At 67.2% G+C, this 57,671-nt stretch carries 49 protein-coding genes and 1 pseudogene (2 of these 50 cut by a window edge); 16 read left to right on the forward strand and 34 right to left on the reverse strand.

Annotated elements, in window-relative coordinates; all coding sequences use genetic code 11:
- The 3 genes from AAD496_RS06525 to AAD496_RS06535 all read left to right on the forward strand — a co-directional run.
- Window positions 1-1,700: the 3' portion of an ATP-dependent RNA helicase gene (locus AAD496_RS06525; protein ID WP_349827853.1), read on the forward strand. It extends 1,498 nt beyond the left edge of the window; 1,700 of the gene's 3,198 nt are visible here — the last part of the coding sequence; the start codon falls outside the window, past its left edge; the stop codon is at window positions 1,698-1,700.
- 202 nt (window positions 1,701-1,902) lie between these two features.
- Window positions 1,903-3,414: a trimethylamine monooxygenase gene (locus AAD496_RS06530; RefSeq protein ID WP_349827854.1), complete on the forward strand. Its 1,512-nt coding sequence runs from the start codon at window positions 1,903-1,905 to the stop codon at window positions 3,412-3,414.
- Between the two features lie 157 nt (window positions 3,415-3,571).
- Complete coding sequence (locus AAD496_RS06535; protein WP_349827855.1) at window positions 3,572-4,126, forward strand: YbaK/EbsC family protein; 555 nt, start codon at window positions 3,572-3,574, stop codon at window positions 4,124-4,126.
- 204 nt (window positions 4,127-4,330) lie between these two features.
- Here the strand turns inward: AAD496_RS06535 and AAD496_RS06540 are convergent, their stop codons facing one another.
- The 7 genes from AAD496_RS06540 to AAD496_RS06570 all read right to left on the reverse strand — a co-directional run bounded on the left by AAD496_RS06540 (window position 4,331) and on the right by AAD496_RS06570 (window position 10,436).
- On the reverse strand, window positions 4,331-5,209 hold the full coding sequence (locus AAD496_RS06540; protein WP_349827856.1) for a LuxR C-terminal-related transcriptional regulator: 879 nt from the start codon (window positions 5,207-5,209) through the stop codon (window positions 4,331-4,333).
- 112 nt (window positions 5,210-5,321) lie between these two features.
- On the reverse strand, window positions 5,322-6,812 hold the full coding sequence (locus AAD496_RS06545) for a sensor histidine kinase (RefSeq protein ID WP_349827857.1): 1,491 nt from the start codon (window positions 6,810-6,812) through the stop codon (window positions 5,322-5,324).
- A gap of 108 nt (window positions 6,813-6,920) precedes the next feature.
- A complete protein-coding gene (locus tag AAD496_RS06550; RefSeq protein WP_433913733.1) occupies window positions 6,921-7,778 on the reverse strand; it encodes a phosphatase in 858 nt (285 codons plus the stop codon).
- A gap of 195 nt (window positions 7,779-7,973) precedes the next feature.
- Window positions 7,974-8,768, reverse strand: a complete 795-nt coding sequence (locus AAD496_RS06555) for a MerR family transcriptional regulator (protein WP_349827858.1) — start codon at window positions 8,766-8,768, stop codon at window positions 7,974-7,976.
- Between the two features lie 137 nt (window positions 8,769-8,905).
- Window positions 8,906-9,331 carry a hypothetical protein gene (locus tag AAD496_RS06560; protein ID WP_349827859.1) on the reverse strand — a complete coding sequence of 142 codons (426 nt, stop codon included), beginning with the start codon at window positions 9,329-9,331 and terminating at the stop codon, window positions 8,906-8,908.
- A gap of 81 nt (window positions 9,332-9,412) precedes the next feature.
- The gene (locus AAD496_RS06565; RefSeq protein WP_349827860.1) at window positions 9,413-9,850 is read right to left on the reverse strand and encodes a HEPN domain-containing protein; all 438 of its coding nucleotides are present in this window, start codon (window positions 9,848-9,850) and stop codon (window positions 9,413-9,415) included.
- Window positions 9,843-10,436 (reverse strand): ArsR family transcriptional regulator, encoded by a 594-nt coding sequence (locus AAD496_RS06570; RefSeq protein WP_349827861.1) that lies wholly within the window; start codon window positions 10,434-10,436, stop codon window positions 9,843-9,845. Before AAD496_RS06570 ends, AAD496_RS06565 begins: the two co-directional genes overlap by 8 nt.
- A gap of 197 nt (window positions 10,437-10,633) precedes the next feature.
- On the opposite strand from AAD496_RS06570, the gene AAD496_RS06575 reads away from it, so the two are divergent.
- Window positions 10,634-11,050 carry an aldo/keto reductase gene (locus tag AAD496_RS06575; protein WP_433913734.1) on the forward strand — a complete coding sequence of 139 codons (417 nt, stop codon included), beginning with the start codon at window positions 10,634-10,636 and terminating at the stop codon, window positions 11,048-11,050.
- Between the two features lie 15 nt (window positions 11,051-11,065).
- On the opposite strand, the gene AAD496_RS06580 is transcribed toward AAD496_RS06575, so the two are convergent.
- From AAD496_RS06580 to AAD496_RS06600, 5 genes are all read right to left on the reverse strand, one after another.
- The gene (locus AAD496_RS06580; RefSeq protein WP_349827862.1) at window positions 11,066-11,455 is read right to left on the reverse strand and encodes a type II toxin-antitoxin system VapC family toxin; all 390 of its coding nucleotides are present in this window, start codon (window positions 11,453-11,455) and stop codon (window positions 11,066-11,068) included.
- On the reverse strand, window positions 11,452-11,706 hold the full coding sequence (locus AAD496_RS06585) for a type II toxin-antitoxin system Phd/YefM family antitoxin (protein WP_349827863.1): 255 nt from the start codon (window positions 11,704-11,706) through the stop codon (window positions 11,452-11,454). Before AAD496_RS06585 ends, AAD496_RS06580 begins: the two co-directional genes overlap by 4 nt.
- Before the next feature lie 157 nt (window positions 11,707-11,863).
- A complete protein-coding gene (locus AAD496_RS06590) occupies window positions 11,864-12,073 on the reverse strand; it encodes a globin family protein (protein WP_349827864.1) in 210 nt (69 codons plus the stop codon).
- A gap of 137 nt (window positions 12,074-12,210) precedes the next feature.
- Window positions 12,211-13,680 (reverse strand): hypothetical protein, encoded by a 1,470-nt coding sequence (locus AAD496_RS06595; RefSeq protein ID WP_349827865.1) that lies wholly within the window; start codon window positions 13,678-13,680, stop codon window positions 12,211-12,213.
- Window positions 13,681-13,719: 39 nt separating this feature from the next.
- Entirely contained in the window at window positions 13,720-14,307 is a 588-nt protein-coding gene (locus AAD496_RS06600) for a hypothetical protein (protein ID WP_349827866.1), read from the reverse strand.
- A gap of 325 nt (window positions 14,308-14,632) precedes the next feature.
- On the opposite strand from AAD496_RS06600, the gene AAD496_RS06605 reads away from it, so the two are divergent.
- Both AAD496_RS06605 and AAD496_RS06610 read left to right on the forward strand, forming a co-directional pair.
- The gene (locus AAD496_RS06605; protein ID WP_349827867.1) at window positions 14,633-15,049 is read left to right on the forward strand and encodes a hypothetical protein; all 417 of its coding nucleotides are present in this window, start codon (window positions 14,633-14,635) and stop codon (window positions 15,047-15,049) included.
- A gap of 278 nt (window positions 15,050-15,327) precedes the next feature.
- Window positions 15,328-15,540, forward strand: coding sequence for a hypothetical protein (locus AAD496_RS06610; RefSeq protein WP_349827868.1), 213 nt, complete (start codon window positions 15,328-15,330; stop codon window positions 15,538-15,540).
- 14 nt (window positions 15,541-15,554) lie between these two features.
- Here the strand turns inward: AAD496_RS06610 and AAD496_RS06615 are convergent, their stop codons facing one another.
- A complete protein-coding gene (locus tag AAD496_RS06615) occupies window positions 15,555-16,298 on the reverse strand; it encodes a hypothetical protein (RefSeq protein ID WP_349827869.1) in 744 nt (247 codons plus the stop codon).
- A gap of 117 nt (window positions 16,299-16,415) precedes the next feature.
- Here AAD496_RS06615 and AAD496_RS06620 point away from each other — a divergent pair, with 117 nt between their 5' ends.
- Window positions 16,416-17,360 (forward strand): DMT family transporter, encoded by a 945-nt coding sequence (locus tag AAD496_RS06620; RefSeq protein WP_349827870.1) that lies wholly within the window; start codon window positions 16,416-16,418, stop codon window positions 17,358-17,360.
- A 36-nt stretch (window positions 17,361-17,396) separates the two neighbouring features.
- Here the strand turns inward: AAD496_RS06620 and AAD496_RS06625 are convergent, their stop codons facing one another.
- A complete protein-coding gene (locus AAD496_RS06625) occupies window positions 17,397-18,311 on the reverse strand; it encodes a LysR family transcriptional regulator (protein ID WP_349827871.1) in 915 nt (304 codons plus the stop codon).
- A gap of 71 nt (window positions 18,312-18,382) precedes the next feature.
- Here AAD496_RS06625 and AAD496_RS06630 point away from each other — a divergent pair, with 71 nt between their 5' ends.
- Window positions 18,383-19,414: an EamA family transporter gene (locus tag AAD496_RS06630; protein WP_349827872.1), complete on the forward strand. Its 1,032-nt coding sequence runs from the start codon at window positions 18,383-18,385 to the stop codon at window positions 19,412-19,414.
- Here AAD496_RS06630 and AAD496_RS06635 read toward each other — a convergent pair.
- The 10 genes and pseudogenes from AAD496_RS06635 to AAD496_RS06680 form a co-directional block, all read right to left on the reverse strand.
- Entirely contained in the window at window positions 19,358-20,551 is a 1,194-nt protein-coding gene (locus AAD496_RS06635) for a PQQ-dependent sugar dehydrogenase (protein WP_433913735.1), read from the reverse strand. The genes AAD496_RS06630 and AAD496_RS06635 overlap by 57 nt on opposite strands.
- Before the next feature lie 22 nt (window positions 20,552-20,573).
- Complete coding sequence (locus tag AAD496_RS06640) at window positions 20,574-22,076, reverse strand: AAA family ATPase (RefSeq protein WP_349827874.1); 1,503 nt, start codon at window positions 22,074-22,076, stop codon at window positions 20,574-20,576.
- 56 nt (window positions 22,077-22,132) lie between these two features.
- Window positions 22,133-23,590, reverse strand: a complete 1,458-nt coding sequence (locus AAD496_RS06645) for a helicase-related protein (protein ID WP_349827919.1) — start codon at window positions 23,588-23,590, stop codon at window positions 22,133-22,135.
- Between the two features lie 150 nt (window positions 23,591-23,740).
- Window positions 23,741-24,328, reverse strand: a pseudogene (locus AAD496_RS06650) (DEAD/DEAH box helicase); the annotation flags it as partial.
- Between the two features lie 2 nt (window positions 24,329-24,330).
- Entirely contained in the window at window positions 24,331-25,743 is a 1,413-nt protein-coding gene (gene brxD, locus AAD496_RS06655; RefSeq protein ID WP_349827875.1) for a BREX system ATP-binding protein BrxD, read from the reverse strand.
- An 8-nt stretch (window positions 25,744-25,751) separates the two neighbouring features.
- Window positions 25,752-28,520: a BREX-2 system phosphatase PglZ gene (gene pglZ, locus AAD496_RS06660; protein WP_349827876.1), complete on the reverse strand. Its 2,769-nt coding sequence runs from the start codon at window positions 28,518-28,520 to the stop codon at window positions 25,752-25,754.
- Window positions 28,521-28,555: 35 nt separating this feature from the next.
- A complete protein-coding gene (locus tag AAD496_RS06665) occupies window positions 28,556-32,320 on the reverse strand; it encodes a DUF6079 family protein (protein WP_349827920.1) in 3,765 nt (1,254 codons plus the stop codon).
- Between the two features lie 89 nt (window positions 32,321-32,409).
- Complete coding sequence (gene pglX, locus AAD496_RS06670; RefSeq protein ID WP_349827877.1) at window positions 32,410-36,129, reverse strand: BREX-2 system adenine-specific DNA-methyltransferase PglX; 3,720 nt, start codon at window positions 36,127-36,129, stop codon at window positions 32,410-32,412.
- Window positions 36,126-40,457, reverse strand: a complete 4,332-nt coding sequence (gene pglW / locus AAD496_RS06675; RefSeq protein ID WP_349827878.1) for a BREX system serine/threonine kinase PglW — start codon at window positions 40,455-40,457, stop codon at window positions 36,126-36,128. Before pglW ends, pglX begins: the two co-directional genes overlap by 4 nt.
- Before the next feature lie 131 nt (window positions 40,458-40,588).
- Window positions 40,589-41,332, reverse strand: coding sequence for a CBS domain-containing protein (locus AAD496_RS06680; protein ID WP_349827879.1), 744 nt, complete (start codon window positions 41,330-41,332; stop codon window positions 40,589-40,591).
- A gap of 301 nt (window positions 41,333-41,633) precedes the next feature.
- Here AAD496_RS06680 and AAD496_RS06685 point away from each other — a divergent pair, with 301 nt between their 5' ends.
- Window positions 41,634-42,362: a GAF domain-containing protein gene (locus AAD496_RS06685; RefSeq protein WP_349827880.1), complete on the forward strand. Its 729-nt coding sequence runs from the start codon at window positions 41,634-41,636 to the stop codon at window positions 42,360-42,362.
- 5 nt (window positions 42,363-42,367) lie between these two features.
- Window positions 42,368-42,514, forward strand: a complete 147-nt coding sequence (locus tag AAD496_RS06690; RefSeq protein ID WP_349827881.1) for a hypothetical protein — start codon at window positions 42,368-42,370, stop codon at window positions 42,512-42,514.
- Between the two features lie 63 nt (window positions 42,515-42,577).
- Here AAD496_RS06690 and AAD496_RS06695 read toward each other — a convergent pair whose 3' ends face one another.
- The 3 genes from AAD496_RS06695 to AAD496_RS06705 all read right to left on the reverse strand — a co-directional run bounded on the left by AAD496_RS06695 (window position 42,578) and on the right by AAD496_RS06705 (window position 45,375).
- Window positions 42,578-43,444: a TrmH family RNA methyltransferase gene (locus AAD496_RS06695; RefSeq protein WP_349827921.1), complete on the reverse strand. Its 867-nt coding sequence runs from the start codon at window positions 43,442-43,444 to the stop codon at window positions 42,578-42,580.
- Window positions 43,445-43,613: 169 nt separating this feature from the next.
- Window positions 43,614-44,471 (reverse strand): sulfite exporter TauE/SafE family protein, encoded by an 858-nt coding sequence (locus AAD496_RS06700; RefSeq protein WP_349827882.1) that lies wholly within the window; start codon window positions 44,469-44,471, stop codon window positions 43,614-43,616.
- A 115-nt stretch (window positions 44,472-44,586) separates the two neighbouring features.
- On the reverse strand, window positions 44,587-45,375 hold the full coding sequence (locus tag AAD496_RS06705) for an ABC transporter ATP-binding protein (RefSeq protein ID WP_349827883.1): 789 nt from the start codon (window positions 45,373-45,375) through the stop codon (window positions 44,587-44,589).
- A 65-nt stretch (window positions 45,376-45,440) separates the two neighbouring features.
- On the opposite strand from AAD496_RS06705, the gene AAD496_RS06710 reads away from it, so the two are divergent.
- Window positions 45,441-46,244 (forward strand): hypothetical protein, encoded by an 804-nt coding sequence (locus AAD496_RS06710; RefSeq protein ID WP_349827884.1) that lies wholly within the window; start codon window positions 45,441-45,443, stop codon window positions 46,242-46,244.
- 40 nt (window positions 46,245-46,284) lie between these two features.
- Here AAD496_RS06710 and AAD496_RS06715 read toward each other — a convergent pair whose 3' ends face one another.
- Window positions 46,285-47,070 carry an aldo/keto reductase gene (locus AAD496_RS06715; RefSeq protein WP_349827885.1) on the reverse strand — a complete coding sequence of 262 codons (786 nt, stop codon included), beginning with the start codon at window positions 47,068-47,070 and terminating at the stop codon, window positions 46,285-46,287.
- 84 nt (window positions 47,071-47,154) lie between these two features.
- On the opposite strand from AAD496_RS06715, the gene serB reads away from it, so the two are divergent.
- Window positions 47,155-47,988: a phosphoserine phosphatase SerB gene (gene serB, locus AAD496_RS06720; RefSeq protein ID WP_349827886.1), complete on the forward strand. Its 834-nt coding sequence runs from the start codon at window positions 47,155-47,157 to the stop codon at window positions 47,986-47,988.
- Between the two features lie 174 nt (window positions 47,989-48,162).
- Here the strand turns inward: serB and AAD496_RS06725 are convergent, their stop codons facing one another.
- The 3 genes from AAD496_RS06725 to AAD496_RS06735 form a co-directional block, all read right to left on the reverse strand.
- Window positions 48,163-48,690 (reverse strand): SixA phosphatase family protein, encoded by a 528-nt coding sequence (locus AAD496_RS06725; RefSeq protein ID WP_349827887.1) that lies wholly within the window; start codon window positions 48,688-48,690, stop codon window positions 48,163-48,165.
- Between the two features lie 186 nt (window positions 48,691-48,876).
- Window positions 48,877-49,638 (reverse strand): enoyl-ACP reductase FabI, encoded by a 762-nt coding sequence (gene fabI, locus AAD496_RS06730; RefSeq protein ID WP_349827888.1) that lies wholly within the window; start codon window positions 49,636-49,638, stop codon window positions 48,877-48,879.
- Window positions 49,639-49,736: 98 nt separating this feature from the next.
- A complete protein-coding gene (locus AAD496_RS06735; RefSeq protein WP_349827889.1) occupies window positions 49,737-50,447 on the reverse strand; it encodes a beta-ketoacyl-ACP reductase in 711 nt (236 codons plus the stop codon).
- 263 nt (window positions 50,448-50,710) lie between these two features.
- Here AAD496_RS06735 and AAD496_RS06740 point away from each other — a divergent pair, with 263 nt between their 5' ends.
- Genes AAD496_RS06740 through AAD496_RS06750 form a run of 3 tightly spaced genes read left to right on the forward strand, consistent with a single transcriptional unit; the run spans window position 50,711 to window position 52,682 of the window.
- A complete protein-coding gene (locus AAD496_RS06740; RefSeq protein WP_349827890.1) occupies window positions 50,711-51,313 on the forward strand; it encodes a DUF3099 domain-containing protein in 603 nt (200 codons plus the stop codon).
- Window positions 51,310-51,633: a hypothetical protein gene (locus AAD496_RS06745; protein ID WP_349827891.1), complete on the forward strand. Its 324-nt coding sequence runs from the start codon at window positions 51,310-51,312 to the stop codon at window positions 51,631-51,633. The genes AAD496_RS06740 and AAD496_RS06745 overlap by 4 nt, the downstream gene beginning before the upstream one ends.
- Complete coding sequence (locus tag AAD496_RS06750; RefSeq protein WP_349827892.1) at window positions 51,630-52,682, forward strand: SURF1 family cytochrome oxidase biogenesis protein; 1,053 nt, start codon at window positions 51,630-51,632, stop codon at window positions 52,680-52,682. The genes AAD496_RS06745 and AAD496_RS06750 overlap by 4 nt, the downstream gene beginning before the upstream one ends.
- A gap of 31 nt (window positions 52,683-52,713) precedes the next feature.
- Here the strand turns inward: AAD496_RS06750 and AAD496_RS06755 are convergent, their stop codons facing one another.
- The 3 genes from AAD496_RS06755 to AAD496_RS06765 all read right to left on the reverse strand — a co-directional run bounded on the left by AAD496_RS06755 (window position 52,714) and on the right by AAD496_RS06765 (window position 56,882).
- On the reverse strand, window positions 52,714-54,312 hold the full coding sequence (locus AAD496_RS06755; RefSeq protein WP_349827893.1) for an ABC-F family ATP-binding cassette domain-containing protein: 1,599 nt from the start codon (window positions 54,310-54,312) through the stop codon (window positions 52,714-52,716).
- A 3-nt stretch (window positions 54,313-54,315) separates the two neighbouring features.
- Window positions 54,316-55,128: a ribonuclease H family protein gene (locus AAD496_RS06760; RefSeq protein ID WP_349827894.1), complete on the reverse strand. Its 813-nt coding sequence runs from the start codon at window positions 55,126-55,128 to the stop codon at window positions 54,316-54,318.
- A 251-nt stretch (window positions 55,129-55,379) separates the two neighbouring features.
- Window positions 55,380-56,882: an aldehyde dehydrogenase family protein gene (locus AAD496_RS06765; RefSeq protein WP_349827895.1), complete on the reverse strand. Its 1,503-nt coding sequence runs from the start codon at window positions 56,880-56,882 to the stop codon at window positions 55,380-55,382.
- 515 nt (window positions 56,883-57,397) lie between these two features.
- Here AAD496_RS06765 and AAD496_RS06770 point away from each other — a divergent pair.
- Window positions 57,398-57,671: the 5' portion of an NAD-dependent epimerase/dehydratase family protein gene (locus AAD496_RS06770; RefSeq protein WP_349827896.1), read on the forward strand. 785 nt of this gene lie beyond the right edge of the window; only the first 274 of its 1,059 coding nucleotides appear in the window; it begins with the start codon at window positions 57,398-57,400; its stop codon lies beyond the right edge, outside the window.

Consider the following 57,671-nt stretch of genomic DNA (forward strand, 5'->3'; position numbering starts at 1 on the left):
CCCTCGCCTGCTGGGGATCCCCGCGTGGCGAAGGCCTGAGCCTACCCGAGCCCCTTCCCCCGGCCGCGGTCGAGGCCGGCGAGGCGACCCTCCGCGCTCTCGACGCCGTCGACGCCGACGGGCGTGCGACCCCGCGCGGCCACACCCTCGTCGACGTTCCCGTCGCCCCGCACGTCGCCCGGGCCCTGCTCGACGGTGCGACGCGCGTCGGAGCGGGACCCGTGGCCCGGGTCGTCGCAACACTCGCGCTCGACCTCCGGGCACCGGGCGGGGACCTGGGCGGATTGCTCCGGTCCCTCGAACGCGGCGACCACCCCGATGCGAAACGCTGGAACCGCGAGGTGAAACGGCTGTCGTCGATCGCCCGCCGGCACCTCGCCGGGGACGACCGGACGGACGGAGAGGGCGGACGGAACGGACAGGCGAGTCGGACCGGAGAGGGCGCCTCGGCGGCGGGCGGAGCCGAGGACGCACTCGCGACCGTCGTCGCACTCGCGCACCCCGGGCGTCTGGCCCGACGGGTGTCGGGGCGGGTGTTCGAGCTCGCCTCGGGGACGCGGGCCGGGCTGCCCGAGGACTCCGACCTGTTGCGGGCACTGCCGGGCGGCGCGGCGGGCACCGGTGGGAACCGGGGCACCGGTGGTCACACGAGCTCCGGCGGCGCGGCGGACGTGTGGATCGCGATCGCGGACGTGCAGCGTACCGGTGGGAACGCGGCGGCCGGGACCGGGGCGGTGATCCGCGCGGCGGTGCCGATCGAGGCCACGCTCGCGCACGAGCTCGCCGGGTCGTTGCTCCGCGAGGACGTGCAGGTGACCTTCGTGGACGGGCGGGTCCGGGCGCGGGTGGAGAAGCGACTCGGGCGGGTGGTGCTGTCCTCGACACCCACACGCCCCGACCCCGCGACCGCGCGCCCCGCCGTCGTCCGGGCGCTGCTCGCGCACACGGAGGGTGACGAGGACGGTGTGGTCGGCGAGGACAGTGTGCGAGGCGAGGACGGTGTGGGAAACGAAGGCCGTGTGCGAGGCGAGGGGCGTGCGGGTTCCTGCGGCCTCGACCTGTTGCCGTGGTCGCGGGAGGCGCGTGCCGTCCGGTCCCGCCTCGCCTTCTGCCATCGCGCGCTCGGGGACCCCTGGCCGGACGTCACCGATGCAGGGCTGCGCGCCGCGCTCGAGAGCTGGCTGGCCCCGGAGATCGATGCGCTGGCAGGCGGGACGGCCCACTCGTCGAATACGCGCTCGTCGACCACCCGCTCGTCGACGACACTCGCGTCACTCGACATCGCCGGGGCACTGCGCCGCCTGTTCCCCTGGCCCGAGGCGACCGCCTGGGACGAACTCGTCCCCGAGCGCCTCGAGGTGCCCAGTGGGTCCCGCGTGCGGATCACGTGGCCGGACCTCGACGCCGGCGGTGTGCTCGACGACCAGGCGCGGCCCGTCGTCGAGGTGAAGTTGCAGGAGTGCTTCGGGTGGGCGGAGACCCCGCGGCTGGTCGGCGGGCGGGTGCCGGTGCTCTTCCACCTGCTCTCCCCCGCCGGGCGTCCGCTCGCCGTCACCGACGACCTCGAGTCCTTCTGGTCCGGACCGTACGCCCAGGTGAGAGCCGAGATGCGCGGCCGCTACCCCAAACATCCCTGGCCCGAGGACCCCTGGACCGCCCCTGCGACGAAGAAGACCAACCGCGCCCTGCGGAAGGGGTGAGGGACCCACGGGTGAGCAATGGCACGTCCTGGTTCGCCCCGTCCCAACCCGGAATTCGCGCGGAATCAGTAGAATCGACGATCAGTCCTGCGCCGGACGGGGACCCGGATCGAACGATCGTCCGAGTGGTCCCGGCGGTGCGAACTCGCCGTCCGTGTTCCGCCGGATCACCGTGCGGACCCGTCGTACCCCAGGAGGTCATGTGAAGAAGCGCGTCGCCGTCATCGGTGCCGGTCCCAGCGGAATCGCCCAGTTGCGGGCGTTCGCCGCGGCGGAACGATCCGGAGCCGAGGTCCCCGACGTCGTCTGCTTCGAACGCCAGGCCGACTGGGGCGGCCAGTGGAACTACACGTGGCGCGCCGGGACCGACGAGTACGGCGAGCCCGTCCACTCCTCGATTTACCGCCACCTGTGGTCGAACGGACCCAAGGAGCGCATCGAGTTCGCGGACTACAGCTTCGACGAGCACTTCGGCCGACCACTGTCCTCCTTCCCGCCGCGTGAGGTGCTGTGGGACTACATCAACGGGCGGATCGAGCGCTCGGGTGTGCGGGACAAGGTGCGGTTCTCCACCGCCGTCCGCCACGTCGAGTACGACCGGGCCACGGAGACCTTCACCCTCGAGGCCGAGAACCTGCTCGATCGCTCGACGACCGTCGAGGAGTTCGACGAGGTCGTCGTCGCCTCCGGCCACTACTCCGTACCCCACTCCCCCGGGTTCGAGGGTCTGGAGACCTTCCCCGGCCTCGTCCAGCACGCGCACGACTTCCGCGGCGCCGAGCACCTGGTCGGCAAGGACCTGTTGGTCGTCGGTGGGTCGAGTTCCGCCGAGGACATCGCGCTGCAGGCCTACAAGATGGGCACGAAGTCGGTGACGATCACCTACCGCAGCAAGGAGATGGGCTACGCCTGGCCGGAGACGGTCGAGGAGCGCCCACTGCTCACGCGGATGGAGGGGCGCACGGCGTACTTCGCAGACGGCACGTCCAAGGAGTTCGACGCCGTCGTCCTGTGCACCGGCTACATCCACTCCTTCCCGTTCATGTCGCACGACATCCGCCTCAACACGACCGGCACCCTCTACGTCGATCACCTGTACAAGGGCGTGACCCTCGCGGCGAACCCGAAGGTCCACTACCTCGGCATGCAACACCAGTGGTTCACCTTCACGATGTTCGACATCCAGGCGTGGTACGTCCGGGACGTCGTCCTGGGCCGCGTCGACCTGCCGGACGAGGCGACCATGCGCGCGGACATCGCCGCCTGGCAGGACAGGCGGGACGCGCGCGAGGTCGGCAAGGGCGACCCCGTGTTCCAGGCGGACATGCTGAAGGAGATCCTGGCCGTCACGGACTACCCGGACATCGACCTCGACGCGGTCGTCAACCTGTTCCTCGCCTGGAAGCAGTCGAAGAAGGACGAGGTGACGACCTACCGCGACCAGGTGTACCGGTCGATCGTCACCGGCACGATGTCCGTGCCGCAGAGGACCGCCTGGCTCGACATGCTCGACGACACGGCCGCGGGATACCTGGCCGACCTCACCGATCCGGTCGAGGAGATGGGCCCCGGCGCCGCTCTCGGTGTCGCCGCAGCCGCCGAGGCCGCAGGTGACGCGGCGGTCGGTGCAGCGGCCGCAGGTGACGCGGCGGTCGGTGCAGCGGCCGGTGCGGGTGCCGCGACCCGGGACGACCTCGCGGCCGCCGCCGGCTGAGCGGGGTTCCGGCCCGGCGCAGTTCCGGCCCGCTGAATCGGTTTGGCCCCGTGGGATTCGCATCTCACGGGGCCGAACCGATTCACGGGGCCGGGATCGCACGACACCGACCGAGACGCTCCCCGCTCCCGAGGCGCCCTCTCGTTATCGTGGGGACATGACTTGGTCTGTACTCCCTTCATCCCTCACGACCGTGCCCGCCCGCGAGAACCCCGAGAAGGTCGCCGCTCCGGTGTCAGCCGCGCTGTCGACGCTGCCGGAGGACCTCCCGGTCCACGTCTTCGACATCGATCCGGACCTCGCCGACACCGCCGCCCTCACGGAGGCCTTCGGGCTCGAGCTTCAGCACTCGGCCAACTGCGTCCTCGTCGCCGGATCACGAGCCGGTGAGGAACGCCTGGCCGCCTGCCTGGTGCTCGCGCACACGAAGGCGGACGTGAACAAGCGCGTGAAGAAGCTCCTGGACGTCCGCAAGTGCAGCTTCATGCCGATGGACCGGGCCGTCTCCGACAGCGGCATGGAATATGGCGGCATCGGTCCGATCGGTCTGCCCGCCGACTGGCGGCTGCTCGTCGACGCGCGCGTCCTCGAACAGCCGGCCGTCGTCATCGGCTCGGGCGTGCGATCCTCCAAGATCGTCCTCCCCGGTGCCGACGTCGCCCGCCTGCCCCAGGTCGAGGTCCACGAGGACCTCGCGATCGAGATCGGCTGAGTTCCCCGGGAACTGCGCGGGCCGACCACATCTTTACCCGACCGCACAGCCGAGGCGCCGACAGCCGTCGTGTGCCTGCATGCTCGAGGCGCCTGCAGCCTCATCGCCAGATGTCGTACCGATGCCCGGCGGCCCGGCCTCATTGCCGGGCATCGGTACGGCAAACGACGGTGATGTCGTTCGACGGAGCTCAACCCAGCGGGCTCACTCCCGACCCTCCAGATACGTGAGGACCGCGCGGACGCGACGGTGATCGGGGGTGTCCGGCGGCAGGTCGAGCTTGCGGAAGATCTGCGCGACGTACTTCTCCACCGCGCCGTAGCCGACCACGAGTTCCTCGGCGATCGCGGCGTTGCCCCTGCCGGTCGCCATGAGCGCGAGCACCTCCCGCTCCCGAGGCGTCAGCCGCTCGAGCCCCGCTCGTGCACTCGGCGACAGTGCCGAGCCCGAGCGCCGATCTGCACCCGCGCTGCCACCACTCCGCGCTCCCGCCCCGGCCACTCCGGACGAGCCTCCGACAGTTCCCGCTCCTGAGGCGCCCGCTCCTCCGCGACCACTGAACGGCCCGCCGGCCTCGTCGCCCGACATCCTGCCGGCGGACGCAGCACCACCCGCACCGTCCGGCAGATCCTCCGGACGGGGTGGGTGGCCCATGAGTTGGGCGACGACCTCGGGGTCGAGGACGGTCTGTCCTCCGACCACGCGTTCGAGGGAGGACAGGAAGTCGGCGACGTCCGTCACGCGGTCCTTGAGCAGGTAGCCGACTCCCGCGGGATCATCGCGCAGCAGCCGGGACGCATAGGTCGTCTCGACCCACTGGGAGAACAGCAGGACCGGCTGGCCGGGACGGATACCGCGGATGTCGAGGACAGCGCGCAGTCCCTCGTCGGTGTGGCTCGGAGGCATGCGGACATCGGCGACGACGAGGTCCGGACGGTCGCCCGCCGACTCCAGGCCCCGGTACTCGCGGACGAGTTCGTCCCCGTCACCGGCGTGGACGACGATCTCGTGGCCACGGCGTTCGAGCAGGGCGACGAGTCCGTCGCGCAGGATGACCGAGTCCTCGGCGATCGCGACCTTCATGGTTCCATCCTGCCTGATGAGCACCCGTCCGGCGGACCCTCGTGACCGACCGACGACCACCGGAGGACGCACGAGAAATCGTTGGTGGGGCCAATGGATTCGAACGGCATCCTCACTCCCCCGCCGGGATCTCGGCGCGGATCCGGGTCGGACCACCCACAGGGCTGTCGATCTCCAGGTGGCCGTCGACACCACGCAGGCGGCGGCGCAACCCGTCGAGGCCGGTGCCCCCGGTGCGGACGGGATCGGGATCCGGGACGTGGGCGCCTCCGCGACCGGCGTCCTCGACGTCGAGTACGAGGACCGCGTCGTGCCGTCCGTGGTGGCGCAGGTCGACGACGACCCGGGCGCTGTCCACTCCGGCGTGCCGCGAGACGTTCGTGAGCAACTCGGCCACGGTGAAGTAGGCGATCGTCACGACCGGCGCGGGCAGGGTGTCGAGGCGGACCGGTTCGATCACGCTCTCGCCACCGGGCAGTCGGGACCGCACGCTCTCGCGCACACCGGCGAGCGACTCCCCGAGACGGGACCCACCCGCCGGACCGTGCACCAGGGCCCCACCGACCAGCGTCCGCCCGACACCCGGCAGAGGTACCGTGTCGCGGACGATCTCGAGTTCGACGTCGAGGCCCGAGCGAGCCACGAGGGTCCGCAAGGCCGGTTCCAGGCCGGAGTCGAGGATCGGTGGTCGAACACCTCGCGTGAGTTCACGCAGGTCGACGATCGTGCCGGACACGTTCGCCTGGGCATCCTTGAGCAGGGAGGACACGATCTCGGGGTCCTCGCGTGCGTCGTGGAGCATGCGCGCCTCGCCCACCTGCATACCGAGTGATGTGAGCCGCGCCTGGACCCCGTCATGGAGGTCACGTTCGAGCCGACGGAGGCGCACCTCGGCGTCCTCGACGGTGCCGCGACGGGCGGCCTCGGCACGGGCGACGCGCACGGATGCACGGGTGGGCCCGAGCAGGCCGGAGACCATCATCCCGTAGAGAGCCGTGAACCCGCGGGTCATCCAGGGCCACAGGACGAAGAGGAAGAACAGCCCGATGAGCGCGGCGAGCAGCAGCCGTTCCGGGGTGTCGAGGAAGTGCCCGGGACCGAAGGAGGCACCCCTGTGCATCGCGCCGTCCAGACCTTCCTGGAGCGGGAGGAACCGGTACCAGTACCAGTACGTCACTCCCCCGAACCCGACGGCGAGGAACGCGATGCTCACCGGGAACGCGACGAGCGAGAGCACGAAGGCGAGCACCATGAAGAGGATGGTTCTCCACCCGGCTCCGTCGCCCAGGTTGCCGCCCATCGTCGCCCAGAAGCCGCGCTGGTGGCGGTGCGGGGTCGGCGGCGGGACGTCCACGCCGAGCAGGTGCGAGGCCAGACCCCGGTGGGCCGCGCCCCAGCCGCGGGCGGCGACGACGAGCCAGCCGGGCACGAACAGCCCGACGAGCGTCACCGCGAGCCCCGAAGTGAGCACCGGTACGAGCAGGGCGTGCGCGAACGCGAAGGGCCCGAGGATGAGCATGAGCCACAGGTAGCCGTGGGCCCGCCAGGTCGTGACGGAGAAGGGGCCGGTGAGGAACCGGCGCAGGCGGGAGGTCGAGGTCATGCTTCTCAGTCTGCGCGTGTCGCCGGCACTTTCCCATCCGGTACGCCGCCGAGGCGCCCGCCACCCAGTCTCGGGTGTGCCCCCGGAACCCCGGGGTCCGGACGATCCTCAGATCTCCAGGCCGTCGAGTGGGAGGCCGGCCTCCTGCAGGATGAAGCGGCACAGTGGCAGGTAGAACTCGGGCAGGACGTCGTCGTCGAGGGGGACGCTCACCTCGAGGGACCCCTGCGCCTCGGCGACGAAGAGCGCCGGGTCGTTGCAGTCGGCGAACCCGACAGTGCGCAGCCCGCGGGAGGCCGCGTGACCGGCCCAGCCGTGGTCGGCGACGACGAGGTCCGGCAGCGCGCCACCGCGCTCGGCCACGGTGTCGAGCAGGATCTGCGAGGGATCCGGGAAGTGCGTGTGCGGGATCCCGCCGTGCAGGTGCCAGATCCACACGCCGCGCAGGCGCCGCAGGTCACCGCCGTCGACGGTGTTCGGCACATAGCGGTCGAGCGGGTGGTCCGCCGGTGGGACGTCGAGCACCGTTGCACCGGCGAGCTCCGCGGCGTGCGCGAGCGTCTGGTGCACCGGCAGCATGCCGGCCGGGTGTCCGGTGGCGAACATGATCGTGCCGCCGGCCCGGGCGACCTCCCCGAGGGCACGGCCCAGCCGACGCGAGGCGTCGATGCACAGCTGCGCGGAGATCGTGTCCTGGCCCTGCGTGTGTGCCGGATCGGCCCGGATGCCGACCCTCTCGACCATGAGGTCGAAGACGGAGTCGTAGTCCCAGTCACGGGTGAGCTCGACACCGAAGTGGAAGCTGCGCTCCTGCGCGAGGAACCGGTGGATGTGCGAGAGGTTGCCCTCGCGTGGGGTGGCCACCTGCCCCGTGATGCGCGTGGCGTCGAGGTGGGCGGCCAACGCGGCAATATCGGTGTCACCGGTGGTGGCTGCGGGGACGGTGGTACGCAGGGCGTCGGTCACGGTTCACGGGCTCCTCTGGCTGGAGGTGGGGTGGCACGGCAGAGCCTAGCGGGTGGCAGGGACACACTTCTCGCACGCCGAGGTGCCCTGCACGTCCGCTGGGACGTGCAGGGCACCTCGGGAGCGCACTCCGGGCCGGGAGTGCCCGGTGGCGTCGGGGTCCGGGCCAGGGCGCCTCGGCGGCGGGAAGGGCCCTCAGGCGATCGGCTGCTGGATCTCGGTGACCCAGCCGTCTCCCTCGGGGGTGTCGACCTGGTGGTAGACCTCGCGGCAGGGGCCGGCGAAGGTGTGGCCGGCCTCGGCGACGTGGCGGGAGAGTTCCTGCCACGACAGGTGGAGATCGGCGATCGTGCCGCGGTGGACGGCGGTGATCGCGCGGTCGGCGGCCGGCAGGGTCGTGTGTTCGAGGCCGTCGACGGGCTCGGCCACCTGTTCCCCGACGGCGAAGTCCATGCCGTCGTCGCGGGCGGCGTACCAGGCGATCCCCGGCGCGTCCGGGGTGATGCCGGCGGCGTCGAGGGCGGCACCCAGGCGGGCGTACATGGGGCCGACCAGGCCGTCGACCTCGGCGACGTCGTCGACGTGGCCGGACAGTTGGGCCAGCGTGACGGCCGGCAGGGACTTCTCGGTGTACTCGGTGATGGACACGGTCTTTCCTTCCAGGAGTCGGAGACGGTGCTCGACCTCGGCGAGACGGTCGCGGTCGGCCTCGATCTGCGCGTGCAGGGCGTCGCGGCGGTCGTGCAGCAGGTCCTTCATCTGCTGCGCGGTGAGCCGGTCGTCGAGCAGGTCACCGACCTGTTCGAGCGTGAACCCCAGTTCCTTGAGGGCGACCAGGCGGTCGGCCCGGGCCAGGAGCGCCGGGTCGTAGCGGCGGTACCCGGAGGCGGGGTCCACGTGCGTGGGCACGAGCAGACCGAGGGCGTCGTAGTGGCGCAGCATACGCACCGACACCCCGGCGAAGCGGGCGAAGTCTCCGATGTTCAACATGACAACTCCATGTCACCGCCTCACACGGTGTGAGGGTCAAGGGATTCCCGACGCGAGTTCCAGTGGGGAATGTTTGGCGTTTCGAGGGGGCTGCGACGCCAATCATCCCCCACTGGAACTCAGCCGGGAACTCAGCCTCACGCCGCCGCGCGGGCGACGACCATCTCGGGGCCGTTCGGGGCGACCGTGGCCAGGGCGTCCCAGGCGTCCGGGACCTGGACCTCCAGGTGCTCACCGAGTGTGCGGAGGAACGTCTCCAGCCCGTCCATCGGGGCGAGGAACTCCGCGAAGTCGCCGCTCACCAGGGACACCGTCACCCGTCGGTGGACGAGTGGGGTCACGCCGAGGTCGAACCCGTCGGCGCCGACGGACACCTCGGCGACGTCGGCCCATGTCCAGTGGGCGCGCGCCTCGGGCACGTCACCGATCCCCAGGTGCTCGAACCCCGCCTCCCCGCTCACGAGGCGCCCTGCACTCCCGGCCGACGTCACGTCCGGCAGTGCGCTCGCCCCGTCGCTCTTCGTGTCACTGCCCCGCGTGTCCCGCTCACCCTGCGCGTTCATGCGATGAGTATCACACGGCCGAAGCAGGACCGAACCGGCCATCACCGGACCGTGACGGCGTACGGAGATGGCCAGGTGCACTTATCGTGTCTGCACGTATTCGGCGCAGACCCTCACGATGGCCTCGGATGCTTCGATCGCCTCGTCGACGTCCTGGCGAGTCGCAGTAGGCCGACCCTCGTCGGGGTACTCCGTCGCATTCCGGACCTGTCGCATCCATTCGAACTCGTCCAAGGAGTCGTTTTCGACGAACAATCGAGCCGCGATTCCGGTGTTCCGATGTGCACCCCCGACAGGGCGGACGCGCAGCCCTTCGACGGCTAGAACACTTGTGAGCGCCTTCCGTGCTCCGTCGTAGGCTGCGGTGAAAGCCATCCCCGGATCGTCCGTTCCCGCGAGCACTCTCGCCGTGGCGATGTGCTTCTTCGCAGTGTCGATCACTGTCTTCGCATGGTCGACATTCACCGCGACCCGTTCCAATCGGCGGGTGTCGAGCATCCGGGCGATCGACTCAGCCATGGATCTCGCCTGTCATGACGTCGACGACGGGGCGTTCGCGGATCGTGCGGACGAACGGGGTCGGCTCCGGACTCCCCCAGTCCCCGGAATCGATCCGGGTGATGTTCACCGGAAGGTCGAGCTTCCGACCGGCCTCGTCACCGATGGCGGCGAGCGTTCGCCGCGGTACCGTACCGATGACCAGGACGTCGATGTCGTTGGGGAACGGGCCCGGAACGCCGGCACGGCGCGCGGCCCAGGATCCGAAGATCAGAACCCGTTCGACCTCGCTGATTCCGTCGAACTCCTCGCGGAGCACCGGCACCGGGCCGTAGGTCGTCGCGATGATCTCGCACATCAGTCCGAACAGTGGGTGCTCGGGGTTCGCCCTGACCAGGCGGTTCCTGCCCTCCTGTCGATCGGTCACCACGTCGTTCTCGACGAGGCGGCCGACCTCACGATGGACGACGGGGCCGCTGACACCGGACCGTCGCCCGAGTTCGGCGAGGGAGAACTCTCGATCAGGCGCACCCAGGAGCTCGGCCAGGAGCGCGCCGACGGCGTCGGAGCGCACGAACGGCGTCAGCTGAGGCGGGAGAGTCTTCACGGAACGTGAATATATCTTCCGTTTAAAGGAAGAGTCAATGGCTCCGGTGATCGCATGCATCCCATTACCGGAGGATGTCTTCACGCAATAGGAAAGGTGTACACCGTCCCGCCCCTACTGCCGGTCGCCTCCCGGGCATAGGCTCGACTCGGACCCCATCCTTCGGCCCGCGAGAACCCCACCGCGAAGGAGCCCCCATGGACACCGACACACACGGCGCCCCCACACTCCCCACCCGCGTCCTCGGCACCACCCCGGACGGTTCACCGCGTCTGGAGGTCTCCGCGCTCGGATTCGGCTGTATGGGCCTGAGCCACGGTTATGGGGCGGCCGTCGACGTGGTGCGCACCATCGCGCAGGAGTTGTCGGATGCGCAGGTGGAAAGCGGTGTCGTGACCCCCGGTCAGGTGGCGCTCGCCTGGTTGCTCGCGCAGGACGAGCGGATCGTGCCGATCCCGGGGACGACCAAGATCCCACGGCTGGAGGAGAACGTGGGCGCCGCGGAGGTCGTACTCTCCCCCGACCATCTGGCGCGCCTGGACGAGGTGTCCGCGGCGATCGACACGGCCGTCACGCGATACCCCGAGAAGATGGAGAACATGATCGACCGGTGACCGGTCGCTGATCGATCAGCGACCAGGAGCGATTGCTCGCAATCCCAGCGATTCCGCTGCTTCGGTCAGGCGGATGTCGTACGTGAGGAGCGCGTCGACGTCGAGTCGGACCGACGCGGCCAGATGCAAGGCGTCAAGAGACCTGAGCCACGGACCTGGCAACAGTCCTGCCTCGCGGTAGAGGCTCGGCGGAAGGTCGTACAGATCGAATCGGGCCAGGATTGCCGACACGTCGGCCTGTGGCAGACCGAACCTCTCTGCCAGGCGCCTGAGTTCCGTCTCGAGGAGATGGGTGGCAGTGAACACGGGCCCCTCATTGTCGGCCCACGCGATCAATGCATCGCTTTCCGCCTCGTCCATGAGGAGCTTGGCCGCTGCGGAGGTGTCGATGTATATCCGACTCAACGTCCGCGCCGTAGGTCATCGAGTGCTTCTGCGGAGGGGGTGTCGACCTTGTGCAGTCTCAGTTGTGAGAAGCCACCGCGAACAGCGGCCGGTCGGTGAAGCGGCAGATCGGGCTGGCCTTCGGAGATCGGTACCAACCGAGCGACCGGCTTCCCGTGGTTCGTCACGGTGTAGGACTCGCCGGATTCGACAGCGCCCAGGACTTCTCCGCTGCGGTTGCGGAGTTCACGATAACTCACAGTGCTGGACATGACCTAAGTGTAGCGCGCGTAGCACACGGAGCATTCCAGAATGTGACATGCATTTCTTGCCTTCAGATGCCAACCTCGCAGCCTGCATCACGAGGAAGATCGTGCATCTCAATTACCGCTCACCGCGGCAAGCCTCGGCCGCCGCCGCGTCCACCCCTCACACTTCCGGGATCGTGAGGCCTTCCGGCACCAGATCCCGCGACTCCTCGTAGGGCGCGAACCCGGCCGTCCGCGCCCGGAAGTACGCGGCGAGGCGGGCGGCAGCCGTGCGGACCGCCTCGTCGCCGTACCCGGCGGAGTAGAGGGCGGGCCCACCGAGCGCCTCGGCCAGGTAGGCCGCCGGCCGCTCGTCGTGGTGCAAGTGCATGGGGAACTCGAAGGGGTGCGCGGCCACCGGGTCGGCCAGGCACAGCTTCCCGAGGCGCCCCGCACTCCCCGACTCTACGCTCCCCGGGCACCTCGCCACAGTCCCCCAGGGGTTCGAGCAGAGGTTCGAGTCGGCTTTCAGCCCCGGAGTCCCGCGGCGACAAGTGCCGCGCGCAGTTCGACCGCTTTCGCCACCGCAGCGCCCCGCTTCTTGAGATCGGCGAGGGCGTCGAGGCCGGGGAACCGGAGGTCGGGGTGCGCGGCCTCCGGGATGAAACCTCGCCGGTGCGCCTCGGCCAGGTAGGGAAGCCAGTGCAGGGCGGCGTCGAGCAGGCGGCCGGTCCAGGTCGGAAGCTTCACCTTCGACGGTGCCACCCCGTCCCGGACCTGCTCCTCGACAGCCCGGGCCACCGCCTCGACGAACACCGGGAGCACCGGCCACAGTGCAGGCACGGTGGTGGGCACTGCCGAGAGACTCGCGAGGAACGGCTTCGGATCCGGACCGACCTCACCGCGCTCGAGGAGCCCGCGGAGTTCACGGGCCACGGCCGGGCTGCCGACCGCGACCGGGTTGAAGTCCCCGCCCGGGCGGTACGGCGCGCAGTCGAAGGCACTCAGTCGGGCCCGTTCCTTCTTCGCACCGCCGTCCGCTCCATCAGAGACGAAGATGAGCACGGCACGGACGAAAGCGCTCGGCACCGGGAGCGGGTCGCCGGTGCGTACCCACGGCTGATCGGCGAGTTCGGACCGTGGTGCGAAGACGAGATCTCCGGCTTCGGCGTCCCACACGAGCTGGCCGACGGGGTCGAGACCGATCGGACCTTTGACGCGCGCCCTTTCGACCGGGACCTGGGATGCGCGCCACCTGCCATTGCGGAGTGCGAAGTTCGCGTATCGAATCTCCAGATGGAACATCGACCCGAGGAGGCCGTCGAGCCGGACGAGGAGCGCCGCGTCCCCGAAGTTCTCCGATGCTTCATCGGCGCGTTCGGCCTCGAGCGAGTCGACGCCGACCGGGTTGTCGGCGGCCCCGGCGCCCTCCGTCCATCGGGTGTCGAAGTCCTCCGGGGCGGTGGGCGCGGCGGTCATCGCCGGCAGCCGCGCGACCAGGTCCTTCGCCAACAGGACGGGACGGGAACGACCCGGACGTTCGGCCCAGGCCCGGACTCCGGGGAGGTCGAGGACCTCGGGTGCTGCGGTTCCGGATTCCACCGCCGTCTGTGCGGTTGGGAGGAGCATTGCCAGGGCTTCGAGCGCCTCGGCGGTGCCGGGCAGCCGCTTGGGTGCGAGGGCGGAGAAGTGCACTGCATGGGCGAGGACCGACCACACGAGGGAGGTGAGGCCCGCCTCGGCGAGGGAGCCGCACGAGCGCGCGAAGTGTGTGATTCCGCGCCGGAAGTTCCCCTCGACCGCCTCCCGATCGATCGCCTCGGGGCGCAACCGGCCCTCACGGAAGCCCTCGACCGCGGCGCCGAACAGCGCTTCGGAATCCGTGTAAGGCGACGGTTCCAACACGGCCTTGAAGAGGGTGTTCACGGTGTACCACCCGTCGAGAGGCGCCTCGGCGTCCGGCGCGAGTTCCGGGGTCGGGTTCCAGACAGCAGTCATGACCAGCAGATTAGCCCGCCGATGCGGATCCATGGCCCCTCACATGTCGAAGGCCGAGAACGCGAACACCCGGGTCGTCGGGCACACGGCCACGAGGTCCGTGCCGTCACCGGCGGCGGTCCGTCCGCCGTTCGTCGCCGTGTTCGTGACGTCGATCCAGCCGTCCGAGCAGGTACCGGCCTGCGTCTCCGTCGTCGGGACGAGCGCCTCCTCGACCTCGAGATCGGTGAGCCTCGCCGGACCCGACCCGCCGGCCCCGGTCCCGGCGCCCGGCAGACCCTCCACCAGGTCCGAAACCGCCTCCTCCTCGAGGACGAGCACCGCCTGCCACCAGTAGTCATCGGGCCCGGGGAAGACCTCCCGCCCGTCGGGATCCCGGAAACGGCCCTCGGTGACCGTCACGGACTCCACGGAGTCCGGGCCCAGGTCCGGCAGGTGCTCGTCGACGAGTGCCGTCGACTGCGACACCACGTCCGGCATGTAGTACCGACCGCTCGGTTCGTCGTAGGCCCACTCGGGGTCCGGTTGCTGCCGCCCCGCTCCGGGAACACAGGCCGTCATCGCCCAGACCGCGCACAGACACACCGCCGCCACGGCCGCTCTGGCAGCAAGCTTCCCGTCACTCATGCTCCTAGGCTAAGGATCCCGTTCCGCGCCGGTCGCCGATTCCTGTGCCGGATCCGACGCAGAGCCCCCGACCACCCGAGCCCTCACGGCGGAAACCATTGCACCCGCGCTCCCGCCCGAGGCGCCCTCCACCTCCCTGCACACCTGGCGGTTGGCACAGTACGAGGGGGCGGGTTCTCGCGCCTGTCCCTCGGCAACCGCCAACGGGTGGGCCTGGCGGTCGCGCTCCAGCATGATCCGGACCTCGTCGTCCTCGACGAACCGGGCAACGGCCTGGACCCTGCTTCCGTCATCCTCCTGCGGGACGAACTCAAGCGGCGGGACGGTGGCGTTGCTCGGTGGGATCACGGCGGGGCTCGCGAGCGGTGACCCGCAGTTGACGGCGAAGGTCGGGATCCTGGGGCTCGGCCTCGTGGTGGGTTACGGCGTGCCGGACGTGGCGGCCTGGGCCGGGCTGGGACGGCAGGTGGTGCTCGGGGTCCTCACCGCGGTCGTCGCGGTGCCGGTGGCGTGGGTGGCGATCGTGGCGCGGTCGGTGCTCGCCGCGGTGGGTGGAGCGATCGGGCTCGTGGTCGTCGCGCAGGTCGGGGCACTCACGGGCCTGGGCGGGTGGGTGCCGCCGGTGGCGCCGGCCCTGTGGGCCCTCGGCGGCGTTCGCGCTCCTGACGGCGCGCACCTGGGACCGGCTCCAACTGGATCGGTGAGTCAGCGAATGAATCGAACATCCATGAACGTGTACTAGCCACGATGGATCTGAACGATCCATACTCGTAGAGTCCCCGGGATCCCTCGGGGACATAAAAGCCCCCGGGGATGCATCCCGGGGGCCATACAGAAGGGAGGTTTCCGATGATACTAGGAATCGTCGGACTCCTGCTCGCCCTTCCGCCATTCATGGTAGCACTGCATGACCTGCACGACAGGTACAAGCGCAGCGGCCGCCACTGACGGAAGGTGAGCGCCCGGGCTCCCCCGTGGAGCCCGGGCACCTTCTGATGAACCACTCCAAAGGAGACTCTCATGCGCAACTTCGCCGTTTCGGCCATCGCCTGTGGATTCCTGTCGTGTATCTCCCTGATGATCGTGCTCGCCGCGATCGGCGGCACTCCCTGGTGGTTCTTCGCGGTGATGGCAGTGATCATCCTCGTCCAGGGTGCTGCGCTCGCCGGACATGCCGTCGATCGGTGGATGCGCCGGCACCACCCCGGCAACGCCGTCGGGTCGGCCCACTGATCCCGGCCTGATGGTCAACCGTACGGATACGCCCGGTCGTTCCAGGGAGCGAACCCGGGCAGCGCGAAGATCGCCTTCGCATATCGGTCGATCTCTCGCACACAGTCCTCGCGAGTGAACGCCTCCGAGGCGCCCTGGGCCCAGATCATCGCCAGATTTCCGAGGTCAGCCATGTACCGGCGCACGATTTCATGCCGTTCATGACCATCGAAGTAGTCATCGTGTTCGTCCTCTGGCATGTCAAGGAAACGGCGGAGTATCCCACCCTCCAACGACTCCTTGTGGAACCTAACGCGTCGTGGATCTGTGACGTTTGACTGGAGCCGCGAACCTTCTACGCGACGCCCGGCGGCCTCGGCGAGGAACCACACACCGGAAACCGCGCGTCGCAGCGTTGACTCGTTCGGCACTCGATACTCGGGGAGGGGAAGATGATTCAATGCGTTCAAGGCTGTGGTCGCTCGTTCCCACTCGCCGTACACCGCAAGAGCGATGCTGGTCCAAGAAACGTACGGCACTCCACCGATCTTGTGAATCCGGAAGTCCTCGGGCAGTTGGAAGTAGGCCCGAAGTTCCTCGGTCGGCAAGTCGAGTTCGTCGAGAGCGAAAGCGGCTCGCATCTCTTCACTGATCTCCGCACTCAGTTTGCGCCACTCCGTCCTGCCAAGCTTCGGCCGGTCGTCCATCGTCATCTCAGCGTGCGACTTCCTGGTCGTGCGGGCGATCGAATCGATCCATGGTCTCTCCTCGTGAACCACAAAGGTATCGGCTCCTCCGATACTAGTGCGCCCGGCCACAGAATCGAGAGTGCCGGTCCGGAGTAGGTGTTGACCGCGCTGACTCTCCTTCTGCAGAGTCGTGCGCTATCGTGGTGCATGAGATCACCAAGTAGCGCTATCGCACATCCTCACTCCCCGCTACACCGCGGCCTCGGCTCTCCTCATGCCGGACTGTGGTGGGGGCTTCTCGGGGTCACCGCTTTCTCGTTCACGGTCCCCTTCACCCGGGTCGTCGTCGAGCACGGGCACATGTCGCCCCTCTTCGTCGGCGCCGGACGAGCCGTCCTCGCAGCACTCCTCGCCGCCGCGGCTCTCGTGCTGACCCGGCAGCCGCTTCCCCGGGGCCGACAGTGGGTGCAGGTCGGTGTCGTCGCCGGAGGCGTGGTCCTCGGGTTCCCCGTACTCACCTCGTACGCCCTCTCGGAGGTCCCGGCGGTCCACGGCGCCGTCGTCATCGCAGTCCTGCCGGCGGTCACCGCGGTCATCGCCGTGCTCCGGACCGGCGAACGCCCCAAGGTCTCCTTCTGGGTCGCCGCCGGCCTGGGTGCCGTGGCCGCGGTGGCCTTCGCCGCGCTACAGGGTGGGGGTCCGGCCGGTCTCGAATGGGCCGATCTCCTGCTGTTCGGCGCGGTGGTCGCCTGCGGCCTCGGCTACGCGGAAGGAGGCGTCCTCTCCCGGGATCTCGGCGCCTGGCAGACGACCTCGTGGGGTCTGGTGCTCGCCTCGCCGCTCATGCTCAGCCTCAATGTGATCGCCGTGGTCAGGCAGCCGCCGACGGGATCCGTGGTCGAATGGTCGGCCTTCGGGTACCTGGCGGTCGTGAGTGCGTTCCTCGGATTCTTCGCGTGGTACCGCGGCCTGGCGATCGGCCCGATGGCCCGGGTGAGCCAGGTCCAGTTGACCCAGCCGGTCATGAGCATCCTCTGGGCCGCTCTGCTCCTCGGTGAGGCACTCACGTGGATCTCCGTGCTCGGTGGGCTGGCCGTCGTCGCCTGCACACTCTCGGCGGTGCGGAGCCGAAACCGTGCGCTTCGACCCTGAACTGGCCGGTGCCATCCTGAACCGCGCGGCACAGGGTCACCCGCCGCGTCCGTGGGCCGCAGCCACGTCCTCCGCGATCTCCCCGAGGGCGTCGAGCACGGCGCGGACCGCCAGACGCTGGGCACGGTGGGGACGACACAGTGCGGTGACGAACCGCCGCGCCTCGACACCGGTCAGGGGTCGCAGGACCACCGCGTCGGTTTCCGGGGTCGTGAACCGCGGGAGGACGGCCAGGTGGGAGCCCGCGGCGACGAGCGACTCGATGAGGTGGTTGTCCCGCAGCCGCTGGACGACCCGCAGGTCCCGCCCCACCGCCCCGGCGATCGACCGCAGCACCGTGTCGAAGGGGAAGTCCTCGGGTACGCCGATCCACGCCTCGTCGGCGACGTCCTCCGGGGTCACCGTGGCCCGCCCGGCGAGGCGGTGCCCGGGAGCCATCGCGACGTCCAGGGGCTCCCGGACGAGCGGGACGACCTGCAGGTCCGGCGAATCCGCGGGGCTCGGCCCGGAGAGACTGTGCCCGACGACGATGTCGAACTCGCGGGTGAGGTCGGCGTAGGACGCCTCGGCGACGTCGACGTCGTGGAGTGCCAGGTCGACGCCGGTGCCGGCGAAGCGTCGGAGCAGCGGGGCGTAGAGGAACGTCGCGGCACTCGTGAGCGCGGCGATCGAGACGGTCCCGCGCGGGCCGGTGCGGAAGGCGTCCCACCGGGCGCGGACCTGCTCCAGCGCGACGGCCAGGTGGTCTCCCCCGGCGGCGAGCACCTGGCCCGCGGGGGTCAGCCGCAGTCCACGGCCGGCGGGTTCGAGCAGGCGGGTGTCGAAGGCGCGTTCGGCCGTGCGGACCTGTTGGGAGACGGCCGAGGGGGTGCGGTGCGTGACCTCCGCGACCGCCGTGATGCTGCCGTACTCGGCGAAGAGACGCAGGAGTTCGAGGTGGCGCGTGTCCATGAAGGCAGCCTACAGAGTGAATGTACGAAGTCTCTATTGCGCTTCATCTAATCCCGGGCGACGATCGACCCATGCCGATCACACACCGCCTCCTCGCCGCCTCCGTCGCGATCATGTGGGGCGTCAACTTCCTGGCGATCGATGCCTCGCTCGCCCAGTTCCCGCCCTACTTCCTCGTGGCGTTCCGGTTCGCGCTCATCGCGGTCCCCACGCTCCTGTTCGTACCCCGCCCGCGGGTGAGGTGGCGGTGGCTCATCGGGTACGGCATCGGCTTCGGCACCCTCCAGTTCCTGTTCCTCTACTGGGGCATGGCGATCGGGATGCCGGCAGGGCTCGCCTCCCTGGTCCTCCAGACCTCCGCGCCGTTCACGGTCCTCCTCGGGGCCACCTTCCTGCGCGAGCGGCTGAGCGGCCCGCAGGTGGTCGGCATCCTCGTCGCGGTGTCGGGTCTGGCCGTCGTCGGCGCGTACCGGGCCGAGGCGGCCGCCTTCCTCCCGTTCCTCCTCACGGTCGCCGGCGCGTTCGGGTGGGCGATCGGCAACATCTGCAACCGGCAGGCCCGCACGACCGAACCCCTGCGTCTCACCCTGTGGATGTCGGTCGTCCCACCCGTGCCGATGCTTGCCCTCTCCCTCGCCGCCGAGGGCCCCGGGGCCATCGCGGAGTCCTTCACCTCGCTCGGTTCGACGACCGGGGTCCTCTCCCTCGTGGGGCTCGCGTACACGGTGCTCGTGGGTACGGTCGTGGCCTCCGGGATCTGGTCGTGGCTCATGGCGCGCCACCCCGCCGGCGCCGTCGCGCCGTTCTCGTTGCTGGTGCCCGTCGTCGGGATCACCGCGGCCTGGGTGGTCCTCGGCCAGGCGGCCGCGGGTCAGGAACTGCTCGGGGGTCTGCTCCTGGTGTGCGGGGTGTTCCTCGGCTCGCTCAGCCGGTTCCCCTGGACGCCCGTGCGGGCACCGGAGCCCGCGCCCGCGCCGGTTCCCGTTCCGGCCACTGCGCCCGTTCCCGCGCCCGAGGCGCCACCCGAGTCGACGTCGGACGCGGGCTCACCGGACCCGGACGACGGCGACCCTCACCAACCGGTCGTCCCCGTCCCGCGGTGACCCCCGCCCGTCGGTGTTGTTCGTGAGGACGTACAGGTCCCCGTCGGGGCCGACCGCGACGTCCCGCAGCCGTCCGTACCCACCGCCGAGGTGCTCCTCGGTCCCGACAACCACATCGTCAAGCACCACCTGCCGCAGCCGCTCCCCGCGCAGGTTCGCGATCCACACGGACCCGTGGGCCGCTGCAATACCGCTCGGGCTCGCCTCGGACGGTGCCCACTGCGCCACGGGATCGATGAACCCCTCACCCGCAGCGTCACCATCACCCCCGGCACCACCACCGACCCCCTCGACCTCCGGCCACCCGTAGTTCCCGCCGGGCTCGATGACGTTGAGCTCGTCCCAGGTGTCCTGGCCGAACTCGGCGGCGTACAGGGTGCGACCGTCCCACGCCAACCCCTGCGGGTTGCGGTGCCCGAGGCTGTACACCGGGGAGTCGGGATCGGGGTTGTCGGCAGGCACCTGCCCCTCGGGCGTGAGCCGCAGGATCGCCCCGGCGAGCGAAGCGGTGTCCTGCGCCTCAGCCGGCACCCCGGCGTCCCCGACGGTCACGTAGAGCATCCCGTCCGGCCCGAAACCGATCCGCCCACCGTTGTGATACCCCGCCGCGGGGATCCCATCGAGCAGGACCTCCTCGGGCCCGAGTCCCAGCGCACCGGGTTCCCCGGTGAGGGGGAACCGCACCAGGCGGTTCTCGTCCGCGGCCGTGTAGTACGCGTACAGGTGGTCGTCGTGCACGGCGATGCCCAGCAGCCCGCCCTCGCCGCGGGCGACCACTCCCCCGACGACGCCGACTTCCCGGGTCGCCCCGTCCGCACCGACCTCCACCACCCGTCCCGAGTCCCGCTCGCTCACGAGCGGCACCTCACTCCGGAAGGCGACGGACCACGGAGCGTCGAGTCCGGTGGCCACTTCGGTGACCTCCCCGATCCCCGCCGCCGAGGCGCCCTGGCCTTGGCCGGGCCCGTTGCCTTCCGCAGGGGTGGGGGCGGACGAGGTGCTCGTGGAGACAGTTGAGGACGACACCGGTTCCGGAGCACCACCTTCGTCACCCGTCGGAGAGCACGCGGCCACCCCAACCAGCAAGAGGGCCGTGCCCGTCGCCACCACGGTACGGCCGAGCACATTTGTGCTGATGCACGTCGCAGTGCATCTACTCTCAGGCAGCCGAATCGGCCGTCGATTCCTCTTCGATAAGACCAATCTCCTCGACCACCTTCACGAGCAAATGGGTTGAGTTAGCAAGCTCTTCTTCTGTGACCGAAGCATTCGCATTGTTCTCCGGATGGTGAATCGTGTGCCGAATGAATATGGGCAACGTCACGTCCTGGCTTTTAAAGCTGGGCATTCTGATCCACTTCCTATTCTTTGGAACACCTTTGTTGAATAGGAAAGTGTCGACCGACCCAGTATTCGCCTCATTGCCGTCACCATTGGACGTGTCGAGATACCGCTGAATATGTCCGTATAGTTCATTGTGGAAGTCGTTACTGCAGACACCGAAGGCTCTATAGTTGATCTCACCCCAGGTCGGTTCGCCAGGACCGAAGAGCCCGAAGTTCGTCGAAGAAGAAATAGTTCGACCCTCCCCCTTGCCGGACAAGACAGTCAGGAGGTGGCTGTCTGCCTTGAACTTGCGGATCAAATACGGCGAGTGCGTGACGATGAAAACTTGCTCGTTCTCGCCGATCCTACTGACAGCGTCTCCGAGCCGGAGCTGCGCGGTGGGATGAAGCCAGGTTTCGGGCTCGTCGAGCATGAGGATGAGGGGCTTTCGCGCGCCTTCCAGCGCCGCGGCAGATCGCGCGTACAGCTGAATGAACCCCAGGGCCACCGCACGCTGCATACCGGTCCCCTTGCCATCGATCGGCGTCTCCCCGGCACCATCGTTGACATGTAGACTCCCCTGCTTCATGAACACGCCGGCGTCCGGGAGGCCAAAATCGAAGCGGTAGGATGCCACCCCATACTGCTCATCCACCAATCCTTTGAGGGAGTTTGCGAGCTCTTCGACCTCGCTGGTGAAGGATCCCTCTTCCTCGAAACCGAACGCCTTCTCATGTGCCGCCTGCAAGGACTTCCACTTGTCGGTCTTTGCGAACTCTTCGAATTTCGCACCGATCAGACGACCAAGGGTCTTACTGCTGGAGAAGTCGATGTGATCGCTCGGATGAGAGTCAGCCCATACCGCTTCGAAATCAAAGATGGCCTTGACTCGCGCATCGATACCTGTGCGGTTCTCGAACTGGAGGGTGTCCGGATTCCAGAAGCACACAGCTTTGACATCGACCCGCTTTTCTTTCTTCCCCTGGGTGACGATTCGATCCTCGCTCGAACGATCGAGGCGAAGGATTCGCTCGCCTCCATCGTTGAAGACAAAGTCCTTGAGTGAGTTGAACTTTTCCTGTTGAACAAGTTCATCCACATCCCCCGCGATGTCGACTTCGACCCGCGTGGGCCCGTCTGCGGACGAATTGTAAAAAGTGTCCGGCGCCCCGGACGTCTTCGAGGGTCCTTCGAACAGGAAGAGCAGTGCTTCGAGGACCGTCGATTTCCCACTGTTGTTGTCACCGACGAAGAAGTTCACCCCCGGGTGGAGATTGAAGACATGCTTACCCTGGAAGCTCTTGACGTTCTCGACAGTGACGCGGCGAATGTACATACAGTTCCTCAGCGAACGTGACTTCTCGTCTTCGACGATACCTACCGAGCGCGAGTCTACGGTGTGATGCCGGTCTCAGGAAGTCGAGCGTGCCGACTCCGACTGACGACAGGCTTCACCCGAGTAACTTCCGCATGCCCGGGATCAGCCATCCTCTGCGCAAGGGTGAGCGTCGCGAGATCTATGGGAAGTGCCTCGGAGAACTTGAGCGCGCGCACCGCTTCGGGAGGAACGTCGGGGGCTGCGTCGTCAGGTACTGTCACCGTCTTCAGGACCGCGGCGGTGAAGTCGGGCGGTACGACGATCGAGTCGTTCGACGGTCGTGACTGCGGGATACCGAGCACTGCGGCAAGGGTCGCGTTCGCATTCAGGCCTGCCCAGGTCCACAGCCTCTGAGGTTTGGTGGCGTCTTCTTCCTCAGAGTCACTCCCCCGCTCCAGCACCATTCCGCGGGGAGATACCGCGTGCTCATTCTCGTCCCTCGCCCGTTCGAGGGCACTCGCTACACGACGGGAGCACGGGACGTCCGGGTCAGCACCGAGAAACACGTCTCTGCGGGCCTGACACATCTCGTAGGAGAGTGCGATCTGACCCGATGGCCACCGTACTTTGCCCCGCAGCGGTACCTCTGTCACGCGGACTCGGAACCGGTCCCAGTCGACGTGGTCGATGGTCCAACCACGTCCAGCCAGGACGAGCACAGGCTCCCGCTCCGATTTCGACCCGTCGTCAGTGTTCCGCGGCAGTGCGAGAGGCGAGATGAATCCGACCTCCGTATCGCCGTTGAGAACGCGTAATTCTGGTGCGGCGATGAACGAGGAAAGCAGGTCCATGAAGTGCCGGCGTCCGAAGGCTTCTTCTGCAGCCGGACCCAGCATGAGCCTCCCGGAATCCTCCACCAAGAACCCTTCGGCCCGGAGATGCTCCAACACTTCGGCCGCATCGTCCATGACAGGAAGATCGCCCCACCACGATCGCCACCGGTCACCGTCGAACCACCCTTCCTGCAAGGCGAGTGCCAGCAACTGTTGAGCGGCCAGGTGTCGGGGATGAGGCGGTGGCACGACGTCCTCGACGAAACCCGACTTCCATAGACGTACGAGCGCCACCGTCTGGACGAGGCTCGCCAGGTTCGTCGCGAGGAAGAGGGTGTTCCGTCGGGTCCCCGAACGACGTCCTGTCCTCCCGAGCCGTTGAAGGAACGATGACACCGTCCGTGGTGCATCGAGTTGGATCACCCGGTCCAGGTCGCCGATGTCGACGCCCAGTTCCAACGTGCTGGTCGCGACGATGACGGTATTCGACGATTCTGCGAAGGCTTGTTCACTCTTCAGCCGTTCGTCCTTCGACAGGGAGGAATGGGAGACGAATGTCTCGACGCCACGTTCCCGGAGGGCGTAGGTCAGCGCCTCAGCAGTTTTCCGCGACTCGCAGAACACAAGCCGCTTCTCCCCGTGGTGAAGCGACGCCACGACACGGGCGGCGTTCTCCACACTGCCGACGTAATCGATCATGACATCAGCACCGGCATCTGCCGGAGACTGATCACGCACCACACGGGGAAGACCGCGAGCAGAACTTCCTGAACCTGTGACGGGGTTACGGGAACTCTCACTCCGAGACCCCTGTAGCCACCGGCTCATGCTCTCGGGGTTACCGACCGTGGCGGACAGGCCAATCCGTTGGATCCGACGGCCGGACAAGCGCTCCAACCGTTCGAGAACCGCGAGCATGTGCCAACCACGGTCGCTTCCCGCGAAGGAATGCAATTCGTCCACGACGACAGCACGCACTCCGCCGAGGAACGCTCGATGATCGGTCGTGCGGGACACCAACATGGCTTCGAGCGATTCGGGAGTGGTGAGCAGGACGTCAGGAGGCTCAGCTCGCATCCGTTTCCTGGCGGAATCTCCCACGTCCCCGTGCCACAGACCTGCTGTCCGCCCCATCCACGCGGTGTACTGCGCCACCCGAGGATGCAAGTTGTTGAGTAGCGCACGGAGTGGTGTCAAGTACAGCACACTCACCCCGGTCCAATTCTCGTCCTGCATCCGGCCGAGGAGGGGGAAGACCGCTGCTTCCGTCTTACCACCAGCCGTGGGAGCAACCAGGACACAGTCATCGCCGGAGCCCACTGGCACGATCGCGTCCTGCTGCAGTGGCCTCAGCGACGGCCACTGCAGTGTGTTGACCACATGGTGTTCCAACGTCGGATGCAACCGACGCTCGTGCCCGGACGCCGCGATTGCCATCGTCAGGAGTCCTCGTCGAGGTCCAGATCTATCTCGTCGAGATCTGCCGCGCCTACCGCGCCCGAGGCGCCTGCAGAGGCGCCTGCATGGGGATGCGGACCTCCCTCCCCGCGTGCCGACCTGGGATCCGATCGGTCGCCCAGTCGCGTGGCCTCGCGCTCGGCCACAGCCATTTCGGCCTCGGAAATCGTGAGGGTGTAATGCTGCCGTGGATCGAAGTCCGCGAACTGGTCAACCCGATCGAGCACGTCGGCGACGAGCTTCTTGAGGAACAGGCGCGGTGCCACCCCGACCTTGGCCCCGAGCTCACCGGCGACAGCTGTCGCGAGGTCCGTGACGTAGTCGTCGTCGACAACAGAACGTATCCGCTCAGGATCCGCTGCGCTGGAGGCGTAGATATCGCGGACCTTCGACCCCAGTTCCACCAGCCGTCGGAGGTCGAAGCCCAATAGACGAATCTGCACGGCGCGGGGGTTGTCCCATCGCGGATCGTCGAAGTGCGTTTCCAATCGCTGGGCGAGAGGCGCAAGGCGTCGGACTCCGTTGGGTCCGTCGTAGAACTCCGGGGTTCCCGTCATGAGGACGTACAGGCCGGGGAACCGCCCTGCGTCCACGTCGTCCATGAGTTGCCGCAATCCGTTGAGCGACTTCTCACGCACGTCGGTCCGTGTGCGTTGAAGTGTCTCCACTTCGTCGAGGACGAGGACCAGACCGGCATAATCGGAGTCGCGGAGCACGGTCAGCAACCCCTGAAGGAAGCCGAGCGCCTGTTCGGAGTCGAGCTCGCCCTTGGCGCCGGCCTCGCGCTTCACGGCGGCAGAAATCCCGGGTTCACCGGTCAACCACGCGAGGAGTGCCTCGGCCTCCGCCGGTCGCCCTTCTCGGCCCAGGCGTCGGTACGCTCGCATCACCTGGGCGAAGACCGGCGAGGTGCGGGAGACCCCCGCCAACCGTGATTCCATCAGCTCATCTGCTGCTTGGGCCAGGTTGTCGTCAGTCGCCCCGCCTTCCCGTGCATCTTGATCGAGAAGGTAGAACCACCCGTCTACCACCTCGCGGAAAGCTCCCTGCGCGGCGGAGTCGGTGCGGAGGTCCGTGACGATCCTCCGGTAGACGGTCTCCAACTTGTACAACGGAGTCTTCTCGGAGACTTGGACCTCAGCAGTCGCGAACGAACGAGTTTTCGCCCGCTCCGTGAGCCACCGGGAGAAGAACGTCTTACCCGACCCGTAGCCACCACGGAGCGCTTTGAACTGAGCGCCACCTTCGGAGACTGTGCGGAGTTCGTCGTCGATGGCAGGGACGAAGGAATCGAGCCCGACGGCCATGACGTCCAAGCCGTTCTCGGGAACCGTGCCCCGGCGGAGGGCCTCGATGATGTCGCGGCGTCGACGTGGGCTGAGCTTCGAAGTCATGGGATCACTCATCCTCCCACCCCGTCCGAGAGCTCGAACTGCTCGCGGAGCAGCGCGACGTCGAGTCGAATCGTCCCGTCGCTGTCCTGGTCGAGAATCGGATAGGACTCGACGTTGAGGAGTCGTCGAACGACCGCCAGGACAGGCGTCACTTCAGACGCCGGCAAAGTTGCCTTCGCTGCAAGAGTGTCACGATGCATCCGTCCGTCCGGGCGTTCCAACAGCGCACGCAGGATCGACTCGACGTGATCATTTGTCTGGGGCCCGGCCCTCCGGACCTTCTTGCGTTGTGCTTCGTAGACCGCCGACGTTCGAACGGCGGCCGCGAGATCCCGGTCGTCGGAACCCTTCGGTGACAGGAGGGCTTTGAGGTCATCAGCCGAGCTGTATCCGAAGAGATCCGGAGCAGACGAGTCCGTCGTCTCCGGCTTCTTCTTGCGCGTGGACGGCTTTGAGCGACCCTTCTTCGATCCTGTCGACTGGTCCGCGGATCCCGTGCCGTTCACGATCGGTTCGTTCCACCACGGCGGAACGACCGTCGGCGCAAGAACCCATCCGTCCGGGCAGGCGTGTTGGTTGGACGCTCGCAGCACGGAAACCGGAACCACGATCTCGGCCAAGGAGGCGCCGCCGTGATAGCCGGCAGCCTGAGCGCCGTACCGAGTGTCTTCTCCCGACAGGAGCACCGCCCGCGTCGCGCCTTCGGCACAGACGCGTGAACCCGACACGAGAACTTCACCTGCGGGCAGAGCTTTGGCATCGTCGGTGGAATCGACAAGGCGCCATCGAGAAGCCGGTGCGGTACCTGTCGCGGTAGTCGTTCCACGCTCGACCACATGTCCGTGATCGGAGGTCAGGACGACCGTGCGCCCCGCATCACGGGCGGCAAGCAGGAGCGAACGCAGTGGACCCAGAGTGGACAGCGTCCACGTCACTCGCGAGGTATCGGTCTTGTGTGTGGCATCGTCGATCACATTGACGACCACACCGACGACGGGAACCTCCGTTGTCGCCGCGATTGCATCACGCACGTCTTTCGGTAGTGCAGCGCCGCCCGCGTCTCGGAGACCAGCTTTGTGAAAGACCTGAGCACCGTCGAAGACTGAAGCCAGCCCGGACCGTTCCGATGCCGAGTTCCCTTGTGTCACTCGTCCGGCGAACATCGACGTGCGGGAGACTTCCGTGAGCGAGGGCAGAGCCGCTGCCACCGCGATCCGGCGCTTCAACTCCGAGGGTGTCCACTCGACGAATCCCAGTTCCCGCCGGGCTTCCATCGTGACCTGCTCTGCGATCGCCGCACTCATCCCGTCCATGACGATGAGGAGAACGCCGTTTCCGTCCTTGACCGGCATGGACTTCCACGGTGCCACCACACCGGCGAGGACATCCTCGACGCCGTGGACCGCGGTCCAATCGGGGGTCGCTTCCCATGTCCGGACCTGATCGACCCGCGTTGCGGCGAGGTGACTGCGCTTGACGCGCCGAATCACGACGCGTTCCATGAGCGTCGACCAGGCCTGTGCGACCTCAGGATCCTCTGCGGTGCTCCACACGTACCCGAGAGCGGTGTCCACCCAGGCCCCGTCCCGGACGTGGCGGTCGAAGTCCGCTGCGAGATCTGCCGTCGTTTCTTCCGGAGTTTCCAGCCACCGTGCCAGCCGGACTGCCGCCAGGGCTGCCTCGCGCACCTCCGAGGCTTCCCGATGCTCGAGGAGAGCACGATGGGCTTCTTCATAGCCGTGCCCGGCGACGACTGCGGCAGCAAGTCGGCGTAGTCGCGCCGTCAAGCCCTCGTGAAGGACGAGTGAGGTCTCGGCCCCTGCCGACCAGCCGAGATCCTTCAGAAGATGAGTCGCTTGCAGGGTGGCGGCCGCCAACTCGCCACGGGGATCGTGGTCGGACAGCCGCAACACCACGGTATGGGCCAATCTCCCGACGGCTCGCGCCTGTTCTTCCGTCGGGCGGAGGCCGCCCACGAACTTCTCGATCCTCACCCGAGCTTCGCTCCGCGCATTTTGATCGATCGTCGAGTCCGGAGTTTGTCTGCCGCTGGTGTCGGTCTGCGAGTCGGCGGAATCCGGCCAGAGCACACCCATCGTCAGGGCGATGGCGAGTGGTGCCACCAGGCTTCCGCTGCGGGCCATCCGCAGCACGAGTTCGCTCGCGGCACCGTACTCGTCACTGACCCACGTGATGAGATGTTCGGCGAGGTCGTCCTCGACCCGCGACCACGCCAGCGCGACCTCCGAGTGACCGAGCTCGGACAACAGCATTGGTGCATCGATACGTGCACTTCGGGGCAGACCGAGCAGGTGAGTGAGGAGTCCGCCCAGAGCATGCTCTGCCGTGACCTCCAGGCCACGAGACGGCGCCCAGCCGTCAGCGGGTGCATGGTCCAACAGTGCTGTCGCAGCCCAGGAATACGAGCGGAGGGACTGAGCCACGGACGACGCGCCCTCGAACAGTCCAGGGACCGCAGCCCATTCCTCGGTCACCTGAAGCTCTTGACCGTAGGCACCGTAGAGGACCGCGTCGCCCAGGTCGTCCCGCGGCCGATCGGTGAGGACGACCGCGCGGTCACCGTCGGGAACGTGCGCCAACGCATCGAGCACCCCCAGATGTGAGGGAGGCGTGATGATGTGGACATCGACTGTCTCACCGCCTTCAGGGGCCGGACGTCGCAATACAGGCTGTCCGGACCAGGCGGGAACTGCCCGCAGTAGCAGATACGTCTCCTCCCCCGGCGACCGCAGGAGCTTGTCGGCCAGCTGGGTCACCAGGGAGGATGCTGCGACGGGGATCCTGGCCGGGTTCACTGGGCCCGCCATGTCACGTGAAGCCTGGTGCCTGACGGTGCATCAGCAAAGTCTTGGATCAGCTTGTCAGCGAGGGACTTGACGGCAGATTCAGTCGACACAGTCGCCTCACCGTGAAGCTGCGGCAGGGTTTCCTGGTCGTCCCCACCAGTAGTTTCGTTTTCGTGGTCGGGCTTCACGACAGGTGCTGGAGGCACAGGGTTCGGGCCCACTAGGGGATCGTGTCGCGGACCGCTGCTCGAATCAGGCCCCGGTCCGACGGGATCCGCTGGCGGGGTGGATGGTGTCGGCGCAGCACGGCGGGAGAGGATACTGGCAGCGGCCTCCGCGGCTGCCGCGAGTTCGTTCCCCAATGGTTGGACATACTCGTCACGTCGGAGTGCCTCACGGAGATGCCGCAAAGTAGACGCGGCTTCCGCGTCGAGGTCCGGTAGACGATCGATCATCGTCCAGTGTGCTGTTCGGATCTTCCCGGACACTTTCTCGGAGGTCGAGAGCGAGGCCGCCACGGCAGCATTGGTCACAGCAATTTCGGCATGGGCCAACACACGCACGCGCTCCACGTCATCTGTCTCGTGAACCAATGACTCCATGAGGTCAGCGGCCACCCGTGCAGTATGCAGGCGCGGCGAATCCTCGTTAAGCGCAAGGATGTCACTGTGGGCTTCCAGCGCATCGACAAGCGCTTGTGCGTGCACGCGGAAAGTCTGGGCGCGCGAGCGCATCTGGGAGGACACCCGGGACACGGCCTTGCTGAGCAGTGCGTGTTCCCCGGCGCCAACGTGCAGAATCTCCTGGGCTTTGAGGAGTGCCGAGCGCCATTCCTCCGGTGTCGGCAACTTTGGTTCGACATATGTCACGTCCGAGGGCAGCGAGGACGTCGACGTCGTGTCGGGCCAGGGCGTTCCGCTGCGCGTGGCCTGGCGGTCCGTGAGGGCCGCCCATGACCGGATGAGGAGGTCCTCCAGATCCCTGCTGAGTCCCCGATGATCGAGGGCGATTCGAAGCTCGCTCACGGTCGCGGACGTACCGACCACGCGGAAGTCGTCGAGGTATCCGAAGGTCGCATTGCTGAGGTCGTAGGTGGACTCCGTCAGTCGCCCGATTCGCAGACCCTCGACCAATCGCCTGACTCTCGTCAGTGTGGAACGGTCGACGGTCTCGATCCGACCCTCGGAGTCCATGGCCTGCGTGACGAGCCCGAGTACTGCCTTGATCTCTGCGGATCGGACTTCGTTGGTCGGGTCCGGCATGACGACGTGCTGGGGATTCCTCGCGTCCAGAGCGGCGTCGAGCACTGCCGTCGCAGAATCGCGGAAGGTCGCCGCCGCAGGATTGGAGGGATCGAAGTCGGGGGCGAGGGTGTGGAAGAACTGCCACCCCGTCGGGACCGCATCCACCACTCCCTCGCGAGCCGTCTCGATTCCGTATGCCTGTTTCAGTGCGTCGGACAGAGAGGCGCGGAGGTTGCGCTGCTTGTTCTGCAGGTCTCTCTTCGCCGGTTCGCGGTCGGCCAGCGGCAGGATATCTGCATAATTGTCGAATTTGCTGCCTTCGAGCAGGTAGTCGACCTTCACGAGAGTGCCGAGGTCCTCCATGCGTTCAGCGGTGAGGAAGACGGGAAGCCAGGCCACGGAATCCGTCTCGATTCCCTGTTCCCGCAGTTGCTGCATCCGGAGCCGATCGTCCTGCGCGGATCCCTGTCCGCGCGGGTCGAAGGGATAGTCGACCACCAGACGCCATTTGCCATCAACTGCTCGGAGCTTCTCCACTCGAAGATCGTCCGTATCCCGAAGGTTGCCGAACACGAGATCGACGGTGCGCTTCTGCCCCTGCCACACGTGTGACAGGGAATAGTTCGCACCGGACAGGCTCGTGTCCTGTTGTGTCGCCTGGAGAAGCCCGGCCAACTCTCGCTGCACAAGACGCGCGCGGGACGACATCGAGTCTTCCCCGGCCACCTGTTCCAGCAAGCCCTCGGTGTCCACCCCTGACAGGGTCATCGTGATGACCGGATCCCCGACCCCGTCGGCGATGGCGATACCGTCCCACTGCCGAGCCCATTCGCGCACGAGGTTGACCACCTGCGTTGCCTGCATACCGGGAATCATCGACATGACCGAACCGAAGTTCAGCGCGGCGAGTTTGGACGCCGTCAGGTTCTTCATGGATTCCGCGCCCGGCACCACCGCACTCATGAGGAGGGTCTTGGCCAGACGGTCCTCCCGCCGGAACTTTCCGTCACGAGGCGCCGAGGCGAGGGACTCTTCCGTCAGACCGTGCTTGTTCAGGAGGTACGGGCGGATCTTCCCCAGGTAGAAATCCCGAGCATTGCGGAACAAAGGTTTGAGTTCGGCGTCGAGAGGCCCCTCGTCGTTCTCCAGCACGACGAGGTCGAAGATGTCGCCTGCCTGGATGACGTCGTCGACGGTGAGTTCGTCGTACCCACGCGCCAGGAGCTCGCTCATGATCTTGAGAGCGGTGCGCGAACGCTGCATGACGTTCGACAGAGCAATCATCACGTCGATGAGCGCAGGAGCGAACGGGTACACCTTCTCGAAGGCAGCGCCATCGGAGCGGGTCTCTCCGGCCATGAGGTGCGTCGAGGCAGTCGGGTCCGCTTTCACACGTGTGAAAGCCGTCTGCAAGGCGGACTCGCCTTCTGGCCCCGTGGACTGCAGGAGACGTCGGTGGACGATCTCCGGCAGCGACGTCGCGGGCAACTGGATCGAAGTGAAGCGGGACTCCCAATGTTTGAAGTTCTGGTCGACCGCGATCTTCTCCGCGCCGACCCCCGCATCACCCAGGAAGTCCTTGAGGTTCCGCTGACGGGCGACGAAACTCACGAGGGGCAGTGCAAGATCGCTCGCGCCTGTCTCGACGAGTTTGGTGACCTTCTCGATCTCCGTGGCGATGAACTCGGAGTTCCGCACATGGTTCGCCAGCCACAGGACCAACTCGTCGAGGAACAGGATGATCCCGTCGTAGCCGAGTGACTTGGCATGCCGCGTCATCGCGGCCAGCCCCTCGGTCATGTCCAACCACTCACCGGCATTCTGTGCCGAGGTCAGGTGATGCTCCAGGATCTGCGCGACCAAGTGGTCGCGCTCCGACGAACCGGGTTCCTGATGTCGCGCACGGTCGTAATCCTCGGCCGTCATCGATCCTGTGGGGGCGAAGTCTCCCCACCCGGACAGGTCCTCGCCCGACGCACTTCCGCCGGCAGGAACCATGTTCGCGAAGAACGCCGTGTCCCCCATCGCCTCACGTAGGCGGTCGGCATTCTCGAGAATGAGGTCCGCCTGCTGCAATACCGGAAGTGGAGCGTTCGGGTGCTTGGCCCGGATGGTCCGGTTGTACCCCCGGAACAGCGCGTCGTCGAAGGATGTCGACCCGATCAAGTGGTAATCGACCGCGAGGAAGTTCGACTGAAGGGTGTCCGAGTACTTGGCGACCACGGGCGCCAATCCCGGGATGGACCGTGCCTGTACGTCCCCCGTGAGCAACAAGTGCATGACGGCCATGTAGTGCGACTTACCGGACCCGAACGAACCGTGCACAAAGGCACCTTTCGAACGGTTCGGCCCACGCACTGCCGCGGAGACGAGGGACAGGCCACTGTCGAACTGCTCCGCGATCTCGGGAGTGACGACGTAGTCCCGCACCATCTGGGCGTGGGCTTCTTCGATCCGGGAGATCTGCAGGACGAAGTCGTCGTCGTGGACCTCGGGATTGATGTGGATGGCATCGCGCAACAACATCGCGGACACAGTCATCTCCTCGTGGACGTGGTCGTCGGGCTCGTGAACGGGAACAGTGCGAAGGCGATCTGACCAGTGGGCATCTTCTATCAGCTCTTCTTCTTGCGGCCGCGGGTCGGTGCAGGTGGCATCCAGGCGGCAACATCCGCTCGTGTCAGTGCCAGAGTCGAGAGTGTCTGGTCGATGAGGCCGGAGATGAACGCTGCAGGTGCCACACCGAAGGTGGGGTCGATCTCCGCGTGCCACTGGTGCAACCACGGCTCTAGCTCGACCAGACCGGCGACGAGCGGGACGACGGCGTCCTGGCCGTGATCAACGACTCGTGACTGGGCTGCTGGGAGTTCACGTGCCAAGGCGATGGCCTGGTCCCGATGATCCCAACCGGCCCATCCGAGGACAGGGGTCGGGTCGTCAGACCTGTGCAGATCGGGGTAGAGGATGAACCGTTCCTTCGGCACGTCGAGTTTGCCACGCGCCTTCCAATAGGCAGGCTTGCGGAAGTCCGCGGTCGTGTACTTGGGAGGCACTGGGATGGTGACCGTCTCGCCTGCGTCCTCGCGTCGTTGGAGATCCCACACGTCCTGCCAGGTACGGAACTTCTCCAGCCCTTTGTTCTTGTACCGGTGCGCGGCGAGGTACGGCACCGCCTCCGTCAGTGCGACCGTGGTGAGGACAGCGGGCAGGTCCGGAGTTGCAGTGTCCGCGTAGACCCGAGCGAGCTCCGTCATCACCGTGTCAGTGCGCAGAAGATCCGCCAGTTCGTGGATGCTCCGCACCACGAGGCTCTGGGCGTCCTTCCACAGGGCAGGGTCCTCAAGGCGATCGAGAATCGCGGCCTCGAGGGCTTCCCTCTCCTGCTTCTCCCACGACTCGGTCACCCACCGGCGTTTGAACTCGGGCTTCTCCAGGAGACGGAGAGACTTGTTCTCGGCGATGACGTCGAGACGCCGCTCCACGAGGTTCACATAGTCCTGCGGCCAGGAGTCCGGGATCTCTGTGATCGGAGTGCTCCCGTGACGCTCGAACCAGGCGGTTTGCTCCGTACCAGCGGCGACCTGACGGGCCAGAGCGATCTCGAAGGCACGTTCGCCGAGGTTGATCTCCTCGATCGACGAGTTATTCCGAACTGACTGGAGTTCGGTCATCGGCACGTCGAAGGCACGAATCGGCTCCGACTCGACGGAACCATGTGTCAGGTCCTCATCGAGCAGACCGTAGAGACGGTAGGTGTCCCAATCGAGTTCTTCCTGCTCGAAGATCATCCGCGCACGGACGTGCTGCGCCTTCGTCGCTCGGAGTGCCAGAGCCTCACGGAGTGGAAGATAATCCGGGCGCTGCTTCCATCGCTCGATGGTCTTGGCCGGGGAGAGCGACTGGAGCTCACGTGCGAGTGCGTCGAGGAGACGGCCGCGTTCCGGGGTAAGGCCGGCCGGGAGCGGGAACTCTTGGAGCTTGGTTCCGGTGAACTCGTAGCGGTGTTCCCACGGTTCGTCAGAACCTGCAGAGCTGTTGCCCTTGTTGTAGCTGACGGAACGAAGCCAGTACAAAGCTACGGACGAGTTGAGTACGCCGAGCAGCTCCATGTGCTCGTCCACCGTCGCGCCCTCGGGGAGCTTGATGACGGGGGCGTGTTGATTAAATGACACCCCTCCGCGATCCAAAATGAAATGATTGTGAGTGGCAACGTCAGGCCACACCAAAGAATGGGGAGTGAGGAACTTCCGGAAAGTCAGTCTCCCATATTCATACCACTTCAATCCATTTTCGATCTTCGACTTCCCTCCAAACATTTTGCCATTCGCCAGTATAAACCGAAATGGCCAAAGTGTTCGATAGTCTTCCGGAAACTCTGTTATATCCACAGCTTGGAAGCTATCATTATAAGGGAAGATGCTTCCAAAAGATATGTTCGCGGTGAAATCTCGAACATTCTCGCCGATCATCATTGGGCGGCTGTTTGATACTCGTGATCGATTGATTGCTTCTTGAGGCCTGACGAAAACATCATTAGCAAGCGTGAAGCTTGTAATTCCGATAGAGTCAGCTTGTTTTCCCAGCATGCGATCAGCTGACGAATCCAGAGTCTCCCGGAGGACAACTGCTCCTCCGCCCGTCAAGGACCATGGATAGGTACTCAGAACGGATCGTTCAAGGTCGTCTACTGAAACGAAAGGCCCTTCATATCCTGGGTATTCTAAATTCTCAACAATTTCCGACCACACTAAACCCTTCGCAGGATCGGTTGGCTGGCCAGGTTCACCTCGCACGCCGAGTACTGCACGCACTGAGTCCGTTTGCGGTCGACGACGACGACCGATGATAATCACCGTCGGAGTTCCGTGGCCTGGAATGTAGGCACCGGATGTATCGATCACTTTCAAGAGGTCCACCGGGTTCCCCTGATCGAACCCTGCGAAGAGGTGCTCAATGAGGACCTTCCCGAATCCCCTCTTCATGAAGGAGTTCGCAGTGATCTGGCCCGTAAATCCGGCCGAGTGTCCGGATTCTCCATTGAGCGCAAGACGGAAGAAAAGTTCCATGAACGGCACGCTTAGTGCGTACTTTTGCACCGCGGTCGTGTACGCTTCGCGGTATATGGCGTTGAGTTTCTTGTCCTTGACGGTGATGTACGGCGGGTTTCCGACGACCACGTGGTACTGACCGGGTTCAAGGATTCCGTGGTACTCGGAGAGGTCTTCCGTTGCGTACTCGTAGACGCCTTCGTCTTCGGAATCGGCGCCGAACACATCGAGTTCGCCAGCTCCAGCACCACCTTGATCACCGAGGAGCGAGTCGCCGATCGCCAGGTGGAAGCCCATGGGTTCCACCCCAACCAGGCTGGACTCCCCTGCTGCCCGCAATCCCGCCACTGTGAGGCGGAAGCGTGCGATCGCGACGGCGAAGGGGTTGAGGTCGACCCCGTGAATGGACTCCATCGCCCGACGGACTCGCTCACGCGGTCCCATGGCCGGCGCCAGGCGGAGCCATTCGGCGTGGAGCCGTTCAAATGCACCCAGGAGGAAATGGCCGGACCCACAGGTCGGATCGATCAGTTTGAAACGATCGTCCGGATCGTTCGGGTCGAAGTCATCAAGAGGGAACTCACGCAGGGCAGGGGTGAGCGTCTGCTCGAGTATGAACTCCTCGACGAAGACCGGTGTCTGGAGGAGTGCGTAGGTCTTTTTCGCGTGCTCGGACAGGTCCTGATAGAGATCACCGAGGAATCGAGTGTCCAGGTCGGGGTCGGTGAAGTCATGGACCAGGCTGCCGTCCGGGTGAGTGGTCCGCCAGAAGTCCATGAGGTCAGCGGCCGCTTCACCACTAATCGTCGCCTCCCACACGGGGTTGTGATCGGGATCGATGAGCAGGGATCCCGCCGGCTGCGCCGCCAGAACACGGAATCCCTGCTGGAGCCAGTGGCGCCGGTTGTGGGAGCGGTGCGCCTCGTCTGCGCGAACGTAGGCCTCCAAGTTTTCCTCGGCACGCTCGGTCCCGCCCTCGGGTCCGGCAATCCATCCGACCGACACCTCTGCGCCGTCCAGACGTGCACCCACCAGGAGGCGATTGTCCTCGCAGAATCGCAGGAAGGTCGTCGACACGATCCACGCCACTGCGGCCTGATCGACCTGATCATCGCGCCACTCGACCCAGGACTTCCCCGTCCGGTTCCTTTCGAGAGCCGCGTGATGCTGATTCTTCAGGTCTTGGCCCCAGGCATTGGTCGGGTCCTCGGCGCGCTCGACGAGGTCCCGCTGCAAGAGCACGAGGCGGGCCTTGAGGTCCTTGAGAAGGAGAGCGGAATCGATCATGTGTGGTCTCCGATCGAAGCGGGGGAAGTGGAGGACGAGGACAGTTGGGATGTGAGGTCGACCGGCGTCGGGAGATCCACCCACCCATCAGCTCCGGTCGGGACCGGCACTCCGTCCATCAGAGGTCGTGGAGTCGATCGCCGCCTGGCGACCAGCAACCATCGGGCCGCCGGGCGAGAGGTGCCGAGGTCGAGGAGATCGGCGAGCAATCCGTCGAGCCCGTAGCGGACGAGGACGGACGGACGGGTGATGAGCAGCGGTGCGGGATTCTGGAGAGCGGATGCCCAGGCAGGGCCGACCGCCTGTTGGACGAGTTTCGTCAAGAGTGCACGATCGGCGGAGTCGGCCGGGGCCGCATCCTTCTCCAGGACGAAGTCCCACGAGATCCGTCGCGCCTCGGCGAAGGGACGCACGGCGTCGAGTACGAGCGTGGAGACGTCCAGGCGGGTCAACCCATCGGAGGCAAAGACGCTCTCGAGGACGTGCCCCGTCCGCTCAAGATCGCGAGGACGTGCGCACAGGGTGAGTGCTGCGTGCCGCCCGAAGGACGCGCGAAGCCGTCGATCGAGGTCGCGTGGAGGTCCGCCGTCCCCCTGGACGGATACGCCGGTCGACAGGGCAGATCCCGCGTGTTTCGTGGTGGTGCGATGGCCCCGCGGCACATAGGTGTCGTCCTGCCGGATCATCCCCGGCAGAATGTCACGGACCAGCGAGTCCAGTTCCGCACGCTGATCCGGCAGCCTCACACCGGGGAAACGCATGTACACGTCATGGAATACCGTCGCCACGGGCACGGGACGCGCAGTCGGCCGACCACGCAGGGTGGCCCCCAAGGCGGTCGCTGCAGACAGATCAGCGGGATAGAGCTCGTCGAACCCGGTGGACACCAAGGCGCGGGTCGATGCGGCAGACGCCAGCCGAAGCAAGCGACGCTGTCCCAGCATCGCCGCCACCTCAGGCCCGGTCACTTCCATGGCCACCGTCTGGAGCGCCTCGGCAGCCTGGGAGAACGGAACGATCCGCCCATCCGCCACGAGCGAATCCGCGGTGTCGCCCAGTTCTCCGGCAAGTTCCGTGAGGAGGTCGGCCGCAGGGAGGACACCGTCGGTGTGCAGTGGGTTGGCCGTGTCCTGCAGCGCCACGAGATCATGTTTGCCCGCCCTGCGGCGGCGCAGCTCGAGTTTCGGGCCGTCCTCGTGCCACGTGTCCAGTTCGATGACGGCGCGCAACAGGGCAGACCCTGCGCGCTCGCGTTCCTCACCCCGGAGGAGCGAGCCGCGTGTGGCGACGATGGCGCGGGCAAGCTCCGGTCGGGTCATGATCCGTCCTGCGGAGGCCAGGATTTCGACGACCTCGGTGCGGACTCTGTCGAGCACACGGTCCCTGGTCCGTGACCATGTCTCGACGGCGGAGAGGAGCGCCCCTGTCGCCTTTTCCCTCCCCAGGCCGTGAGCGTCCTCATCCAGTCCGAGGTACGTGGCGACATCGAGCGCGGTCGGCCAGGAACTCGCGGCCTGTTCGGGCTTGTTCGACGCATGGGCGTCGGGTCCGGCCGACGACGAGGGAACACCGTAGAGGAACGCCTCCACGATGGCCCGTGCGTCCTTGGTCTTCACCTTCCGGAGAAGACTTGCAACCGTCTGCTCGGTACCGTCGGTGACACCCGTGGTCTGTGCGGGTGCATCCAGTGTTTCTCGCCATTCACGGAGGCGACGGAGGATCTCCTTGCGGTACTGCTCCCCCAACCCGTGGATCCGATTGATCTGAATGCCCGAGACTCCCAGGAGGTCTCCCACCGTGTGGATGTCGGGAAGCCGTCGGACACCCGAAAGTGCACGCGCGGAAAGCCCTGCGCTGTCCACCGGGGTCTCACGGGTCACCTTCGAAGCCAGCTCGTCGTTCGCGGCGACATCGTCCTCGGCGAGATCCAGATCGTTGAAGACCTGGTACCACGCAGCCGCCATTTCCGCCGTCGAACCGAAACGGTCGGAGGTGGCCGGCGCCAGTGCACGCCGGAAGAAGTGAGCGAGTGCGGTGGCGACGGAGGGTTCGAACGAGGCGGGCTCGATCACCGGTGATTCCGCACCGGTCGGACGTCCACTGCCGTCCGGCCACCAGGGCAATTGCCCGGTCGACATCTCGAAGAGCGTGGTCGCGAGTGCCCACAGCTCGGCGTGCCTGTCGTAGACACGACGCCGGCCTTCGCCGAGAAATGGATCGAGGTACCCGGGAGTACCCGCAGTGATCACGTCAACCGGTTCGGTGGCGAGCGAGAAGTCGAAGAGGACCAGCGACGGTCGGCGGGAACCCGGATCCGGGATGATTCCGAGGTTGGCCGGCTTGATATCGCGATGGAATCCCACCGTCTGTTCGACGTGCTCCATCGCCTCGAAGAGTTGTCCGCCGAAGTTCTCCAACTGCTCGACGGTGGAGCGGCCTTCTGTGGCCAACCGAGACGCGAGTGTCCGCTCACCGGCATCGGACATGAGCAGAGCCACGCGCCCGTCGACAGTGAGCGGTTCGGGCTCGAGGAGCTTCACGACCCGACGATGGTCGAGCTTTGCGAGAACCGCGGCCTCATCCCTCAGTCGCGCAGCAGCGGAATCCGACCGGGCGATCTTGAGGATGACCTGACGATCGTTGTCGGACGTATCGTCCACCACGCCCAGGGCCAGTCCGGTGGCGCCTTCGCCCCGGCGGGTCTCGACGAGGAACCGATCGGCCAGGAAGTCACCCGGTTCCGCCTCGAGGGCATCAGTGGGAACCACGCTCGGTGGGACTGCGCCGTCGGCGTCGTGGGGTGTCTGGCCGTCCGGATTGCGTGCGTCTTTCCACGCGGAATTGAACTCGTCGAGGAAATCGGCGATGCTCGCGGTCCGTTCGGCTTCCACGCGCCGTGTGGCCCGGAGAACCACCTCGGCCACGCCGTCCGGGACCGTATCCGTTCCGCGTCGTGGGTCCAATCCACCGTCGGCGGTGAAACGTTCTTCCAGTTCGACGAAGTTGTCCGCCGGAGGGCGACCGGTGAGGACGAGCAGGGCCAGCGCCCCCATTCCGTAAACATCCAACGGAATACCCGGGAGGTTGCTCGTGGCGCCGACGGCCTCCGGAGCGAGGTAGAGCCACTCGTCCTGATCGACCGTGTCCTGGATATTGGAGGTGCCGGCGAATACCGACATGCGCGTCGCGGACGCGTCGAGTGCCTTCTGGCCGGCGAACCAGTCGCGGATGGCAGGACGGACTCCTGCACCATCACCGGCGTTCTCCGGGGAGACGTACACGTGCTGCGGTCCCAGGGCGCGATGCACAAGGTGGCGTTGATGTGCGTAGAGAAGCGTCTCTGCGAGCCGCCGCACAAGGACGATTCGCTCGGGCATGGTGAGTGCGGAGCCGTCGTCCGTCTGCAGGTAGGCGTCCAAGGGAATCTCGGAGGGATCGTGGTCGAATACCAGGGCAGGACCATCCGGAGTCGTACGGAACAACGTCGGGGTCGTGATGCCTTCATGGCGGATTCCATGCGTGAGCTGGATCTCGCGCTTGGCCTGTTGCTCGATCCGGTGTCGTTCGTCCCGCGGTGCTCCGGGGTAGACGTCGTACAGGCGGATCCGCTGCTTGACTCCACGCATCCCAGGATCCTCGGCCAGGACGTCCTGCCAATCGGGACCTTCAGCGATCGGATCACTGTCGATGATCTGGTAGTCCGCCACCATGCGGACCTTGGGGATCTTCTTGAAGTTCGCGGCCAGGCACAGTGCTTCGATGGCTTTCGCTCGCGGGCCGTCGACTCGGTCACGGGAATCGCCGTCACGATCGCTGAGGAACTCCGAGAACTTCCGGAGTCGTTCACCGGACGCCTTGACATTGTAGCCGTCAAGAGTGACGACGTTCTGCGCCGCCTGCCAGTCGAGGTCGAGTGTCGAGTCCTGACCGTGCATCACGACCAGTGACTTGATGAACGGGAGATTCTTCCGAACCACCGCAGGCTTTGCGAAGCCACCGTCCTTGAGCAGCGAAGCCAAACGCTTGGCTTTTGAGTCGGTGGCGACGTACGGGTTCGGCACGTTCCGACCCGGCAGCGTCCACCGCTGGGAGTTCCCACGGATGGTGCCGTGCCAACCCTTGAGCTCGACGAGGAACATTCCCGCGGGCGTGAGCAGGAGGACATCGACCTCGGCGGTACGCCCGTTCATGTCGAGGAAGGTGAGGTTGCACCAGGCGCTCGTGATGCCGTCATCGGGAAGGAGTTCACGGAACGTGTCGAGAGCGGCCTGTTCCGCCGGAGATGCAGGCGCCCCGAGCACCTTCCAGCGAGGAGAATCCGCTTTCATCGCCTACGCTCACACTCCTGAGGTCGTACTGCTCACTGCCGCCCTGGCGATCCTCCGTGGGTGAGGAGTCTCGGGGTGTGCCCAGGCTATCCCACCTGGGCAGCTGCCTCGGAACTGTATCCGATGGCTGGTCACTCCAGGAATTGGAGTCCCCGGTGCATCGCCGGGACGTCGTCGACGACGAGAATGCCGGTCGGCTTGTCGTTGAGCGAACCTGACTTTGTCACTACAACGGCACGCGGGGGTCTCGACGACTCGAATGCCTCGATGATGTCGAGGACCGACGTCGTCGGCTTGACGGCTACTACTTTCTCGTTGTCTTCCTTGGAAGCCAGGGCATCCGCGACAGTGGCGGCCTCTGCCACGAGAGTGCCGTCATCGTCCAACCACGACGCGGCCCACCGCGCGATGGTGTTCGTCGTCAGCAGGACGACCTCATGTCCGGGGTCCACGACGAGAACCTGGGAGAAATCGTCCTCGGTCATCTTCTTCATGACGGGCGCCAGTGCGTCCGCTCGCACCACGTTGTCCAACGGTTCGTTCGCGTAGTCGGCTGCTGTCGGGGGCTCGGTGAGCTGCTTGAGCAGATTATTGGCGGCTCCGAGCAGTTGAGGTGAAGGCGTCACCGTTGTCGGAATGCCAGGAACCCTGCTCCGATGAGACAGCAAGTTTCGAGCACGACCGATCACTTCGAATGCGGCCCTGTTCCGCGCCACGACACTGTCCCTGTCCCGGACCTGCCGGATCGAATCGCCCAGTCCTTCAGTCTCCAGCTTGTACTTCGACTCCAGGTGGCTCTCCATGAGCGAGCACACATCGATGAAGTCATTACTGAGTTGGTTGTTGCGGACGGTCTCGTCGGCGTCGGTACTCATAAGTCATTCATACCGCAAGATCTCCCGCCGTGCATCGCGCACTCCAGTCTCGACTCACTGGATCGAGAGTCGTGAGCCATGACGTTCGGGCCCATCGCCGACAGCCAGAATTTCGGTGTCCGAGGGGCCTGGAACACTCGAAGGCGACGAACTCACACCGACCACAGGACGGGGACGACAGGTGAGCAGGCAGGGCGAGGCCAATTGGGTCCAGGCGGCGGCATTTCGTGTCGGCAAGGACATCAGCAGCCGCCCATCGCTCGAAGCCCTCCTGGGATCTGTGGCGAGCACTACTTCTGTCGTGCTCGTCGCGATCGGGACGATCGGAAGTGTCAATGATTGGCCCGGATGGCCGTGGTGGCTGGTGGGGTCGGCGAGTCCCCTCGCCGCGTTCGTTCTCGTGTTGTGGTGCGTCTACTCGTTCCGAACGACGCTGAACCACGGTGAGACGGATTCTCAGCAGATCACGAGAACACTGACCGAGAGTCTCGCCATAGTCCACCGCAAGATCGCCGGAGCGGTCGAGCTCACCGCGGCACGGAGGCCGAAAGAGGTTGCCGAGGTCGCGAATCTCGTCGTTCAACTTATTCTCATGACCTACGCCGGGGTCGAAGGGATGCGGGCATCGGTGTTCGTTCTGAACGACGAAGGCAACCGCATGGACGTGCTCGTCTCCAGGGGTCGCCCAGACTGGCCCCGACCCTTCGATCAGTCCGACAGGCCCCGCGGGTCCAACGCGATCGGTTGGCTGGTCGGCAACGTCCGGCGTTCGAGGTTCGCACGAGACATCGAGCCCGATGGCGATGATGCGTACGGTGTCTCGGGTGACAGGTACCGGACGTTCATCTCGTGCGCCATCTACACCCAAACGGACCCGTATGGCATGCTTTCAGTAGATGCCACGACGCCGGGGGCCTTGGAGGAATCCGAGAAGCACTTGATCCAAGCTTTCGCCGATGCCCTCGCCGTGGCATTCACCCTTGCGCGACCTGAGATGCCTGGATCACGTCGGACGAAGAGGAAGAGGTGAGAACGATGACGACTTCACCCGGATGGCAGTTGACCGAACGTGAGAAGCGCGAAGCGGAAGAGCTCCACAAGAGGGTCGCACGCGAGCTCGAGGAAGAGCGGCGACGTCGCGATGCCTACCTCGCCAAGCATCGCCCGATCAAGCGGACCTGAACCCCGGACCCTACCGTGGCTTCCAGAAACCTTGGAGGCCACGGTGCGTTCAGCGCCCGAACGTCACTCCCCGGCAGCCACACCGTCCCGTGCCGCATCGGCCAGCGCTGTCGGCTGGAGGGCGAAGCAGGTGACCGCTGTCGCCGCAGCGACGTTGAGGGAGTCGACGCCGTGGAGCATGGGGATGAGGACCGTCGTGTCCGTCTTCGAAAGGGTCTTGCGGGACAGGCCGTCGCCTTCGGTGCCCATGATGATGGCGACTTTCTCGGGCGGGTTCGCTGCGAACTCCTGGAGGGTCACCGAGTCGTCCCGCAACGCGAGAGCCGCCGTGTGGAAGCCCGCCTCCTTGAGGCGGTCCAGGTCGGCCGGCCAGGCGTCGAGCCGGGCCCAGGGCACCTGGAAGACCGTGCCCATCGAGACTCGCACCGATCGCCGGTAGAGCGGGTCGGCACACCGGGGCGTCACGAGCACCGCATCCATGCCCAGACCCGCGGCGGAGCGGAAAATGGCTCCGAGGTTCGTGTGGTCCACGACGTCCTCGACGACGACCACCCGGGTGGCTCCCTCCAGCAGCTCCTCGAGCGGAACCGGCGCCGGACGGTGCATGGACGCCAGTGCGCCACGGTGCAGGTGGTAGCCGGTGAGCAACTCGACCGCCTGGTCGGAACCGATGAGGATGGGAGCCCCGGTGGCTGACCCGGCCCCGGCCTGTTCCTCATGTGCGCCCTGTCCCTCGTGTTCGGCGAGCAGCTCGGCGAGTGCGGCGAACCACTGCCGGTTCATGAGGTACGAGCGTGCCCGGTGGCCGGCCACGAGCGCCCGTTCGATGATCTTCGAACTCTCCGCGATGTACAGGCCACCCTCGGGCTCCATGAGGCTGCGCAGCTTCACGTCGGTCAGTCGCGTGTAGTCCCGCAGGTGTTCGGCCAGGAACGCGTGGGCGTCGTCGCCGCTCGCGTCGCTCCCCTCCCCCGGCAGGTCGTCGAAGAAGTGGATGCGGGCCGGGTCGATCCCGGCCCGTTCCGCTCTCTCGAGGATCTCGTCGTTCGTGGCCGGTGCCTTGCGCGGAGTGTTCACGCGGTCCTTCCTCGGTGGGTCATCACATGCCGAGGATGCGCACGAGCGCCACGATCCCCAGCACCACGATGATCCCACGGAGCACGACCGGGTTGAACTTCCGGGCCACGCGCGCACCCAGGTAACCGCCCAGCAGCGAACCGATCGCCACGAGCAGCACCGCCATCCAGTCGATCCGGTCCCACCCGACGATCACGTAGGTGGCACCGGCGACGACGTTGACGACGAGCACCAACACGTTTTTGGCCCCGTTGAGCCGCTGGATCGACTCCGGCAGCAGGAGCCCCAACAGACCGATGAGCAGGATGCCCTGGGCCGCGGCGAAGTACCCGCCGTAGATCGCCGTGGCGAACACCGCGAGGAACACGAGCACCATCCGCCCCGCGGACACGCCACCGGCCGCACCGGTGGCCCCGGCCCCCGGCGGGAGGTCGGGGGTGGGAGAGGTGGAGGGCGCCTCGGCGGCGTTCTCCTTCTTCTTCCGCAGGTACTTCTGGAGTGCCGGCTGCCCGATCACCATGACGAGGGCGAGGACCAGGAGGACCGGCACGATCGTGATGAACGCGTCCTCCGGCAGGTTCAGCAGGAGGAAGGCGCCCACGAGCGCGCCGAGCAGGCTCGCCGGGACCAGCTGCAACAGGCGCTTGGCCTGTCCCTTGAGCTCCTCCTTGTACCCGAGCGCGCCGGTGACGTTGCCGGGCACCAGACCCACCGCGTTCGACATCGTCGCGACCACCGGCGGCACACCGAAGGCCACGAGCGCCGGGAAGGTCACGAGCGTGCCGGAACCGACGGCGGCGTTGATGCCACCGGCGGCGACTCCCGCGAGAAGGACGAGAACGATCTCCAGCCAGGAGTCGATGTGGGTCATGGCGAACATGCAGGAACTTCCGTCGGGGAGGTGGAGGGGAGGGCGGTGTGCGGGTGCAGGGCGCCTCGGGGGCGGGTCGGGTCCAGTGTGGCCGGTCCGGGGTGGTCGGCGCCCCGGGAACGACTCAGAGCGACGCGCGGGCGGTGTAGCGGCCGTCCTCGGAACGGTCGAGGACGATCGGCATGCCGAAGGTCTCCGTGAGCTTCTCGGCGGTGAGCGTCTGCGCGATGGGCCCGGCGGCGACGGTCTTCCCGTCGCGGATGAGGAGGACGTGGGTGACGCCTGCGGGGATCTCCTCGACATGGTGGGTGACCATGAGGGTGGTGGGGGCCCAGGCGCCGCCGAGGATCTCGCCGAGGGCCTGGACCAGTTCCTCGCGCCCGCCGAGGTCCAGGCCGCTGGCCGGCTCGTCGAGGAGCAGCAGCTCCGGGTCGGTCATGAGGGCACGGGCGATCTGCACGCGCTTGCGCTCACCCTCGGACAGGGTGCCGAAGGCGCGGTCGGCCATGTCGCCGACCCCGAAGGCCGACAGGAGGTCCTGCACACGGTCCAGGTCCTCCGGCTCGTACTCCTCGGTCCAGCGGCCCTGGACACCGTAGGCGGCGGTGAGGACGACGTCGGAGACCTTCTCGGCCCGCGGGATCTGCGCGGCGAGGTTGGCGGACGCGTAGCCGATGCGCGGACGCAGCTCGAACACGTCGATCTTGCCCATCGTCTCCTCGAGGATCTTCGCGGTCCCCGAGGAGGGGTGCATGCGGCCGGCGGCGATCTCCAGCAGGGTCGTCTTACCGGCACCGTTGCGGCCGAGGACCGCCCAGTGCTGGCCTTCCTCCACGTGGAGGTCGAGGCCGTCGAGAAGGTGATTCTGCCCGCGGCGGACGCGGACGTCGTGGAGATCCAACACTTCGCTCATGGGCAGAACTCTAGTCGGGTGGGTGGCGGGCGGGCGAACGGGTGCGGAGCTCTACCCTGGTGCGGATGGACACCGCACTCGCCACCCTGCTCACCTCGCTCGCCGTCACCGCCCACCTGGACGGCCGACTGGGGCCCGACGACCTCACCCACACCTTCCTCGAGGCGGACCTGCCGGTCCCGCTCGTCCTCGACGACCCCGTGTTCGGGACGGACGCCCCCACGGGGTTGCTCCTGGCCGTGCCCGCCCTCCGGCGGGCCGGGGTGCGGCGGTTGCGATTGGCACTCGTCCATCCGACGCTGCCCCTGCGGGTGCCACGGGTCGACCGCGAGGCGCGGCGGGCGATCTCCCGGTCCTCCGCGGTGGCCGTCGCCGAGGTGGGCGCTGAGGGCGCCTCGGGAGTGGAGGGCACCTCGGGAGCGGGGGACGGCGGGGAGTCGGTCGCGGTGGTCGTGCTCGACGGCGAGGCGAACCTACGGATCTTCCCGTGCGCGCGGGTACGCTACGCGACGGTGGACACGGTGTCGGTGGCGGAGTCGGCCCGGACGCTGCGCGAGGCGGTCATGGCGGCGCTGTCGCTCGTCGAGACACACGGGCAGGCGGTGCCCGAGGGCATCCGGAACCTCCAGTGGCGGGACTGGCAGGCGGACATGAGCGCGGAGAAGGCCCGTGGTGAGCTCTCGACGCTGCTCGACGACCCGGCGCACGCGATCCTCCTGCAGACCGCACTCGACGTGCACCAGGCGTTCTCCGGGGTGCTCGCGCCGGCGTCCCTGCAACCGCCGGAACTCGGCGCAGCGCTCGACCGCGTGCACAAGGCGGCGGCCGGTGTCATCACCGCGGTGAGCCGCGAACACGGGGTGGGGTGAGGGTGTTCGAGGGTGAGGGTGTGACTGTGCACCGTCCTTGTCAGACGGCGTGGGCCCACCCCGCCAGGCCGGTCACTGCACCGCCCCAGACGGCCACCGATCCTATGACGGTCCAGAGCGGAGTCCAGCGGCGCGCCGTAGCCACCCCGGCGATCAGGGTGCCGAGAACGAAGAGGATGAGGGACGCCTGGAACGTGTAGCGAAGGACGTCCTGGTCGACTCCGTCGTTCTCGTAGGCCATCAACGGGGAGAACCCGTGGAGGAAAAGTGCGGTCAGGAGCGACGGCCCGAGGAGCATCGCTGCGGCGAAGACACCGGCTGTCCCGCGCTTGATCAGTGTCCACGAGGACGACGTGCGATCGGTGGAGCCGGAGGCAGGCGCGGCGACCGAATCACGCACGGCACGTCGCGCAACGAGACCCGCACCATGCGCGATCGCCAACGCCACAGCGGCCATGACAAGTGCCACGAGACCGATGCCCAGTTCGCGCAGGAGCGGGAGGATCTCGTCCTCGAGGTCGCGGGAGAACAGCGAGTACTCCGTCTGCAGGGCGGTGATGGGGTGGACGGAGTGGGCGCAGCGGATCGTGTCCGCGGCGGCCTCGGAGAGCCCCAGGTGGCGGACCTTGCCGGCCTCGACCAGGTCCTTCATTGCGCCGACGGTCTCCTCGATGGGGACGTCCGGGTCCACGCGGTGCTGGTAGTACAGGTCGATGTGGTCGCCGCCCAGCCGCTTCAGCGAGGCGTCGCAGGCGGAGCGGACGTACTCGGGCCTGCCGTTGACGCCCAGGCGGGTGCGGGGCGGGTCAAGGGTTCGGTGAGACATTGTCGGTATGGGTTCGCGGGGTGGACCGAGGGCACGTCGGGACCGAGGACAGGGTGCCTCGGGTGCGGGGCCTAGACTTCCCGTGTGACTTCGCAGACTCCTCGCCCCCAGCGCATCAGCATCATCCGGCCGATCGACGATGGCTACTCCCTCGCCACGACGATGGCGGACCCGTCGACGGTCGATGACGGAGTCTCCAACGCGAAGCAGGTGTTCGGTGACGCGGTGGACGTCTTCGTCGTGCCGCCTGCCCTCACCGCGGCACCGCCCCAGTTGGTGCTCATGGACGTCGACTCGACGTTCATCAACGAGGAGGTCATCGAGCTCATCGCCGAGCACGCCGGCGTCCGGGAACAGGTCGCCGAGGTGACCGAGCGCGCCATGCGGGGCGAACTCGACTTCGAGCAGAGCCTCCGCGCGCGGGTGGAAACTCTGGCCGGGCTGCCCGTGTCCGTCCTCGACGAGGTGGCGCGGTCGGTCACCTACTCCCCCGGCATCCCGGAGTTCGTCGCCGCCGCACAGGCCGCAGGCACGCACGTGGCGTTGGTCTCCGGCGGGTTCGACGTGATCGTGGAGTCCCTCGCAGGTCGTCTGGGCGTCACCGACACCGAGGCGAACACCCTCGAGATCGTCGACGGGAAACTGACCGGACGGGTTACCGGGCGCGTGGTCGACCGCGCGCGCAAGGCGGAACGACTGGCCGAGATCTGCTCCGAGCGCGGCTTCGACGTCGCGCGCACGGTGGCGATCGGCGACGGGGCGAACGACCTCGACATGGTCGACGCCGCAGGCTACGGCATCGCGTTCTGCGCCAAGCCCACACTCGTCGAAGGGGCGGACGCCTCCCTCACCATCCGGCGGATGGATGCGGTGTGGGCGGCACTCACCGGTAAGGCGCCCGGCGGTCCGCAGGGGTGAGTGGGCCCGTGCCGCCTGCGCCTGCGCCCGACCCTGCGAGGTAGATGTCGTTCCGCAGGACTCTTGTCTCGTAGTCCTGCACGACTACGAGACAAGAGCCCTGTCAAACGACATCTTGCTCGTAGGTGTGAGAGGGACCGATTCGCCCGGCATTAACCAGGGGTTCGCGACCGGTCAGAAGCTGTGGATCTCGGGGAGCGGGAAGTCGCCGACAGGGACCTCCCAGTCAGGGAGGTCGAACACGGCGAGGGTGCTCGGGTGGATGGGGCCCAGGAACTCGCCGAACGGGCTGGACGAACCGGCCATTCGCGCCTTCGCGCACACTTCGTCGATGACCGCACCGACCGTGGGCTGATGACCGACGACGTAGGCTCCGCGCGCTTCCGGCGGGATCGTCGAGAGCACCTCCAGCCAGTCCTCGACCCCGGCCATGTAGAGGGTCGCGTCGGTGGTGACCTCGAGGTCCGGCGCGGTGCCGCTCTCCTCCGCCGCCGAACGCCTCTTCTTCTGCGCCTCCACGACCGGTTCGGAGGTCTCCACGGTCCTGCGCGCCTCGGATCGGACGATCATGTCGAGGTCGTACCCCGCCAGGAACTCCGCGGCACGGTCCGCTTGACCCCGACCGTGGTCCGTGAGCGGGCGGTCGATGTCGGTCGCGGCGGGCCCGGCCTCACAGTGGCGGGCGAGAACGAGGATCGGCATGCCCCCAGGCTACGGGTCGGGCCCGGTCCGGGTCACGCCCTCTTCTCAGCACCTGAATCCCCACCCGGGGCCCCGACGCGACGGCGCCCCGCACGTCCGTGGTGGAGTGCGGGGCGCCTCGGCGACGGGGTGATGGCGTGCCATGGCGAACCTGGACGCCTTATCTGGTGCGGCCGCTGAAGCCCCTCAGGCTCCGGTGGAGTGGAGGCCGCCGTCGACGTGGACCATCTCGCCGGTGGTGGCGGGGAACCAGTCGGAGAGCAGGGCGACGATCGCCTTGCCGGCGGGCTCGGTGTCGGTCTCGTCCCAGCCGATGGGCGCGCGGTCGCTCCACACGTCCTCGAAGGCCTCGAAACCGGGGATCGACTTGGCGGCGGTCGTCTTCAGGGGGCCTGCGGACACGAGGTTCACGCGCACCCCGTCGGCTCCCATGTACTTGGCCAGGTAGCGGCTGGTCGACTCCATGGCCGCCTTGGCGACACCCATCCAGTCGTAGGCCGGCCAGGCGACGGTCGCGTCGAAGGTGAGACCCACGACGCCGGCGCCCTCGTTGAGCACCGGGCGGGCGGCCACGGTGATCGCCTTGAGCGAGAAGGCGGAGACCTGGAAGGCGGTCGCGGCCGACTCGAAGGGGGTGTCGAGGAAGACGCCGCCCAGTGCGTCCTTCGGGGCGAAGGCGATCGCGTGGACGATGCCGTCGATGTTGCCGCCCAGACGCTCGGGCAGGGCCGCGAGGTCCTCCTCGTCGGTGGCGTCGAGCTCGATGACGTCGACGACCGGCTTCGGCAGACGCTCGGCGATGATCTTCGTGATCTTCATCTGGCGGCCGAAGGAGGAGAGGATGACCTCCGCCCCCTGCTCCTGTGCCAGACGGGCGGCGGCGAAAGCGATGGAGGCCTCCGTGAGCACGCCGGTGACGAGGATGCGCTTGCCCTCGAGAATTCCCATGGATCGTCCTTTCGAAAGGTGGTGAAAGCTGTGTGCCCCTCACGGGGCGGGTGCCCCTCCCGGGGCTGAACGTTCAGACGGAACGCAGAGTCCGGAAGTCAGTGCCCCATGCCCAGGCCGCCGTCGACCGGGATGACGGCGCCGGAGATGTAGGCGGCCTCGTCGGAGGCGACCCAACGGACGACCTTGGCGACCTCCTCGGCCTCGGCGAACCGCTTGGCCGGGATCGAGTCGAGGTATTCCTTCTGCTGCTTCTCGGGCAGCTCCGCGGTCATCTCGGTGTTGATGAAGCCGGGCGCCACGACGTTCGCGGTGATGCCGCGGGCACCGAGCTCACGCGTGATCGAGCGGGCCATGCCCACCAGGCCGGCCTTCGACGAAGAGTAGTTGGCCTGGCCGGGCACCCCGTAGAGGCCGGACACGGACGACACGAGCACGATCCGGCCGAACCGACCGCGGATCATGTTCGTCACACCGCGCTTGACGACGCGGAACGCGCCACCCAGGTTCGTGTCGACGACGGCGTCGAAGTCCTCCTCGCTCATCCGCATGAGCAGGTTGTCCCGGGTGATACCGGCATTGGCGACGACGACGTCGACGTTGCCCAGCTCCTCCTCGACCTGCGTGAACGCGGCGTCGATCGACTCCGGGTCCGTCACGTCGGCGGCCACCGCCAGGGCTCCCTCGGGGGCCTCACCGTTGCGGGAGGTGACGGCGACGGCGTACCCGCTCGCCACGAACTCCTCCGCGATCTTCCTGCCGATCCCCCGGTTGCCACCGGTCACGAGGACGACGCGCTTGTCAGCCACGGGCACTCTCCTTCACACCGGGCAGGTCTGCCCCGCACACCGGTGAATCTCGTCGAACTGGCTTGCCTCCGGCACGATCCGCACCGGTTCCGCGCACCAACCTACAACGCGGAACGCCACCGTGCGTGCAGCGGGGACAACGACGGGCGTATGCTTTTGTACCCGTGACCGCCCGGGCACACCGTCACGTGTACGGCACGCATCGACAGTGTCCGGTGGACCGCCCGGCACCGCGGCCACACGTCATGATCGAACGGGGGAACGTGGCGAAGAAGAGACCGGTCGCCCAGGTGACCGAGGCGACCCAGGACTCCGTCCGCGACGACGTCGATCTCCGCACCCGCCGCTACCTGTGGTCGATGGCCATCCGCACCGTCTGCTTCGTACTCGCCGTCGTCTTCACCCTGTGGAAGCCGGGCTGGTACGTGCTCGTCTTCTTCGTCGGCGCCGTCGTCCTCCCGTGGATCGCAGTGTCGCTGGCCAACAACCGCACGCGCCGGACCCTGCCCACGCGTACCGCCGTCGTCGACGGCCCGCCGCGCCACGGTCTGCACGGTGACGTCCACCCCGCCGCCGAGGCGCCCTCCCCTCCCCACACCCCCACCGCGGGCACCGGGGCGGGCACAGAAGGCGACACAGGGGACGACGGCACCGGGGACGACGGTTCAGGGAACGACGAGGAACCGATCGTCCTCGACGGCGACGACGTGACCGCGCGGTCGACGTCCGACCCCAGCACCTTTTCAGATGCACCTGGGACCATGGGAACCGACGCTCATCCGGACGGCGGCGACTCCGGGCGGGCGTCCGACAGCGACTCGACCGACGACTTCCGGACCGACAGCAAGGACTCCACCGACCGATGACCGACGACATCTTCCGCATCCTCGGCGCACGCCCCGGGTCACCGGGCGGATCACCATCCGGCTCACGGGACGCCTCCGGACAGGCTGAACAGGGTGGAGCCGACGGTCCGGTCCGGGGACTCCAGTGCTCGGCCAAGGCGTGCCGCGCGGACGCCTCGCACGCGATGTTGTGGAACAACCCGCGCATCCACACGCCCGAGAGGCGCAAGGTATGGCTCGCCTGCCCGGACCACCGCGGCTACCTGCGCGAGTACTTGGAGATGCGGTCCCTGTTCAAGGACGAGGTCACGGTCGACGCGATCCCGGAGTCCGCCGGATGAGGAACGGACGTTTCGGATTCCTCCTGACCCGCCGCTGGCTCACGTACATCGCCCTCGCGATCGTCGCCGCGGCCGTCTGTGGACTCCTGTCGAACTGGCAGAACGACCGGCGGGCCCAGCGCGATGCGGAGATCGACCGCATCGAGACGAACTACGGCGGCGACCTCCACGACATCACCGATCTCCTGCCGGACACGGACGCGACCCTCGACGCGGACGACGAGTGGAAGCGGGTCGAACTCACCGGTCACTATGCCGTCGAGGACACCGTGCTCGCCCGTAACCGCACGCTCAACGCGCAGTCGGGCTACTACGTGGTCGTCCCCTTCCTCGTCAAAGGCGGTGCCGACGGGACCGGCGCCGGTACTCCGCAGGGCGCCTCGGTCGCGGTGGCCCGCGGCTGGGTGCCGACGGACTCGACGGCCGGCACCCCGGAGGACACCGCGATCCCGGCGGTGCCCACCGGGACGGTGACCCTCACCGGGTGGGTACGACCGGCCCAGGACGGATCCGGTGACGAGAACCCCGAAGGACTCATCCGCGCGATCGACCCGGAGCGGATCCCCGGCATGGAGGACGGCTACCGGCACGTCTACCTGGAGATGGAGTCCGAGGACCCCGCGGGCGAGCAGATCACCGCGCTCCCCGTGCCGGACACGGATCCGGGCTCGCACCTGTCGTACACGTTCCAGTGGATCGTGTTCGGCGTCATGATCCTCGGCGGCGTCGGCTACGCGGCCGTGCGTGAGCGCCGCACCCTCGACGCCGAGGCGGGTGGGCCCGAATCAGGAGCGCACAGGGTGGCCGGCGGACCCGGCTCCGGTGATGACTCCGAGGGTGCGGCAGGACCCGACTACGTGGTCGTCGACAAGACGATGCTGCGGTCCCGCGCGACCCGGAAGCTCGCGACCGGAAAGAATCAGAGTGGGAGGCCGACGTCCCGGGGCGAAGGACGCTACGCGGGCGCCTCGCCGTCGCGGATGCAGCGCGGCCGGAAGCCCGCCACCGCGGAGGACGTCGAGGACGCCCTCCTCGACGAACAGGTCTGACGACCCTGTAGGGAGCGCCCCGTGTCCGCCCTCAGGTCATCGTGACGAGGTCGAGGTAGGAGTCGTTCCAGATGTCCTCGTCGGCGTCGGGCAGGAGCAGGACCCGGTCGGGGTCGAGGGCGCTCACGGCACCCTCGTCGTGGGTGACGAGCACGATCGCGCCCTCGTAGCGGCGGATGGCGCCCAGGATCTCCTCGCGGCTGGCGGGGTCGAGGTTGTTGGTCGGCTCGTCGAGCAGCAGGACGTTCGCGCCGGAGACCACGAGGGTTGCCAGGGCCAGACGTGTCTTCTCGCCGCCGGAGAGGACCCCGGCGGGCTTGTGCACGTCGTCGCCGGTGAAGAGGAACGACCCGAGCACCGTGCGCACCGCCGTGTCGTCCAGGTCCGGGGACGCCGAGCGCATGTTCTCCAGGACCGTCCGGTCGTGGTCGAGCGTCTCGTGCTCCTGGGCGTAGTAGCCGAGCTTGAGGCCGTGACCGGGGATCACCTCACCGGAGTCCGGCTCCTCCTGACCGGCCAGCAGCTTGAGCAGGGTCGTCTTACCGGCGCCGTTGAAGCCGAGGATCACCACGCGCGCCCCGCGGTCGATCGCGAGGTCGACACCGGTGAACACCTCGGTCGAGCCGTAGGACTTCGAGAGCCCCTCGGCGGTGAGCGGCACCCGACCGGAGGCCGCCGGGGTCGGGAACTTGAGGTGCGCGACCTTGTCGGCCTGTCGCTCGTCCTCCAGGCCGGCCATCATCCGCTCGGCGCGCTTGGCCATCTGCTGGGCGGCGACGGTCTTGGTCGCCTTCGCACGCATCTTGTCGGCCTGCGCCATGAGGGCGGTGGCCTTCTTCTCGACGTTCGCGCGTTCGCGGCGGCGGCGACGCTCGTCGTCCTCGCGCTGCTTGAGGTAGTGCCGGTACCCCATCGCGTAGATGTCGATGGTCTGGCGCATGGCGTCGAGGAAGAACACCTTGTTGACGACCTCGTCGATGAGATCGAGGTCGTGGGAGATGATGATGAGCCCGCCGTCGTACACCTTGAGGTAGTCGCGCAGCCACATGATCGACTCGGCGTCGAGGTGGTTGGTCGGCTCGTCGAGGATCATGATGTCGGGTGCGGCGAACAGGATCCGCGCGAGTTCCACCCGGCGGCGCTGACCGCCGGAGAGCGTCTCGAGCGGCTGGTTCAGCAGCGCTTCGGTGAGGCCCAGGTTCGCGGCGATCGTGAGCGCCTCGGACTCCGCGGCGTACCCACCGGCGGCGACGAACTCCGCCTCCACCCGCGGGTACTTCTCGATCGCCTTCTCCATGACCTTCGGGTCCGGCGAGCTCATCTGCTCCTCGGTCCGGCGCATCCGGCGCGCGATCACGTCGAGCTCCCGCGCTCCGAGGATCCGCTCCTTGCCGGTCGCCTTGGGGTCACCGGAGCGGGGGTCCTGCGGCAGGTAGCCGACGGTCCCGCTGTGGGTGACGGTGCCCTCGTTCGCCGGGTGGTCGCCCATGAGCACCTTGGTGAGCGTCGTCTTCCCGGCGCCGTTACGGCCGACGAGTCCCACCCGGTCACCCTTGTCGACGCGGAAGGTCACCTCCGACATGAGGGTGCGGGATCCGACGAGGACCTCGAGATCGGACACTGCGAGCATGGCTCAGGCTCCCTGTCGGTCGGCGGGGTCCGCCGACGGGTCGGTGGTGGGGGCGGGGCGTGCGCCCGCCTTCGTGTACTTCTGTGCGTGACCGCGCGTGATGAGCTCGACGAGCAGGGTCTGCGGGTGCACACCCTCCTCGATCGCCTTCCGCACGATGTCGTCCGCGAACGAGGTCGGCAGATCACAAGAGACCGTCACACTGTCGGGGTTCGCTGTCGGTGCGGACGCGGAGGGAACGGTGGGAGGAGAGGTGGAGGGCGCCTCGGCGGCGGTGCTCGCGGCAGTGGCACCCGCAGAGGAGCTGGTGTCCCCGGAGGGTGACCGGTCGGTGAGGAGGCGGTCGTCCGGACCGTCGTGCCAGCCCGGCCCCTCGGGGACGGTGGTCTTCTTCCGGAACGCCTCGGCGGCGGCGCGGGCGCGGGAGTCGGCTGCCTCGTTCATGCGGTGGTCGGAGTGGCCCTTGACCCATTCGAATGTGACCTCGCGGTCGGCGAGGGCCAGATCGAGGGCCTCCATGAGATCGCGGTTGAGGACGTCCTTGCCGTCGCGCTTCTTCCAGCCCTTCTTCTTCCAGCCGGGCATCCACTTGGTGAGCGCGTTGATGACGTACTGGCTGTCGCACAGCAGGTGGAAGTGCTCGTCCAGGTGCGCCGTCGCCTGCAGGAGGGACAGGACCGCCTGGAGCTCGCCGCGGTTGTTCGTCGAGTTCGGCCAGCCTCCCGCCGCCCACCGGTCGTCGTCCACGTACCAGGCCCACCCGGCGGGGCCGGGGTTGCCGAGGGCGGAGCCGTCGCAGGCAGCGGTGATCGTCATGAGGTCCTTTCCACGCGGATGGCCCCCGTCGTCGACAGTGCCGTCGATGATGCCGTCGACAGCGCGCGGAGGCCGGGCTCGAGTCTACGTCGTGGGCCCTGTCCGGGAAGAACCGTCGGCTGGGCGCTTCCTCACGTTCCCGAGGCGCCCTGCACGATCGGCTGGGTCGTGCAGGGCGCCTCGGGAACGGGATTCGGGACATGCGTAGCCAGAAAGTGGTGAGATGTCGGTTCGACCGGTCCGGTCGTCGGTCAGACCATCGACTCGTCGAGTTCGGCGATCGTGTGGGTGTCCTGGAAGCCGCGGACCCCCTGGATGCCCATCTCGCGTCCGAAACCGGAGTACTTGAAGCCGCCGAATGGTGCGCGGTTGTCCAGGCGGGCGGCACCGTGGTCGTTGATCCACACGTGACCGGCGTACACTCGCGCGGCGACGCGGCGGGCACGGTCGAGATCGGCCGACCAGACCGAACCGTCGAGGGCGGCCCAGCTGTCGTTCGCCTTCGCGACGGCCTCCTCGTCGGAGTCGACCGGCACGATCGGGATGACCGGACCGAACTGCTCCTCGGTGACGACGCGGAGGGACTCGTCGGGATCGACGACGAGGGCCGGACGGAGGAAGTACCCCTCCGCCAGTTCCCCATCCGGGAGTTCCCCGAACTCGAAGACCTCGGCACCGGACTCGCGCGCCTCGGCGATGAGCTCGGCGACGAAATCGCGCTGACGCGCGGTGTGGAGCGGTCCCATCGTCGTGCCCTCGTCGGTGCCGGCACCGAGGACGACCTGCTCCAGACGCGCCGACAGGCCGGCGACGACCTCGTCCATCCGCGACCGGTGGACGTAGAGGCGCTTGGCGTTCATGCAGATCTGGCCGGTCGAGTCGTAGATGGAGTGGAACAGACGGTCCAGGTGGGTGTCGTCGAGGATCGCGTCGTCGAGGATGAGCGCCGCGTCGTTGCCGCCGAGCTCCAGCGTCGTGCGGGTGAGGCCGCGGGAGGCCATCTCCTGCATCTTCTTACCGCCGCCGACCGAGCCCGTGAAGGTGAGCTTGGCGACGTCGTCACTCTCGATGAGGGCAGACATCGGTTCGTTCTCCCCGGTGACGACGTTGAGCACGCCGGCCGGGAGCTTCTCGGCCACGCGCCGGACCACACGGGTGGTCGCGAGCGGGGTGGTGAGCGGCGGCTTCACGACGACGGTGTTCCCGGCGACGAGCGCCTGTGGCAGACCGGCGGCGAGGATCGCGAGTGGCCAGTTGTACGGCACGATGATCGACACGACGCCGAGCGGCCGGTAGGAGATCGTGAGCTCGGTCGGGATGGTGTCGGTCGTCGGCAGGACGGTCGTCGAATCGACCTGGTCGGCCAGGGCCATGGCCTCGCGCCAGCGCTGCTCGAAGACGAGGGCGTCGACCCAGGACTCCACCGTGGGCTTGCCGTTCTCCTCCGAGAGGATCCGGGCGTCCTCGTCACGGTCGTCGGCGATCCCGGCGATCGCCTCACCCATGAGCCGGGCGCGCTCCTGGGCGCCGAGTGCGGCCCACGCGACCTGGGCGTCCTTCGCACTCGCGATCGCGCTCTGCACGTGCGCGGCCGATGCGGAGGCCGCACGGCCCACCACTCGCGCGGGACGGGCGGGGTCGTGGACGACGATCTCGTCCTCGGTGTGGATCTCCTCGCCGCCGATGTAGAGGCCGGTGCGGACAGGGGTGGCCTGGTCGGCGGGCGAGAGCTGGTTGTCGGAAGTCGCGGGCACGGAGCCCACCTCCTCGTACGTGGACGGACATACCGGGGAACGGGGTCGTTCCCACGCCCGGAACACTACGACTGGTGATGGATTCGGAACAGAGGACCGGGGCGTCTCCTTGCTCACATTATTGAACTTTCAATTACCTCCATCGTGCTGCGCGCATTGCCCCGGAGTGCACTCCGAGGCGTCCATGGCTGTTCGATCTGCTGAACACCTCCAAGTCCTGCTGTGTTCGGCATGATGAACGGCCAGGTCAGAGCCCCTATTGCCGCGGCGATCGCTCATTCGACCCTTCGAACGGCGAAAACCCCACGCATGGAAGAATCCTTGCCGAGGCACCCCCGGATCGTTGGTCTCACCATCGAACTCTCGTCTCGAGACTCCCCTCCCCTTCGTGCCGATGCCGACGCGCGACGCAGTCCACACGCGTCGCGCCCAGCTGCGAGATTGGAGCCGAGATGTCGATACACCCGCGGCGTGGATGACGCGTCGCGATCGCAGGTGCCAGGAGGAGCACGGACATGGAACCGATGAAGGTCGTCATCGCCGGTGGGTCCGGTGCGCTCGGACGCGCGCTCGTCGGCGCACTGCAGCGCGCCGGTCACGAACCACACGTGCTCACCCGGGCGGACTCGGGGCGCGTGGCGGGCGCACCGGCACACACCTGGGACGGGCGGACCGCCGGAGCGTGGGCCCAGGTCCTCTCCCCCGACCGACGTGATCAACGGGTCGCAGTCGTGAATCTCGCGGGGAAGCTGGTCGACTGCCCACCGACGGACGCGAACATCGCGGCCC

It is taken from the genome of Brevibacterium litoralis (assembly GCF_040212315.1).
Lineage (GTDB): Bacteria > Actinomycetota > Actinomycetes > Actinomycetales > Brevibacteriaceae > Brevibacterium > Brevibacterium litoralis.

Excerpts from the sequence above, each read along its gene's own strand:
- AAD496_RS06565 (WP_349827860.1), bottom strand. The coding sequence starts at position 9,850 with ATGGCTGAGTCGATCGCCCGGATGCTCGACACCCGCCGATTGGAACGG.
- brxD (WP_349827875.1), bottom strand. The coding sequence starts at position 25,743 with ATGACTTCGAAGCTCAGCCCACGTCGACGCCGCGACATCATCGAGGCC.
- AAD496_RS06585 (WP_349827863.1), bottom strand. The coding sequence starts at position 11,706 with ATGTCCAGCACTGTGAGTTATCGTGAACTCCGCAACCGCAGCGGAGAA.
- AAD496_RS06760 (WP_349827894.1), bottom strand. The coding sequence starts at position 55,128 with ATGACGATCACCGCTGCCTGCGACGGCTCCGCCCTCGGCAACCCCGGC.
- AAD496_RS06725 (WP_349827887.1), bottom strand. The coding sequence starts at position 48,690 with ATGCCGATCCTCGTTCTCGCCCGCCACTGTGAGGCCGGGCCCGCCGCG.
- AAD496_RS06555 (WP_349827858.1), bottom strand. The coding sequence starts at position 8,768 with ATGTTGAACATCGGAGACTTCGCCCGCTTCGCCGGGGTGTCGGTGCGT.
- AAD496_RS06645 (WP_349827919.1), bottom strand. The coding sequence starts at position 23,590 with ATGATCGATTACGTCGGCAGTGTGGAGAACGCCGCCCGTGTCGTGGCG.
- AAD496_RS06610 (WP_349827868.1), top strand. The coding sequence starts at position 15,328 with ATGCGCAACTTCGCCGTTTCGGCCATCGCCTGTGGATTCCTGTCGTGT.
- AAD496_RS06575 (WP_433913734.1), top strand. The coding sequence starts at position 10,634 with ATGGACACCGACACACACGGCGCCCCCACACTCCCCACCCGCGTCCTC.
- fabI (WP_349827888.1), bottom strand. The coding sequence starts at position 49,638 with ATGGGAATTCTCGAGGGCAAGCGCATCCTCGTCACCGGCGTGCTCACG.
- AAD496_RS06620 (WP_349827870.1), top strand. The coding sequence starts at position 16,416 with ATGAGATCACCAAGTAGCGCTATCGCACATCCTCACTCCCCGCTACAC.
- AAD496_RS06680 (WP_349827879.1), bottom strand. The coding sequence starts at position 41,332 with ATGAGTACCGACGCCGACGAGACCGTCCGCAACAACCAACTCAGTAAT.
- AAD496_RS06545 (WP_349827857.1), bottom strand. The coding sequence starts at position 6,812 with ATGACCTCGACCTCCCGCCTGCGCCGGTTCCTCACCGGCCCCTTCTCC.
- pglX (WP_349827877.1), bottom strand. The coding sequence starts at position 36,129 with ATGATCGATTCCGCTCTCCTTCTCAAGGACCTCAAGGCCCGCCTCGTG.
- AAD496_RS06630 (WP_349827872.1), top strand. The coding sequence starts at position 18,383 with ATGCCGATCACACACCGCCTCCTCGCCGCCTCCGTCGCGATCATGTGG.
- AAD496_RS06640 (WP_349827874.1), bottom strand. The coding sequence starts at position 22,076 with ATGTACATTCGCCGCGTCACTGTCGAGAACGTCAAGAGCTTCCAGGGT.
- AAD496_RS06665 (WP_349827920.1), bottom strand. The coding sequence starts at position 32,320 with ATGTTGTTGCGCGATGCCATCCACATCAATCCCGAGGTCCACGACGAC.
- AAD496_RS06745 (WP_349827891.1), top strand. The coding sequence starts at position 51,310 with ATGACCGACGACATCTTCCGCATCCTCGGCGCACGCCCCGGGTCACCG.
- AAD496_RS06540 (WP_349827856.1), bottom strand. The coding sequence starts at position 5,209 with ATGAAGGTCGCGATCGCCGAGGACTCGGTCATCCTGCGCGACGGACTC.
- AAD496_RS06535 (WP_349827855.1), top strand. The coding sequence starts at position 3,572 with ATGACTTGGTCTGTACTCCCTTCATCCCTCACGACCGTGCCCGCCCGC.
- AAD496_RS06600 (WP_349827866.1), bottom strand. The coding sequence starts at position 14,307 with ATGAGTGACGGGAAGCTTGCTGCCAGAGCGGCCGTGGCGGCGGTGTGT.
- AAD496_RS06750 (WP_349827892.1), top strand. The coding sequence starts at position 51,630 with ATGAGGAACGGACGTTTCGGATTCCTCCTGACCCGCCGCTGGCTCACG.
- AAD496_RS06715 (WP_349827885.1), bottom strand. The coding sequence starts at position 47,070 with ATGTCTCACCGAACCCTTGACCCGCCCCGCACCCGCCTGGGCGTCAAC.
- AAD496_RS06710 (WP_349827884.1), top strand. The coding sequence starts at position 45,441 with ATGGACACCGCACTCGCCACCCTGCTCACCTCGCTCGCCGTCACCGCC.
- AAD496_RS06700 (WP_349827882.1), bottom strand. The coding sequence starts at position 44,471 with ATGTTCGCCATGACCCACATCGACTCCTGGCTGGAGATCGTTCTCGTC.
- AAD496_RS06625 (WP_349827871.1), bottom strand. The coding sequence starts at position 18,311 with ATGGACACGCGCCACCTCGAACTCCTGCGTCTCTTCGCCGAGTACGGC.
- AAD496_RS06560 (WP_349827859.1), bottom strand. The coding sequence starts at position 9,331 with ATGAACGCGCAGGGTGAGCGGGACACGCGGGGCAGTGACACGAAGAGC.
- AAD496_RS06690 (WP_349827881.1), top strand. The coding sequence starts at position 42,368 with ATGACGACTTCACCCGGATGGCAGTTGACCGAACGTGAGAAGCGCGAA.
- AAD496_RS06755 (WP_349827893.1), bottom strand. The coding sequence starts at position 54,312 with ATGCTCGCAGTGTCCGATCTCGAGGTCCTCGTCGGATCCCGCACCCTC.
- AAD496_RS06705 (WP_349827883.1), bottom strand. The coding sequence starts at position 45,375 with ATGAGCGAAGTGTTGGATCTCCACGACGTCCGCGTCCGCCGCGGGCAG.
- pglW (WP_349827878.1), bottom strand. The coding sequence starts at position 40,457 with ATGAAAGCGGATTCTCCTCGCTGGAAGGTGCTCGGGGCGCCTGCATCT.
- AAD496_RS06590 (WP_349827864.1), bottom strand. The coding sequence starts at position 12,073 with ATGCACTTGCACCACGACGAGCGGCCGGCGGCCTACCTGGCCGAGGCG.
- AAD496_RS06595 (WP_349827865.1), bottom strand. The coding sequence starts at position 13,680 with ATGACTGCTGTCTGGAACCCGACCCCGGAACTCGCGCCGGACGCCGAG.